This is a genomic window from Micromonospora sp. NPDC051924 (assembly GCF_055586005.1).
The window spans coordinates 1-56,860 of record NZ_JBVJJA010000027.1 but is presented as its reverse complement, the minus strand read 5'-3'; the positions used below and the strand labels follow the sequence as shown (position 1 = coordinate 56,860).

Sequence of the window (56,860 nt, the reverse complement as noted above, 5' to 3'; positions counted from 1 at the left end):
TCCGGTGACCCTGCCGCTGGGGGCGGTGCTGGTGCTGCCCGGGCTGGGCGGGCTCCTCGCCACCCGGGCCGGGACGCTCGTCGGGCTCGGGGCGCTGGTCGTCGCCGCGGCGGTCGTCGGGGTGTCCGGCCGGTGCGCCGGCACCCGGCTGACCGGCTGGCTGGCGGCCGTGGGGGCGATCACCGGCTTCGCGGTGACCGCCATGCTGGCCGCCGGTCAACCGGTGCGGACCGCCGGGTTCGCCGTTCTGGCGGTGGCGGCGCTGGTCCTGCACGGCGTACCGCTGCTGCGGCCGGCCGGTGCGATCCGTGCCGGCGGCGCGGAGGCGACGTCGCCGGCCGGGGCCGGGATGCCGGTCCGGCCGGCAGCGGCGGGGAGCCGGGCGGTCGGGACGGCGGCGCTGGAGGCGGCGGCCCAGGCGGTGGCGCTGCTGGCGTTGCTGCTCACCGGCGGCGCGCTCCGGCCCGCGGCAGCGGTCTGCGTGCTGTGGGGCGTGGTCGTCGCGGTACGGGTGCTCCGGCGGGGCGAGTCGCCGGCCGGACGCCGGGCCCTCGCCGCGGTGGCCGGTGGCAGCGAGTTGCTCGGCGGCTGGCTGCTGCTGGCGGCCGGCGGCGTGGCGGTGCTGGAGGCGTACACGGGGCCGGCGGCGGCGTTGGCCCTCGGCGCCGGGCTGGTGGCGCTGCGCAGCCGGCCCGGCCTGAACAGCTGGCTCGCGCTCGGCCCGGGGCTGGCGGCGGCGCTCCTGCCCAGCCTGGTGTCGGTGGTGGCGGCACCGGACCCGCAGCCGTGGCGTCGGCTGGCGCTCGGCGTGGTCGCGCTGGCCGTGGTGCTCGCCGGGGCGGCCCGGCGCTGGCAGGCGCCGGTCGTGCTGGGCGCGGCGGCTCTGGTGCCGCTCGCGCTGCACGAGCTGGCCCGGGGCTGGGACCTGCTGCCCCGGTGGATCTTCCTGGGGTTGGGCGGGCTGGCGTTGATCGGGCTCGCCGCCACCTACGAGCGGCGGCGGCGGGACCTGGCCCGGCTGCGCGCCCTGGTCGGCCGGATGGGGTAGGGCTAGCACCACCCGCGGTTGGGGGGTTGCCTGGATTACTGAGAGCGACCATTTCGGCCATACTCGGTGACGGAGAGTCGCGCCGTCGGCGCGATCCATGGAAACCGGGGAGCGGGATCGGATGACCTCATCGACGTTGACGGCACCACCGGCTCGGCGGGGCAGTGACTACGCGCGGCTGTCCCGCCGGGTCGCCGAGGCCGGGTTGTTCGCCCGCCGGCCGGGCTGGTACGCGGTCCGGATCGCGCTCACCCTGGGTGCCTACCTGGCCGGGTGGGCCCTGGTGGTGGCGGTCGGCGACTCCTGGTGGCAGCTGCCGTTGGCGGCCGGGATGGCGGTGGCCACCACCCAGGTGGCGTTCCTCGGGCACGACGCCGGGCACCGGCAGATGTTCCGTCGGCGCGGCCCGAGCGAGCTGGCCGGGCTGGTCGCCGGCAACCTCGCCGTCGGGCTCAGCTACGGCTGGTGGGTGGACAAGCACAACCGGCACCACGCCAACCCGAACCACACCGACGAGGACCCGGACGTCGGGGCCGGCGCGCTGGTCTGGACGTACGAGCAGGCGGTGGCGACCCGTGGGTTCGGCCGGTGGCTGGCCCAGCGGCAGGCGTGGCTCTTCTTCCCGCTGCTTCTGCTGGAGGGGCTGGCGCTGCACGTGGCCAGCGTCCAGGCGCTGGTCGGCCGGGAGCCGGACGGCCGGTGGCGCACCCCGGTGCGGCACCGCGCGGTGGAGGCACTGCTGCTCGTCGCGCACGCCGCCGGCTACCTCGGCCTGCTGTTCGCGGTGCTGTCGCCGGGCAAGGCGCTGCTTTTCGTCGCCGTCCACCAAGGGCTGTGGGGGCTCTACATGGGGTGTGCCTTCGCCCCCAACCACAAGGGCATGCCGATGCCGACCGGCGAGGACGACCTGGACTTTCTGCGCAAACAGGTGCTCACCTCGCGGAACGTGCGGGGCGGCCGGTTCGTGGACGGTGCGCTGGGCGGGCTGAATTACCAGATCGAGCACCACCTCTTCCCGAACATGCCCCGGATGAACCTGTGCCGGGCACGGCCGATCGTCCGGGCGTACTGCGCGGAACAGGGCATTCCGTACGCGGAGACCGGGCTGGTCGAGTCGTACCGGCAGGCGCTGGCACACCTGCACGAGGTGGGCCGCCCACTGCGGCGCCGGTGACCCGGCCCGCCGGTACGGCTTCCCGCCGTGCCGGACAACGGGCCTGACCGGCCCTGACGGTAGGGTCGTCGCATGGCAGACGTGCTCACCGCCGAGGCGGTGCGGGACGAGCCGGCCGGGTCGAGCCCGGCCCGGCGGATCGACGACATCGTCCGGAGCGCCCCATGAGATTCGAGATCAGCAAGGTGCTGGACGCCATCGAAGGCCGGGTCACCACCGACCCCTCGTTGGCCCGCGCCGTGGTCGACCTGGCCGAGGTGATCCGCTGGCAGGACCTGGACGGCGGGCGGCCGGCCAGCCTGCTGCGGCTCGGCATGGTGATCGACGCCCTCTCCCGCGAGCTGGGGGAGGACAGCGTCCCGGTCTACGCGATCGTGCACCGGGCGCTGCTCTCCGACGCGGACCTGACCTCCAACGAGCGGATGGTGGTCCGGCGCTGGGCCGACGACGGCCTGGTCGAGGTGCTGGACCAGCCCGGCGACCGGGTGCTCGAGGTGGCCGACCTGCTCGGCCTGCCGGTGCTCAGCCGGGTCCGGTTCGACGGGTTGCAGGGGCGCTACCCGTGGCTCGGGCAGGCGGGACGGGTGCTCGCCCCGGTGCCCGGCGCCGGCGGCCCGGTCTTCATCGCCCACGTCGGCGGCGGGCAGAGCCCGACCTCCGGCGGCCGGTCGCCGGTCGGCGCGAAGCTGCTGGCCCGGCAGTGGCGCTGCCCCGAGCCCGGGTGCGCCCTCTTCGGCGGTGGTGGGGGCGGGGGCGCCTTCGCCGACCTGGCCCGGGTGGATCGCGCCCCGGCCGGCCAGCCGCCACCGTCGCTGCGCAACGGCGTGCCGACGTGTCCCCGGCACGGCGCCCGGCTCGGCGACGCCGGGCCGCGCCCGCGTACGGAGGTGCTGGCGGTCCGGATCGGCGGGCTGGTGCGGCGGCGGTTCGTGCTCACCGAGACCCAGCCGGTGCTGGTCGGCCGGGCACCGGACCCGGCCGACGGTGTCGTGCTCGGCCAGTGGCTCAACGACGAGGCGCGGCGGTGGATCAGCCGCAGCCATGTCCGGTTCGAGTTGCGGGTCGGCGAGGTGATCGTGACCGACACCAGCACCAACGGCTCGGGTGTCCGGCCCGGCGGCTCGATGGCCGAGGCGGATCGGCTCGCGCTCGCCCCGCAGCAGTCCCGGGTGCTCGCCGAGGGCGACATCGTCGAGCTCTATCCCGGGGTGCAGGTCGGCCGGGCCGAGGCGCTGCCCAGCGACGCGAAGTTCAGCCCGACCTCGGTGATGGCCGAGGCGCCCACCATGGCGATGCGGCTGCCGCGTCCCTGACGCCGACGGCGAAGGGCGCCGGGACCGTCGTGGTCCCGGCGCCCTTCTTCGCGTACGGGGTCAGCCGGCCAGCACGGCGGCGAGTTGGGCCACCGCGTGGTCGATCTCCTCCTCGGTGATCACCAGCGGCGGGGCGAGCCGGATGGTCGAGCCGTGGGTGTCCTTGGCCAGGACGCCCCGCTCCATCAGCCGCTCGCAGGCCTGCCGGCCGGTCATCAGCGCCGGGTCGATGTCCAGCCCGGCCCAGAGGCCCCGGCCCCGGACGGCGACCAGGCCCTTGCCGATCAGGCCGCGCAGCCCGGCGTGCAGCCGCTCGCCCAGCTCGGCCGAGCGCCGCTGGAACTCGCCGGTGGCCAGCAGCCGGACCACCTCGGTGGCGACGGCACAGGCCAGCGGGTTGCCGCCGAAGGTCGAGCCGTGCTGGCCCGGCTTGAGCACGCCGAGCACGTCGGCGTTCGCGGCGACCGCGGAGACCGGCACGATGCCGCCGCCGAGCGCCTTGCCGAGCAGGTACATGTCCGGGACGACGCCCTCCAGGTCGCAGGCGAACGTCGCGCCGGTGCGGCCCAGGCCCGACTGGATCTCGTCGGCGATGAACAGCACGTTGCGCTCGGTGCAGACCTCGCGGACGCCCGGCAGGTAGCCCTCCGGTGGCACCACGACGCCCTGCTCGCCCTGGATCGGCTCGAGCAGCACGGCGACGGTGTTCTCGTCGATCGCGGCGGTGAGCGCGGCCAGATCGCCGTACGGGACGACCGTGAAGCCCGGGGTGTACGGCCCGAAGTCGGCGCGGGCGTCCTCATCGGTGGAGAAGCTGACGATGGTGGTGGTCCGGCCGTGGAAGTTCCCCTCGGCGACCACGATGTTGGCCTGGCCCGGGGTGACGCCCTTGACCTGGTAGCCCCACTTGCGGGCGACCTTGATGCCGGTCTCCACCGCCTCGGCGCCGGTGTTCATCGGCAGCACCAGGTCCTTGCCGCACAGCTCGGCCAGCTCCCGGCAGAAGTCGGCGAACTGGTCGTGGATGAAGGCGCGGCTGGTCAGGGTGAGCCGGTCGAGCTGCGCGTGCGCGGCCTCGATCAGCTTCGGGTGCCGGTGGCCGAAGTTCAGCGCCGAGTAGCCGGCCAGGCAGTCCAGGTAGCGGCGGCCGTCCACGTCGGTCAGCCAGGCACCCTCGGCGGACGAGATCACCACCGGCAGGGGGTGGTAGTTGTGCGCCGTGTGGCGCTCCGCCTCGCGGACCGCGGACGGCGTCCGCAGCATGTCGTCGACGATCACTTGACTGCCTTTCCCTGTCGGAGTCGCAACGTGCAGCACTTCGGTCCGCCGCCGGCCTTGCGCAGCTCGGACAGGTCGATCCCGATGGTCTCGTAGCCCCGGTCGCGCAGCTTGGCGGCCAGGTCGGTGGCCTGGGCCGGCAGCACCACGTGCCGCCCGTCGCTGACCGCGTTCAGCCCCAGCACCTCGGCGTCGGCCATGGTCGCGTGGATCGCGTCCGGGAAGAGCCGGCGCAGCACCGCCCGGCTGCCCGGCGAGAACGCCTCCGGCAGGTACGCCACGGTCCGCTCGTCGAGCACGGTGAGGGCGGTGTCCAAGTGGTAGAAGCGCGGGTCCACCAGCTGCATGGTGATCACCGGGTAGCCGAAGACCTCCTGGAGCTGGGCGTGCGAGGCGTGCGCGGTGCGGAACCCGGTGCCGGCCAGCAGGTGGTCGCCGACCAGCAGGACGTCGCCCTCACCCTCGTTGACGTGCTTCGGGTCGTACATCTCGAAGCCGGCGGCCTCGAACCAGGCCCGGTAGGCGGGGGCCTCGTCGGCGCGCTGCGGGTCGCGGAACTGCACCGCCATGGCCTTGCCGTCGATCACCGTGCCGCCGTTGGCGGCGAAGACCATGTCCGGCAGGCCGGCCACCGGGTCGATCAGCTCGACCTCATGGCCCAGGTCGACGTACGTCTGGCGGAGCTGCTCCCACTGCCGGATCGCCAGGTCGGCGTCGACCGGCGCGGTGGGGTCCATCCACGGATTGATTGCGTAGTCGACGGCGAAGTACGTCGGCCGGCACATCAGCAAGCGCTGGCGGATGGCGTCCATCGTCATGTCGTGCTCCCAGGGTCGGGCGCGCCCGGCCACCGTCGGCCCACGGGCTGGCGCCGTGGTCCAACGGTATGTGGCGCGGGCCGACGACATCCACCGCGAGAAGTTGCGTACGGCGTCGGATCGTTGCGTCTGGCCGACATCTCGCGGTGGATCGTTGCGTCTCCGGGTCAGGCCCGCTCAGCCCCGAGGTGCGTGTGCCGGTGCCGGCGCGTCCCGATCTCGTCCAGCACGGCGACCGCCAGGTCCGCGTACGTGATCCGGCTCGCGGCGTCGGCCGGCGCGAACCGGTAGCGGCCGGTGGGCGCTGACCCCGCTGGGGCGCAGCCTGCTCGGTCCGATGGAGGTCGCCTGCGCCTGAGCCCGGGAGCACTGGGAGGAACTGCTCGACGCGCGCGAGGGCGTCGTCGCGGAAAAGGCGTCCCCGGACACACTTCGGGGGCGGCGAACCGCCGCCCCCGAAAGAGGTGTTGCCCGGCCGGTGAACCACCAGAGCTGATCGGGCGGGCCGGAGCTCCGCCGGCGAGCCGGACAGTGCCCGTCAGAACCAGTTGGCAAACTGTGAGTCGAGCCACTCGCGGAACCGGCCCACCCACTGGCCGTCGGCGGTCGGCCAGTCGAACTGGCCGGTCATCGCCACGACGCCGAGCACCACGGCGGCCAGGCCGGCGACGATGCCGATCAGCGCATCGGTCTTGCCGGCGATGTGCCGGCGGCGGGTGGCCATCAGACCGAGCACGGAGAGCACCGCGCCGACCGCGCCGAGCCCGATGCCGTACCCGGCGAGGGTGCCGGTCAGCACGAACAGCGCGCCGGCCACCGAGACGATCAGGCCGAGGGTGGCCAGCAGGCTGGCCCGTGGCTTCGGGCCGACCGCCACCGGGGCGGTCCGGGAGTCCAGGTCGGGCCGCTCGACCGGCCGGTCCGGTCGGCCGTCCCGGTCCAGGTCCGTTGCCACCGGGCGGTCGGGCCGGCCGTCCCGGTCGAGGTCGACGGTGCGCTCCTCGGCCGGGTCCGGGGCGACCGCCGGGCCGGTGGGCGGGGCGGCGGTCGCGCCGCTGCGGTAGGTCGTCCGCTCCGCGTCGCGGCCGGTCACCACCGGTGTGCCGTCCACCCGGTCGGCGACGGTGCTGTCGTCGCGGGCGTCGACGACGCCGTCGCCGTTCACATCCGCACTGCGCGCCGGACCGTTCCGGCGAGACAAGATCTTCACTTCGACACCTCCTGATCAGGGCGCGGAGGCCGCGCATGACAATGAGGAGGTACCCCGTGCGGAGGAAGTCGACACCCGTCTACGGGTTCGTCCCGTTCCGGTCGGCGTCGTCGTGGTGGCCGGGGCTACCGTTGCCGGCGTGCCAGAGGGACACACGATCCACCGCCTGGCGGCCCGGCACGCCGAGCTCTTCGCCGGCGACAAGGTGCACGCCGCCAGCCCGCAGGGCCGCTTCGCCGAGGGCGCAGCCCGGCTCACCGGCACCGTCCTGGAGAGCACCGAGGCGTACGGAAAGCACCTGCTGCACCACTACGCCGGCGAGCTGACCCTGCACGTGCACCTCGGGCTCTACGGCAAGGTCACCGACGGTCCCGGCGAGCCGCCGCCCCCGGTCGGGCAGATCCGGCTGCGGCTGTCATCCGACCGGCACTGGCTGGACCTGCGCGGCCCCACCGCCTGCGAACTGCTCACCCCGCCCGAGGTCGCCGCGCTGCGCGACCGGCTCGGCCCGGACCCACTGCGCGCCGACGCCGACCCGGACCGGGCGTACGCGCGGATCCGGCGCAGCGCCACCCCGCTGGCCGCGCTGCTGCTGGACCAGTCGGTGGTCGCCGGCACCGGCCTGATCTTCGTGACCGAGGCGCTGTTCCGGGCCGGACTGCCGCCCACCCTGCCCGGCCGCGAGCTGACCCCGGCGGGCTGGCGGGAGCTTTGGGCCGACCTGGTCGCGCTGATGACCCTCGCGGTCGAGCGGGGGCGGATCGACACCGTACGGGAGATCCACCTGCCGGAGGCGATGGGCCGCGCGCCGCGGGTCGACCGGCACGGCGGCGAGGTGTACGTCTACCGCCGCCCCGACGCGCCGTGCCACGTCTGCGGCACCGGGGTCAGCCGGGGCGAGCTGGCCGGCCGCAACCTCTACTGGTGCGCCACCTGCCAGGCCGACTGACGCCGGTGGGCGTCAACTCGCCGCACGAAGGAGGCCGCGCGGCCGGCGCCGGAGCTGCTCGACGGCAGCCGCCGTCGCCTCGTCGGCGGGGAGGAGGACGACCAGCTGCTGGGCGTCGGTGCTCGACAGCTCCAGCTTCTCCCGGTGCCAGCGCAGCTCGGGCCCGGTGGGATGGTCCATCCGGAGCGGGACCTGCGGCGGGGGCAGGTGGTGGTGGAGCCGCCGGGTGAACTCCGGCCCGGCGACCGGGGCGAGTTCGGCCCTGAACCACTCGGCGGTCTCCGCGGACGGTCCGAGCCAGAGGTCGAAGGCCTGCTCGTCGGCCACCTGGTCCCACTCTGGGAGGAACCTGCGGGCACGCGGATCGGTGAACACGTAGCGGGTCAGGTTCGGCGACTCGGTGTCGAGCACCCCGAGTCCCCGCATGATCAGCTCGAACCCACCCGTGTACGCGAGCACGTCGCCGAGGCGGTTGGTGACGAACGCGGCCGCGGGCTCGAGAAGTCGGAGGGTCGCCAGCACCGTGGGCCGGACCTCACGGTTCGGCGGCGCCGGCCGCGGGTGCCCGGGGCAGGCCCCGCCGGTGATCTTCACGAGGTAGCGCAGGTGGTTGCGCTCCCTGGCGTCCAAGCTCAGGGCGTCGGCGAGCGCCTTCACCACGCCGGGCGACGGGTTGCGGTCGCGTCCCTGCTCGATGCGGGTGAGGTACTCGACGCTGATCCCGGCGCGGTCGGCCACGTCCGAGCGGCGCAGGCCGGGTGTGCGGCGCCGGCCGCGATCGGGCAGGCCGAAGGACTCCGGCTGGATGCTGTCGCGCTTGGCACGGACGAAATCCCCCAACGGCGTACCCATGAGTCCGGAGTCTAGGGCGGACGCGGGCGGCCTTGAATCTCGTAGCGTGGCCCTGCGAGGGCCAGCCTGCGCCCGGTCTGGTTGCGGCCGTCGCGGCGGCGGACCGTGGAGCGCATGAGCGAGAAGCACAAGTTGGCCATTGTCATCGGAAGCGTCCGCGAGGGCCGGTTCGGACCGGTCGTCGCCTCCTGGGTCGCCGAGCAGGCGCGCGAGCACGGCGGGTTCGAGGTCGACGTCGTCGACCTCGCCGAGGTCGAGGTCCCGCTGTCGTTGCCGGCACTCTCCCCGAAGTTCGCCGGCGACTCCTACCCGCGCCCGGAGGGGATGGCGTCGCTGACCGCCCGGCTGACGGATGCGGACGCCTTCATCCTGGTCACGCCGGAGTACAACCACAGCTACCCCGCCTCGCTGAAGGCCGCCATCGACTGGCACTTCACCCAGTGGACGGCCAAGCCGGTCGCCTTTGTCAGCTACGGCGGCGCTGCCGGTGGTCGCCATGCGGTCCTGCACCTGGAGAACGTCCTCACCGAACTGCACGCGGTGACCATCCGCGACGGCCTGGCCTTCGCGAACTACTTCACCGGCTGGGAGGATGGCCGGCCGCTGGACCCCCAGGCGCCCGGGTACGCCAAGACCCTGCTGGACCAGCTCGCCTGGTGGAGCGGGGCCCTGCGGGCGGCACGCGACGCGGCCCCGTACCCGGCCTGACCGGACCCGTGCACCGGTCCCCGGCCGTCGCCGGGGACCGGTCAGTCCGCGCCGAGCAGCCAGCGGACCACCTCGACCTGGTTCGGGAAGACCTGCCCCTCGCCGACGCTCCACGCCGTGCAGTGCACGATCGTCCAGCCCCGGACCCGCTCCCGGTCCAGGCCCAGCTCGGCGCTGATCCGGTCCAGCCGGTGCCGGACCGCCGCCGGCGAGTGCCCCAGCTCCATCCCGCGCACGATCGGCACCGGTCCGAACTCCCGCTCGCCGGTCAGCGGCTTCGGGTCGATCGCCAGCCATGGCTCCCGGGCCGCCCGGAGCACGTTGCCGGCGTGCAGGTCCTGGTTGACCAACACCTGCTCGCCCTGGCTCGGCGCCAGGTCGGCGAGCAACCCGAGCGCGGCGTCCAACAGCCGCCGCTCGTACGGCCGGTTGGCCGCCGCCCACTCGGCCGGGATCCGCTCCGCCCAGCGGGCCGCCTCCTCGGCCAGCGGGGTGAACCGCGGGCTGGCCGGCACGGCCAGCCGGGGCAGCAGCTCGACCATCGCGTCCAGCGCCACCTCGGGCGCGAGCTCGTACAGCGGGGTGCCGGGCACGCAGCGCTCGACCAGCAGCGCCCGCCGCTCCGCGTCGTGCGCCAGCAGCCGGACCGCGCCCCGGCCGGCCCAGTGGGCCAGCGCCGCCGCCTCGTCCCGGCTGTCGTCGTCCGGGTACTGCAGCTTCAGCACGGCCGGCGTGCCGTCCGGCAGCTCGACCGGCACGGCCAGCGAGGCGAACGCGTACCCGAACGGGGGTCCCACCACCCGGAGGTGCCACTGCGCGACGCACCCGGCCAGACGGTCCGGCAGCACCGCCCGCCAGGCCCGGCCCGCCGGGACCCGTTCCGTCCACCGCAGACTCTCGGGGATCTCCACCCGGTCATCCTCGCGGCTGCGCCTCGATCGCGTACAACCGATTCCGACGCGGTGCCGTCTGGAAGAGCGAACCCCACGGAGGTGGCCGGATGCCGGACGCATCGGACCAGGAATACGTCGAGTACGTCACCGCGCGCCTGCCCGCGCTGCGCCGGCTCGCGTACGCGCTCTGCGGCGACGCCGACCAGGCCGACGACCTGATGCAGGAGACCGCGACGCGGCTCTACCTGCGCTGGGCGCGGATCGGCGAGGTCGAGCAGCTCGACGCGTACGTCCGGACGGTGCTGGTCCGGCTGTTCCTGGACACCCGGCGGCGCGGCTGGTGGCGGGTGCACCTGTTCGGCGGGCCACCCGACGTGCGGTCCACCGAGGACCGGGGCGCCGAGGACCGGACCGTGCTGCGCGAGGCGCTGGCCAAGGTGCCGCCCCGCCAGCGGGCGGTGCTGGTGCTGCGGTTCCTGCACGACCTGCCGGTGGAGGAGGTGGCCCGCACGCTGGGCTGCTCGCCCGGCACGGTGAAGAGCCAGACCTCGCACGGGCTGGCCGCGATGCGACGACTGCTCGGGGACCGGGAGCTGGCCGGCCGGGCCGGAGAGGAGCGGTGACCATGACGACCGATGACGAACGCGTCGCCGACCTGCTGCGGCGACTGGACGACGAGCCGGCGGGCCCGCCCCGGATAGACCTGCCGGGGGCGATCCGGGAGGCCCGGCGGCGGCGACGCAACCGCCGGGTGGCGGCGGCCGGGGTGGCCGCGCTGGGCGTGCTGGTGGTGGCCGTGCTGCCCGGGATCCTGCACCGGAGTGACCGGGCGGCCCCGGGGCCGGCGGTGAGCCCGAGCCCGTCAATGCCGTCGCCGAGACCGCGGCCGACCGGCCCGTGGGAGGGGGTGTGCACGGCAGCGCTGCTGCCGGTGCCCGGCGGCGACAAACGGGGCGAGGTCACCGGCGGTGACCCGGACGGCCAATGGCTCGTCGGCCGCCGATCTCGGCAGGGCAGCCGCATGCCGGAGTTCGGCCTGCTGATCTGGGAGGGGGACCGGGTCCGGGAGGTCGAGTTGCCGGGCTCCATGCAGGAGTTGTCCGACGTCAACCGGTCCGGCTTGGCTGTCGGTTCGTCCTGGGATGGCGGTGGCGACGGGCCGCGGGCGTGGGCGGTGAGCGACGGCAAGATCATCAGCCTGCCCGAGGGGACCAACACGGGCGCGACGGCGGTCAACGACGGCGGCCGGATCGTCGGCTACCGGAACCAGCGGCCCCCGGGGGAACCGGGGGTTATTCAACGACCGGTGGTTTGGAACTCCTACCGGAGCCAGCCGGTCGACCTGCCGCTGCCCGGCCCGCAGTGGGAGGGAACGGCGATCGGCATCGACGAGGACGGCACCGTGCTGGCCAGCATGTCCGAGGGGCACCGGGGGCAGCCCAACCGCGCGGTGGTGTGGCGCCCAGGCGCCGCCCGGCCGGAGGTGCTGCCGTTGCCGCAGGTGCCGGGTGGGGAGGCCTACACGTTCCTGCCGCTGTCGTTGAGCCAGGGCTGGGTGACCGGCATCGCCGACCGCTACACCCAGCCGGGAATCCCCCGTAGCGGCTCGAACCTGTATCCGGTGCGGATCGACCTGCGGACCGGAAAGGCGGGCGTGCTGCCGGGCCAGCTCTTCAACGGGACCGGAAACGGTCGGGGCTGGATGGCCGGCTGGCTCTCCGGCGACGTCCCCGGCCTGCTCACCGACACGAAGTCGGTGAAGCTGCCCGTGCCGGACGGCTGGCGCGGCGAGAAGCGGGGCGGGGTGCGCAGTTTCAGCGACGACGGGCGGGTGCTCGGTGGGGAACTCCAGTTCGACAACCAGGGGGCCCGGCCGGTGCGCTGGACCTGCCGGTGACCGGTCCGGGGGCGGTCCCGCACCGCCCCCGGACCGGAGCTCTCAGCGGAGCCGGCGGATGTCGCCGTACGCCCGGTAGAAGCCGCCGCGGCCGGACTGCCGGACCTCGGTGACCAGGTAGCGCGCCCCCGGCTCGCGGATGCCCTTGGGGAACTGCACCGACCAGTCGCGGTGGTAGCCGTCGGAGAGGACGTGGATGCGCAGGCGGCCGCCCTGCTCGACGCACTGCACCACCACGCCGGACCGGTCGTCGGTGGTCACCTCCATCGAGGTCCAGGCGGCCGGCTCGGGCAGCCGGGCCGGCGCCTTGACGTCGACCACCTCGGGCACGCTGCCCGCCTCGGCGGCCCGGATCGCCGGCTCGCTGGCGTCGATGCAGGCCAGGTGGCCGCTGGTGGTGACCACGTAGAGCCGCTCCTGGTGGTACTGCATCGAGTACGCCGAGCCGCAGCCGGTGCCGAGCTTCCACAGCCGGTTGCCGGCCTCGTCGAAGCAGTAGATCGAGGACGCGCTGTCGCCGGCGAAGACGTACCGGCCGCCCTCGGCGGTGGCGCAGGAGAAGACCGCGGCGTCGCACCGGTACGTCCGCTCGGCCCGCCCGTCCTTGCGCAGCCGCACCACCTCGCGGGTGCCGGTGCCGGCGAACACGGTGTCCCGCTCCTGCCAGCCGAAGAGCACCGCACCGGTCCGGGTGTGCCACAGCTCCCGCCCGGTACGCCAGTCGTAGCCGGTGATCCCCTGCGAGTGGCCGTGGTAGAGCGCGTCGGTGTCGCAGCGCACCATCCAGGCGGACCGGCCCCGCCCCGGCCGGCGCCAGAGGAACTCGTCCTCGTGGTCGATCGCGGCGATGCCGCCCTCGCGGTCGGAGACGCCCAGCACCCCGTCGTGGATGTCCAGCCAGTAGATGTCGATGTCCGGGGCGATCGCATACGCCACCCGGGGCACCTTGCCGGACAGGTCGTAGACGTTGCCGTCGTCGCAGCCGGCGTAGATCCAGGCGTCGTCGGCGACGATGCACTTCACCCCGTCGGGGAGCCGGACCTGGTTGAGCACCCGGGCGTCGTGGTCCAACGTGGTGATCACCCCGTGCTCGTTGCCGACCATGCAGGTCTGCCCGTCGATGAAGATGCCGAACGCGGGCGCGCCCGAGTGGTAGCGCCAGAGGACCGGGGCAGTGCGGGCGGTGGAGCGGGTGCTGACGATCTGCCGGCGGGACACCGCCCGCTTCTGGCGTGCGCCGCGCACCGCCGGGGCGTACCCCTTGCGGACCTTCTCGCCGATCTTCTTCGCGGCGGCGGCCCGGGCGCGGGCGTTGTCCGGATAGCTGGAGGTCTTCACCTGGCCCTGGTCGCCGATCCGTCCGTATCGCACGGTCATTGCGGTGTCGTCCACCGCCACCTCGTAGAACTTGTGCGCACCACCGTCCACTTCGGACAGTTCGAGGTAGGTCGTCTCCTGCGACATGGGGATGCCTCCGAGGGAAAGTGCCGGACCCGGCAACGACAGCGCGCACACGCTAACCCCGCCCCCCGACAAAGAACTTCGGGTGCAGTTGTTGTCACCCCAGCGACAACAACTGCACCCACAGCGGCTCAGGGCTGCCAGCCGGCCGCCGTCAGAGCCGCGCGGAGTTGCGCCACCACGTCGGCGGGGCGGTGACGGACGTCGAAGGCGGTGAACCGGCGGATCCGGTCCCCCTCGATCCAGACCCGGTTCTGCCGGCGCAGGTCCGCCGCCCAGTTCCGGGCGTCCATGTGGTGCGCGCCGTCCACCTCGACGTGCAGCCGCCAGCGTCGCCAGTACGCGTCCAGATAGCGCGTCCGCCCGTCGGCGTCCCGGCGGCGTTCCTGGCCGTCCGGCACCGGCAGTCCGTGCCGCCGGCAGAGCCGGACCAGGTCGATCTCGGAGAGCGCCTCCGCACCGCCGGCCACGTCCCGCAGCGTCTCCCCGATCAGGGCGCGGCGACGGGCACGCGGCAGCCGGGCGAGCACGGCCCTGACCTCCGCCGGGGTCGCCCGCCGCTGCTGGCAGCCGGCCGCGAGGAGCTGCTGCGCCTCCTCATCGGTTCGCGCCCACTGCGCCGCATCCACCAGGGACCGGGCCATGCTGGTGCGGTCGGGTCGGCCGCGCTGCCGGTCGACGTCCGGTAGTTCGCGCACCCGGCGCACCCGTACCGCCGGCAGGCCCAGGGGCAGCCGGCGCAGCAGGTCGGCGGCGCGACGCTGGTGCGGGACGAGGACATCGACGGTCTCGCACCGCCACGTGCCGCGCAGCCCGCCGGCCTGGGCGGCGGCCAGCCCGGCGAGTACCGCTCCCTCACCTGCGGCCAGCACCGCGACCCACCACTGCTGGTCCCGGCTGAACGGACCATCCGGGGCCGCCCGCAGGAGCCCTCGGCACACCCGCTGCCAGCGCCCGCTGGCCAGCAGGTGCCGTACCTTCGCCGGGCTCAGCTCCGCCGTCGCCTGCGCCCAGGTCAGCACCCCCGACTGCGCGAACAGCAGCCACGCCAACCCCGACGCGTCGTCATCCGGCACCCGCATCCGGTCGATCCCAGCCGACTTCGGGTGCGTTTGTTGTCGCCCCAGCGACAACAACTGCACACGAAAGACGACAGGCGCTATCGGCGGCCGGTGCCGGCGAGGGCGTCGACGGCCTTGCGGGCCGCGAGCAGCACCGGATCCCAGACCGGGGCGTACGGCGGGGCGTAGCCGAGGTCCAGCGCGGTCATCTCGTCCACGGTCATGCCGTTCCACAACGCCACGGCGAGCGTGTCGATCCGCTTGGCCGCCTCCGACCAGCCGACGATCTGCGCCCCGAGCAGCCGGCCGCTGGGCCGCTCGGCGATCAGCTTGACGGTCATCGGCCGCGCGCCCGGGTAGTAGCCGGCCCGGTTGGTCGACTCGGCCAGCACCGCGACGAACTCGAAGCCGGCCGCGGTGGCGTCCCGCTCGCGCAGGCCGGTCCGCCCCACCTCCAGGTCGCAGACCTTGGTGACGGCGGTGCCGATGACGCCGGGGAAGGTGGCGTACCCGCCGCCGATGTTGATCCCGGCGACCCGGCCCTGCTTGTTGGCGTGGGTGCCGAGCGGGACGTGCACCGGCATGCCGCTGACCCGGTGCAGGGTCTCCACGCAGTCACCGGCCGCCCAGACGCCGGACACCCCGGGCACCCGCATCCGCCGGTCGCAGCGGACCCCGCCGGTCGGTCCGAGCGGCAGGCCGGCGGCCTTCGCGAGGGCGGTGTTCGGGCGTACCCCGAGCCCCAGCACCACGACGTCGGCCGGGATCGGCCCCTCGGTGGTGACCACCGCGGCGATCCGGCCGTCCCGCTCCTCGAGGCCGGTCACCCGCAGGCCGGTACGGATGCCGATGCCGACCCCCCGCATGGCGTCGGCGACCAGCTCGGCCATGTCCGGGTCCACGGTGGACATCGGCTGGTCGGCCTGCTCGACCAGGTTGACGGTGAGCCCGCGGGTGACCAGCGCCTCGGCCATCTCCACCCCGATGTAGCCGCCGCCGACCACCACCGCGTGCCGGGGCCGGGGGTCGCGTTCCAGCCAGTCGAGCAGCGCGCTGCCGTCGTCCAGGGTCTGCATGCCGAAGACCCCGGCGACGCCGCCGCGCGCCCAGTCGGGTTTCACCGGCACCGCGCCGGTCGCGTACACCAGGGTGTCGAAGCCCTCGCGGACCTCGCGGCCGCCGGCCAGGTCCCGCGCGACGACCTCGCGGCGGTCCAGGTCGATGGCGGTGACCTCGTGCCGCAGCCGGACGTCGATGTCGAACTTCTCCCGGAAGGTCCCCGGGTCGCGGGCGATGAGCTGGTCGCGGTCCGGCACCACACCGCTGATCCAGAACGGGATGCCGCAGGCCGAGTAGGAGGTGAAGTGCCCCCGCTCGAAGGCGACGATCTCCAGGTCGTCCCGGTCCCGGCGGCGCCGGGCCTGGGACGCCGCCGCCATCCCGGCCGCGTCCCCGCCGACGACGATCAGCCGCTCCGCCACGAGCCCCATCCTGTCACGCCCGGGGCCGGCCGCGGGCGCGGTCAGCCTCGGGTCTGCCGGGCCACGTCGGTCACCACGTCCACCAGCCGGCCGGTACGCGCGAACACCGCCCGCTGCCGCGCCGCGCCGCTGCCGTGCCGGCGCAGCCCGCCCAGCAGGTCGGTCACCTGGTCGAGGTCGCCGTGCCGGGTCAGCTCGGGGCGGACCCGGTCGACCAACCGGTCCAGCAGCTCCCAGACCGGGCGCAGCTCGCCGTCGGTCAGGTCGACGCCCTCGCCCTCCAGCCCGTCGTGCGCGGCCCGCCAGTGCGCGGCGACCAGCAGGTGGTGGTCGGTGTTGATGGCCGGGCGCCCGTCGGCGATCTCCGTGATCGCGGTCGCCACCAGGGCCCGGACCAGGGCCGCGACCAGCACCGCGTCGTCCACCGACGGGCAGACGTCGCCGATCCGGATCTCCACGGTCGGGTACTTCGCGGAGAGCCGGGCGTACCAGTAGAGCATCCCCTCGTCGAGCATCACCCCGCTGGCGATGAGCTGCCGGATCAACCGTTCGTAGTGCTCGTGCGAATCCAGGTAGGGGGTGGGCGCCACCGACGGCCAGCGTTCCCACTCGACCGAGCGCCAGCTCGCGTAGCCCGTGTCCGCGCCCTTGGCGAATGGGGAGTTGGCGGTCACCGCGTGCAGGATCGGCAGCCAGGGACGGACGTGGTTGAGCACCCGCACGCCCATCTCCGGGTCGGGGATGCCGACGTGCACGTGCATGCCGTTGTTGCCGGGGCCGGGCACGAGCAGCCGGAACCGCTCGATCATCCGGTCGAAGCGGGGCTTGTCCACCACCGGCGGCACCGGCCCGTCCACCGGCCCGGTGCCGATCGCCAGCAGCCGTACGCCGGCCCGCTCGGCGGCGTCGGCCAGCTCGGCGCGGAGCATCCCCAGCGAGTGCCGGATCGAGGTCAGCTCCAGCCCGGGCGGGCTGCCGATCTCGATCTGGCTGGTCTGGAACTCGCGTTCCACCTGGCCGCGCAGCTCCGCCGGCACCTGCTCCATGACCAGGTCGACCGCCGGCACGGCCGCCCCGGTGTGCGGGTCGACCAACAGGAACTCCTCCTCGACGCCGACCGTCAGCAGGTCGGTGCCGCCCGGTGCGGCGCTCCGTTCCCGTTCGGCCACTGACCCGCTCATCGCCATCACCGTCCGCTTCCTGCCTCGCGGCGCCGTGCCGCGCCGCGTCGACAGACTGTTACCCACCGTGTCCGTTGGGGGAAACGCCGGCCTGCGGGTCCGACCCGGACGGGGGACGTCCGCGCCCAGGTTTCTCTCAGCGACTTCACGGGCACGACGCGGGTTCCGGCGGGAATCCCGTGACTACGATGGGCCCGGCCCGGCGCCCGGCGCGTCGGTCACCGGCAGCGAGGGAGGCTGCGTTGACCCCGAGCACGGCGGCATCGAAGGTGGGCGACGTCCGGCGTACCGGCCGTGGTTGGCAACGCCAGGTGCCGAGGGCCTTCGCCACCCTGCTCTGGGTGGTCGCGGTGGTCTGCGCGCTCGCCGCGGTGAGCAGCGCCGCCCGCCTGGAGTTCCAGCCGGTCCGCAAGGCGATCGACGCGCTGCTGGTGCCCGCGCCGGCCAACCTGGCGTACGCGGTCTTCCTGGGCACCCTCGCCTCGGCGGTGCTGCGCCGCAAGCGGCTCGCGTACTGGGTGCTGGTCGCGTACTTCAGCCTCACCCTGCTGGTCGGCCTGCTGGCCGCGGTGCTGCTGCTGACCGTCGGCGGCAACGACCTCACCGACGACGCCGGGGAGCGGCTGTTCACCACCCTGGAGACGGTCGGGGTCTGGGTCGGCATCGTCTTCGCCGCTGGCGCGCTGGCCCTGCTGCTGGCCGCCCGCCGCGAGTTCTACGCGCGGGTCCGCAGCGGCAGCACGTTCCGGGCCCTCGGCGTCTTCCTCGGCTTGGCGGTGCTCTCCGTCGGGCTCGGCTACCTGTTGCTCCTCGTCGAGCCGGGCAGCCTGCACACCTGGTCGGACCGGCTGGGGTACGCGGTCGAGAAGGTGTTCGGTGGCGCGATCACGCTGGACCTGACCCGGCGGGGCCACGCGCCCGGCTGGGTCAACCTGGTGCTCGGCGGGTTCGGCGCGATCAGCTTCGCGGCCGGCCTGTTCACCCTGGTCCGCTCGCAGCGGGCGAACGCGGTGCTGCACCCGGACGAGGAGGAGCGGATCCGCGAGCTGCTCGCCCGGTACGGCGACCGGGACTCGCTCGGCTACTTCGCCACCCGCCGGGACAAGGCGGCCGTCTTCTCGCCGAGCGGCAAGGCGGCGATCACCTACCGGGTGGTCAACGGGGTCAGCCTGGCCAGCGGCGACCCGGTCGGCGACCCGGAGGCGTGGGGTCCGGCCATCGAGGCGTGGCTCGGCCAGGCCCGCGAGTACGCCTGGACCCCGGCGGTGCTCGGCGCCAGCGAGGCGGGGGCGCGGGCGTACCACCGGCACGGCCTCAAGGTGCTCCAGCTCGGCGACGAGGCCATCCTGTTGACCCGCGAGTTCGACCTGGACGGGCGGGACATGCGCCCGGTCCGGCAGGCGGTGCACCGGGTCGAGCGGGCCGGCTACACCGCCCGGGTGCGCCGGCACGCGGAGATCCCGCCGGAGGAGCTGGCCGGGCTGGCCGACCTGGCCACGTCGTGGCGGGACACCGAGCACGAGCGGGGCTTCTCGATGGCGCTGGGCCGGCTCGGGGACCCGGCCGACGGTGACTGTGTACTGGTCGAGGCGCGGGACGGCGAGGGCCGGGTACGCGGGCTGCTGTCGTTCAGCCCGTGGGGCGCGCACGGGGTGTCGCTGGACCTGATGCGCCGGGACCGTGGCGCCGAGAACGGGATCACCGAGTTCATGGTGACCGCGCTGCTCGCGGCGGGTCCCCGGATCGGCGTCGAACGGGTGTCGCTGAACTTCGCGGCGTTCCGCTCGGTGTTCGAGCAGGGCGCCCGGATCGGCGCCGGCCCGGTCATCCGGCTGTGGCGACACACCCTGCTCTTCTTCTCCCGCTGGTGGCAGCTGGAGTCGCTCTACCTGTCCAACGCCAAGTACCAGCCGCACTGGACGCCGCGCTACCTCTGCTTCGCCGAGCGCCGGGAGCTGGCCCGGGTGGGCATTGCGGCGGCGGCCGCCGAGGGCTTCCTGGCCCTGCCCGGCGGCCGACCCACCCCGCTGCACGGGGTGCCGCCGGCCGGTGGTGGCGTCGGGTTCGTGCCGCCGGCCGCCGCGACGGTCCGGGCCGTCCCGCCGGAGCCGGCTCCGGCGCCGCGGCCGGAGCAGGTCCGGGTACGCCTGGCCAAGCTGGACCGGCTGCGCGCCGAGGGCGTCGACCCGTACCCGGTGGGCTATCCGCGGACCGAGAGCTGCGCGGCGGTGCGGGAGCGGCACGCCGGGCTGGCCCCGGACACCGGCACGAGAGAGACCGTGGCGGTGGCCGGCCGGGTGATGCTGGTCCGCGACCACGGCCGGGTGCTCTTCGCCACCGTCCGGGACGGCAGCGGCGACCTCCAGCTGATGCTGGAGCACGACCTGGACCGCTGGCGGGCCACCGTCGACATCGGCGACCACGTCGGCGCCACCGGCGAGGTGTACGCGACGCGGCACGGTGAGCTGTCGGTGCGGGTGGCCGACTGGCAGCTCACCGCCAAGTGCCTGCGCCCGTTGCCGGACAAGCACCACGGGCTGGCGGACCCGGAGGCCCGGGTCCGGCAGCGCTACCTCGACCTGGCCATCAACGCCGACGCCCGGGACCTGCTGCGGGCCCGCGGCGCGGCCCTGCACAGCCTGCGTTCCTCGCTGGTCGGGCGGGGCTTCCTGGAGGTGGAGACGCCGATCCTGCAGCGGGTGCACGGCGGGGCGAACGCCCGCCCGTTCGTCACCCACAGCAACGCGTACGACCTGCGGCTGAGCCTGCGGATCGCGCCCGAGCTGTATCTGAAGCGGCTGGCCGTGGGCGGCGTCGAGCGGGTGTACGAGCTGGGCCGGGCGTTCCGCAACGAGGGCGTCGACGCCACCCACAACCCGGAGTTCACCGTGCTGGAGGCGTACCAGGCGTACGCCGACTACCACGACATGCGGGCGCTGGCCCGGGAGCTGATCGTGGCGGCGGCGACGGCGGTGCACGGCGCGCCGGTGGCCCGCCGGCCCGGCGGCGAGCTGGTCGACCTGGGTGGCGAGTGGCCGGCGCGGACGGTCAACGAGGCGATCTCCGCCGCGCTGGGCGAGGAGGTCACCGCCGACACCGACGTCGCGGCCCTGCGCAAGTTCTGCGACGCGGTCGGGGTGCCGTACGACCCGCGCTGGGAGCGCGGCGCGGTGCTGCTGGAGCTGTACGAGCGGCTGGTCGAGGCGCGGACCGAGGTGCCGACGTTCTACCTGGACTTCCCGACCGACGTGTCCCCGCTGACCAGGCAGCACCGGCGCGACCCGCGGCTGGCCGAGCGGTGGGACCTGGTCGCGTTCGGGATGGAGCTGGGCACCGCGTACACCGAGCTGGTCGACCCGACCGAGCAGCGGCGCCGGCTCACCGAGCAGTCGCTGAAGGCGGCCGGCGGTGACCCGGAGGCGATGGAGCTGGACGAGGACTTCCTCACCGCGCTGGAGTACGCCATGCCGCCCACCGGCGGCCTCGGCCTCGGCGTGGACCGCTTGGTGATGCTCCTGACGGGCCGCTCGATCCGCGAGACCCTCCCCTTCCCGCTGGTCCGCGAATCCTCCTGACCCCGCGGGCACGCTGCGTCCGGCGTGGTTCCGGAACCGTCGGTTTTCATTGACAAGGTGCAGGCGGGGGCGTAGAAAACGCCGTCAGAGAGCGCTCTCACGCCCCGTCCCCCAGGGAGGCACCCCCGATGAGTCCTGTCCCGGCGGCAATCGCCGCCCCCTCCGTCGCGCGCCGGTCGCGCCGACGGCTCTCCCTGGCGGCGGCCGTGCTCGCCACCACCACCGCGGTGGCCGCCGTCTCGATGACCGCGCACGCCGCCGTTCCACCGCCCCCGTCCGGCTGGAGCCTGGTGTGGAGCGACGACTTCACCGGCGCGGCCGGCACCCTGCCATCGTCCACCAATTGGATCATCGACAACGGCACCAGCTACCCGGGCGGGCCGGCCCGCTGGGGCACCGGCGAGGTCGAGACGTACACGTCGAACACCGCGAACCTCAGCCAGGACGGCGCCGGCAACCTGCGGATCACCCCGCTCAAGGACCGGGCCGGCCGGTGGACCTCGGCGCGGATCGAGACGGTCCGCGCCGACTTCAAGCCGGCGCCCGGGGGAGTGCTCGCCCTGGAGGGCCGGATCCAGATGCCCGACGTCACCGGCACCCAGGCCGACGGCTACTGGCCGGCCTTCTGGGCGCTCGGCTCGCCCTACCGGGGCAACTACCAGAACTGGCCGGGCATCGGTGAGTTCGACGTGATGGAGAACGTCAACGGGCTCAACCAGGTTTGGGGCACCCTGCACTGCGGCGTCAATCCGGGTGGGCCGTGCAACGAGACCAACGGCCTGGGCAACACCCGGGCCTGCCCCGGCAGCACCTGCCAGTCGGCGTTCCACACCTACCGCTTCGAGTGGGACGCCTCGGTCAGCCCCCAGGTGCTGCGTTGGTACGTCGACGGTCAACTCTTCCACACCGTCAGCCAGACCCAGGTCGGTGACCCGTACTGGTCGCAGATGACCGACCACGCGGGCTACTTCCTGCTGCTGAACGTGGCGATCGGCGGGGCCTTCCCGAACGGGGTGGCCGGTCACACCACCCCGACCCGCTCCACCGTCTCCGGCAGGCCGATGGTGGTCGACTACGTGGCGGTCTACCAGAGGTGACCTGCGTCAACTGGTCCACCTTCCGTCACTGAGGTGTGAGGAGGGGCCCCTTTGCCCGCACCAGGGGTTGACAAGGGGCCCTTCCTCGCATCCGAACCCGCCTCTGGACAGAAACAGTTAACACTCTTAATAATGAGCGGCAACGTCGACGGTCATGAATACCTCCCGCCCCCGTCCCTGGAGGACGCCGTGAGACTCCGCTCCGCCCGCGCGGCGACGTTCGCCGCCGCGCTCGCCACCGCCCTGGTGGCGGCCACCGTGCTGGCCGCGCCACCCGCCTCCGCCGCCACCGCCGCCTTCGTCCGCACGTCCAGCTGGGACACCGGGTACGAGGCGAAGTTCACCGTCACCAACGACAGCTCGGCCAGCATCTCCTCGTGGAACGTCCAGTTCGACCTGCCCGCCGGCAGCACCGTCGGCTCGTACTGGGACGCGCTGCTGAGCACCTCCGGGCAGCACGTCACCGCCGTCAACCAGTCCTGGAACGGCACCCTCGCCCCGGGCGCCAGCACCACCTTCGGCTTCATCGTCAGCGGCACCGGCAACCCGACCAACTGCACCGTCAACGGCGGCCCGTGCACCGGCGGAGGCGGCGGCACCCCGGGAGCCCCGGCCACCCCGGGCGGCCTGCGCGTCACCGGCGCCACCAACACCTCGATCTCGCTGGCCTGGAACGCCGTCTCCGGCACGGTCAGCGGCTACCGGGTATACGAGGGCAGCAGCGTGAAGGCCACCGTCGCCGGCACCTCGGCCACCGTCTCCGGGCTGGCCGCCTGCACCGGGCACAGCTACACGGTCACCGCGTACAACGCCAGCGGCGAGTCGGCCAAGTCGGCGGCGGTGTCGGGCAGCACCACCGGCTGCACCGGCGGGGGCGGCGGCGCGATGGCCGCCGCGCCCTACCTCTACCCGGGCTGGGGCGACCCGCCCGCGCCGTCGACGGTGATGGGCGCGACCGGGATCAAATGGTTCACCATCGCGTTCGTGCTCTCCGGCGGCGGCTGCACGCCGGCCTGGGACGGCACCGGCTCGCTCACCGGCAGCACCTGGGCCAACACCATCGCCGCCATCCGGGCCGCTGGTGGCGACGTGATCCCCTCGTTCGGCGGCTGGAGCGGCAACAAGCTCGGCCCGAACTGCTCCTCGGCCAGCGCCCTGGCCGGCGCGTACCAGCAGGTCATCAACGCGTACGGGCTGAAGGCGATCGACATCGACATCGAGAACACCGACGAGTTCGAGAACGAGGTGGTGCAGGACCGGATCCTCGGGGCCCTGAAGATCGTCAAGCAGAACAACCCCGGCCTGCGGACCATCGTCACCATCGGCACGTCGACCAGCGGGCCGTCCTGGTGGGGCACCCGCCTGATCAATCAGGCCGCCGCGCTCCAGGCCAACATCGACGTCTTCACCATCATGCCGTTCGACTTCGGTGGCGGGACGAACATGTACCAGAGCACGGTGAACGCCGCCGAGGGGTTGAAGAACGCGCTCAAGACCGCGTTCGGTTGGTCGGACGCCACCGCCTACGCCCACCTGGGCATCTCCGGCATGAACGGCCTCTCCGACCAGCAGGAGCTGACCTCGCCGGCCACCTGGACCCAGATCCGGGACTGGGCCAAGGCCCGCGGGCTCGCCCGGTTCACCTTCTGGTCGGTCAACCGGGACCGGCCCTGCCCGGGCGGCGGCGTGGTCTCCAACTGCTCCGGCATCTCCCAGAACACCTGGGAGTTCACCTCGATCACCGCGCAGTACTGAGAGCCTGCGGGTCAGCGACCGGCGGTCACCGACCGCCGGTCGCGCCGCCGGCGTACCTTCTTCACCGCCCAGCTCGCGATCATCACGGCGAAGACCGCGAAGATCGCGTAGTTGAACCAGTGGCTGTACCGGTCGACCTCCTGCCAGCGGGTGCCGAGAACGAAGCCGAGCCCGACGATCAACGCGTTCCACACCCCGCTGCCGATCGTGGTGAGCAGCACGAACTCGCCCAGCGGCATCCGGTTCGCCCCGGCCGGGACGGACACCAGGCTGCGGACCACGGGCACCACTCGGCCGATCAGCACCGCCCACCTCCCGTGCCGCTCGAACCAGCGGTCGGCCTTCTCCAGGTCCTCCCGGTCCACCAGCGGGATGTGGTCCAGCCAGCGCTTCAGCCGTTCCTCGCCGAGCGCGGCGCCGAGCCAGTAGAGCACCAGCGCACCGAGCAGCGAGCCGGCCGTCGCGGCCAGCACGATCAGCACCACGTTGAACCGGCCCTCGGCGGCCAGGTAGCCGGCCATCGCCAGGACGATCTCGCTGGGGATCGGCGGGATGACGCTCTCCAGGGCGACCAGCAGCGCCACCCCGACGGCGCCCAGCGAGTCGATGACCGTCGCCACCCACCCGGTCAGCCCGCTGAACTGGTTCGGGTCGACGTTCTGGGCGAGAGCCATGGGCGTCCTTCCGCGCGGCGTCGGGGGATCGGAGACACGTACCCCGCGGCAGGTCGGTCACACCTTACGGTGACCGGCCCCACTAGCCCTCCGGGTGCAGCGCCTCGTCCGCTGGTCCCTGCCGCCAGCCGGTGAAGCGGACCACCAGGCCGCCCCGGCTCGGCGAGCAGCAGTACGGCCCGGCCGACGCCGCGGCCGCCGGGTCGAGCGGGGCGACCCGGACCAGCCGCCACGGCTCGTCGGCCACCCGGGCCCGGACGGTCAGCGCGTCGCCGGTCCGGCTGACCCGCACGCTGACCTCCCGCCCGGACCACTCCGGCACCGGCGCGACCGACCAGTCCGACCGCTCGTCGGTGACCACCGCGCCGACCTGCGGCTGGCCGTCGCTGACCTCCACCCCGGCCTTGGCCCAGCGCCGGTCGTCCACCCGGACCAGCACCCCCGCCTGGTCGAACTGCGCGGCGTAGTCGAGCTGGAAGCTCACCTCCACGGCGCTGTCCACCGGGAACGGCGCCAGCAGCGCCGACCCGTCGTCGTGCACGAAGCCGTAGCTGGTCCGCCGCCAGAAGTCGCTGCCCCCGCGCGGCTCGACCAGCAGGTCCGGGCCGGAGGAGTCGGCCCGCTCCGGTGGGTTCAGCCAGCTGCCGGTGGACCAGTCGACGGCTACGGTGTCGGCGCTCATCCCGGCACCGTACCGGGCCGTGCGGGAGGGTCACGGGTTTGCCCTGTCAACGAACCGGAGAAGTAAACCCGGCATGGGTGACAGGTGGTACCAGGAGGCGGTCGTCTACTGCCTCGACGTCGACACGTTCGCGGACTCCAACGGCGACGGGGTGGGTGACTTCCGCGGCCTCATCGGCCGGCTGGACTACCTCGCCCGGCTCGGGGTGACCTGCCTCTGGTTGCACCCGATCCATCCGTCGCCCAACCGGGACGACGGCTACGACGCCACCGACTTCTACAACGTCAGCCCGAAGCTGGGCACCCTCGGCGACTTCGCCGAGCTGCTGCACCAGGCGAAGAACCGGGGCATCCAGGTGATCATCGACCTGGTGGTCAACCACACCTCGGACGAGCACCCTTGGTTCCAGTCCGCCCGATCCTCGCCCGACTCCCCGTACCGCAACTGGTACGTGTGGAGCGACGAAGCGCCGCCGGACCGCCACCAGGGCATGGTCTTCCCCGGCGAGCAGAACGAGACCTGGAGCTACGACCGGACCGCGAAGGCCTGGTACTACCACCGCTTCTACAAGTTCCAGCCGGACCTCAACGTGGCCAACCCCGACGTCCGCGCCGAGATCAAGAAGATCATGTCCTTCTGGCTCCAGCTCGGCGTCTCCGGCTTCCGGATGGACGCGGTGCCGTTCATCATCGAGCTGACCGAGCCGGGCAACCCGGACTCCCCCAAGGACATGGACTTCCTCACCGAGTTGCGTCAGCACGTGCAGTGGCGGCGCGGCGACGCGGTCCTGCTGGCCGAGGCGAACGTCGAACCGGACCAGCTCCCGACCTACTTCGGCGACAGCGGCGGCTCGGCCAACCGGATCCACATGCTCTTCGACTTCATGATGAACGGGCGGCTGATGCTGGCCCTGGCCCGGCAGGACCCGGAGCCGGTGATCGAGGCGCTGCGGGACACCCCGGCCCTGCCCGAGGGCGGGCAGTGGGCCACCTTCCTGCGCAACCACGACGAGATCGACCTGTCCCGGCTCACCGCCGAGCAGCGCAACCAGGTGTACGAGCAGTTCGGGCCGGACGAGGACATGCGGCTCTACGGCCGGGGCATCCGCCGCCGGCTCGCCCCGATGCTCGGCAACGACCGGCGCCGCATCGAACTGGCGTACGCGCTCCAGTTCTCGCTGCGCGGCACGCCGGTGCTGCGCTACGGCGAGGAGATCGGCATGGGGGAGGACCTGTCGCTGCCCGGCCGGCAGGCGATCCGTACCCCGATGCAGTGGTCGTACAAGGAGAACGCCGGCTTCTCCACCGCGGACCCGGAGAAGCTGGTCCGGCCGGTGGTCGACAAGGGCGACTACGGCTACCAGCGGGTCAACGTGACCGCCCAGCGCAAGGACCCGCGCTCGCTGCTGGGCTGGTTCGAGCGGATGATCCGTACCCTCCGGGAGGCCCCGGAGATCGGCACCGGCTCCACCAGCCACATCGACGTGCCGATGCCGCCCGGGGTGCTCGCGCACCGGGCCGACGGCCCGACCGGGACGATGGTCTTCCTGCACAACCTCGGCACCGAGGACGTCGAGGTCGACCTGAGCGTCCTCGCCCCCGAGGCGGACCTGCCGATCGACGTGCTCACCGACCGCAACTACGAGGACGTCGGCAAGCTGGACCAGCTCAAGCTATCCGGTTACGGCTACCGGTGGATCCGGATCTGCCGGGGCAATGAGTTCTGACGGCCGGACCGGGGGTTAAGCTCCTTCGATCGAGCTCAAGTTACCGGGAGGTAATCATGTCGGAGGAGCCCCGCGTCGCCATCGTGACCGGAGCCGCGCGCGGCATCGGGGCGGCCACCGCCCGCCGCCTGGCCGCCGACGGCATGGCCGTCGCCGTGGTCGACATCGAGGAGGCGGCGACCAAGGAGACCGTGGACGCCATCGCCGCCGCCGGCGGCGGGGCGCTCGGCGTCGGCGCCGACGTCTCCGACCGGGCCCAGGTGGAGGCCGCCGTCGAGCGGGTCGCCGCCGAGCTGGGCGCGCCGACCGTGCTGGTCAACAATGCCGGCGTGCTCCGCGACAACCTGCTGTTCAAGATGACCGAGGCCGACTGGGACACGGTCATGGGCGTGCACCTGCGCGGGGCGTTCCTGTTCAGCCAGGCCGCGCAGAAGCACATGGTCGAGCGGAAGTGGGGCCGGATCGTCAACCTGTCCAGCACCTCGGCGCTGGGCAACCGGGGCCAGGCGAACTACTCCGCCGCTAAGGCCGGCCTGCAGGGCTTCACCAAGACGCTGGCCATCGAGCTGGGCCCGTTCGGGGTGACCGTCAACGCGGTCGCGCCGGGCTTCATCGTCACCGACATGACCGCCGCAACCGCCGCCCGCATGAAGGTCGACTTCGAGGCGCTCCAGCAGCACGCCGCCGCCGAGATCCCGGTGCGCCGCACCGGCCGCCCGGAGGACATCGCGCACACCATCTCGTTCCTGGCCAGCGAGGGCGCGTCCTTCGTCTCCGGCCAGGTCATCTACGTCGCCGGCGGTCCCAAGGACTGAGTGACCCGTCGCCCCGCGAACGGCCACTCCTTCGGCGAAGGAGTGGCCATTCCGCGTTCCATGACCACTCCTTCCGCGAAAGAGCGCCCATCCGGGCGGGCGCGGGCGGAGCGGGGCGGGAGTCAGGCTGGGTCGTGGCGGGTGCGCCAGAGCCAGAGGAGGCCGAGCATGGGCAGGACGAGCGGGATGTAGCCGTAGCCGCTGCCGAAGTCCGACCAGACCGTCTCGTCCGGGAAGAGTTCCTTGTCGGCGATGCTGAGGATGCCGACCGCCACCACCCCGACCAGCTCCACCGAGCAGCAGGCCAGCGCCACCCGGCGGCCGGCGTGCCCGGCCCGGGCCAGCCCGACCGCCGCCACGATGTAGATCAGCGCGGCCACCGCGGAGAGCAGGTACGCCACTGGCGCCTCGTCGAACTTGGTGGCGATCTGCAGGCCCGCCCGCGAGGTCGCGGCGATGGCGAAGAGGATGTAGACGGCGATCAGCAGCCGGCCCGGCCCCTTGTTGGTGGCGCGCTCCGGCGCCCTGGTTTCAGCCACCGAGGACCTCCCAGGTCTGCTGCAGGCGGACCACCACCACCGGGGTGACCAGGCAGACGGCGCAGACGATCGCCGAACCCCAGCGGGTCGGCTCCATCCGGGCCAGCACCCAGGCCAGCGGTGGCAGGCAGACCAGCGTCACGAGGTAGCCGAAGAACGCCCCCGGCTCGCCCGGCCGCTCGCCGCCACCGAGCGCGACCAGCGCCAGCACGGCGAGCGCGAGCAGCGCCAGTTCCAGCACCGCCAGGCCGGCGAACTGGAGCCGGTCCGGCGCCCGGTGGCGCAGCGCCGCCACCAGGGCCCAGACCGCGATCAGGAGCGACAGCACGATCGAGGCCGTCGCGAAGATTCCGTCCACCGGCGAGCCGGCCGCCGTGGCGCTGGTCATCGACGCCGTCCCGGCGCAGTCCCGTTCACCGGCACAGCCTACTAAGCGTCGTAGTAGCCACCGCCGCCCGGCTCTCCCGACGCGTCGGGGCCGCATGCCGCGGGCCGGACGACTAGCGTGGATCACGGCCACCGGCGTACGCCGTGGCGGACGACGACGGCAGGGGGACTCGTGCTGCGGTTCGGCTTGTTCGGCACCGGTCACTGGGCGGCGGAGACGCATGCCGCGGCCATCGACGCCCACCCCGGGGCCGCCCTGGCCGGGGTCTGGGGTCGCGACCCGGAGAAGGCCGGTGCGCTGGCCACGCGACACGGCGTACCGGCCTTCGACGACGTGGACGCGCTGCTGGGCGCGTGCGACGCGATCGCCGTGGCGCTGCCGCCGGACGTGCAGGTCGAGATCGCCGTCCGGGCCGCCACCGCCGGCAAGCACCTGTTGCTGGACAAGCCGTTGGCGTTGAGCCTCGCCGAGGCCGACCGGGTGGTCGCCGCCGCGCAGGCCTCCGGGGTGGCCTCGGTGGTCTTCTTCACCAGCCGCTTCCTACCGGACATCGCCGCCGAACTCGCCGCGCTCGCCTCGGCCGGGGGCTGGCACACCGCGAAGGTCGTCCGGTTCGCGTCGATCTTCCAGCCGGGCAGCCCGTACGGTGACTCCGCCTGGCGGCTCCGGCACGGCGCGCTGTGGGACATCGGCCCGCACGCGCTCTCGCTGATCCTGCCGGTGCTCGGCCGGGTCACCCGGGTCGCCGCGATGGACGGGCCGCGCGGCCTGGTGCACCTGCTGCTCGCCCACGAGGGCGGCCCGACCAGCACCATCTCCCTCACCCTCGACGCGCCGGCGGAGATGACCGCCAAGGAGTCCGTCTTCTACGGCGACAACGGGACGGCGGAGCTGCCGCCTGGTGACGGAAGCGCGATCACCGCCTTCGGCACGGCGATCGACCAGCTGTTGGAGGAGGTCGAGGCGGGCACCCGGGACCACCGTTGCGACGTCCGGTTCGGCCGGGAGGTGGTGGCCGTGCTCGAGGCCGCCGAGACCGCCCGCACCCAGGGCCGCACCGTCGACCTCTGAGCCCGCCCGGCCGCCACGACGCCGGGCGTCAGCAGCGGGAGGACCGCCGCCGTTCCGCCGCGAGGCGAGCGGCCAGGCGCCGCCGCGTGAACGACGCTCAGGCGAGGGTGTTCAGCGCCTCGCCCAGCTCGGCGGGACTGTCGAACTCCTCCACCGGCAGCGCCTTGAGCATCTGCAACATCTCGGTGCTGCCACCGTTCTCCTGGCACCAGCGGACCAGGTCCTCGCGGGAGACCGGATAGTCGAGCCCGGCCAGGAACTCCTGCCACTGCACCCCGGTGACGGTCATGCCGCCCGGCTACCCGCTCTCCCCGCGGCCATGCCCACGGATCACGGTTTGCCTGGGCGGGTCCCGGGTAGCCGCGGGCATGCTGGTACAGCGGCTCGGCGCGCCGAGCGATTTCGACCCGTTGCTGGAACGCGTCCGGGACGCCCGCATCGTCATGATCGGCGAGGCGACGCACGGCAGCTACGACTACTACCGGCTGCGGGAGCAACTGACCCGGCGGCTCATCGCCGAGCAGGGCTTCGACTTCGTCGCGGTGGAGGGGGACTGGCCGGACTGCGACCGGGTGCACCGCTCGGTGGTGGGCGCTCCCGGCGGGCTGGCCGACCCGATGGTCGCGCTGGAGCGGTTCGAACGTTGGCCCACCTGGATGTGGTCGAACGCCGAAGTGGCCCGGTTCAGCCGCTGGCTGCGGGCCTGGAACCTGGAACGCCCCGAGGGGGAGCGGGCCGGCTTCCACGGGCTGGACGTCTACAGCCTCTGGGAGTCCATGCAGGCCATCTTCGACTACCTGGGCGAGGAGGACCCGGCCGCGCTGGAGGCGGCGCAGGAGGCGTACCGCTGCTTCGAGCCGTACGGCAAGCGGGTCGAGGAGTACGGCACGGCCAGCCGGTTCGTCTCGGCGCGCTGTGAGGAGGAGGTGATCCGGCTGCTGGCGCGTACCCGGGAACAGGCCGCCGCGGACGGCCCGGACCGCTTCTCGGCCTGGCAGAACGCGGAGGTGGTGGCCGGCGCGGAGCGCTACTACCGGGCGATGGTCGGCGGTGGGCCGGAGTCGTGGAACGTCCGGGACACCCACATGGCCGACACCCTCGACCGGCTGCTGGACCGCTACGGGCCGGGGTCCCGGGGCATCGTCTGGGCGCACAACACCCACGTCGGTGACGCCCGGGCCACCGACATGGCGGCGGACGGCATGGTCAACATCGGCCAGTTGGGCCGGGAACGGCACGGCCGGGACGCGGTGGCGCTGGTCGGCTTCGGCAGCTACCGGGGGACGGTGATCGCCGCGCCGCGCTGGGGTTCCCCGGCCGAGGCGCTGGTGGTGCCGCCGGCCCGGGAGGGCTCGGTGGAGCGGCGGCTGCACGAGTTGATGCCGGAGCGGGCGGTGCTGGTCTTCGGCGGCCCGGACCAGCCGGAATGGGTGACCGGCGAGGCCGACCATCGGGCCATCGGGGTGGTCTACGACCCGAGCTTCGAGTCCTGGGGCAACTACGTGCCGACCCGGCTCGGCGAGCGGTACGACGCGTTCATCTGGTGCGACGAGGCGACCGCCCTGCACCCGCTGCCCGCCCTTACCACCCCCGGCGAGATGGAGACCTACCCGGCCGGGGTGTGAGCGGGCGGGCCCCGGCCGACGGCCGGGGGCCCGCATTCCGGCTCAGACGGCGGCGGTCTCCTTCTCGGCGAGGTGGGCGCGCAGGCCCTCGCCCTCGACGTCCACGTTGGGCAGGATCTTGTTCAGCCAGCGCGGGAGCCACCAGGCGCCGTTGTTCAGCAGCGACATCACCGCCGGGACGATGGTCATCCGGACCACGAAGGCGTCGATGGCCACGCCAACCGCGAGCGCGGCGCCCATCGACTTGATGATCGGGTCCTCGAGGAAGACGAAGCCGCCGAAGACCGAGATCATGATCAGCGCGGCGGCGGTGACCACCCGGGCGCCGTGGCCCATGCCGTTGATGGTGGCCTGCCGGGCGGTGTCGCCGTGCACGAAGTCCTCGCGCATCCGGGAGACCAGGAAGACCTCGTAGTCCATGGCCAGGCCGAACAGGATGCCGATGAGCAGGATCGGCAGGAAGCTGACCAGCGGGCCGGGGGTGTCCAGCCCGACCAGGTCGGCCAGGTGTCCCTGCTGGAACACGGCCACGGTGATGCCGAAGGTGGCCGCCACGGTGAGCAGGAAGCCGAGCGCGGCCTTGACCGGCACCAGGATCGAGCGGAACACCAGCATCAGCAGCAGCACCGACAGGCCGACGACCAGCAGCAGGTAGACCGGGAGCGCGGCGGAGAGTTTCTCCGACACGTCGATGCCGATCGCGGTGACGCCGGTCAGCAGCACGTCGGCGTCCTTGATCCCGCCGACCTTGTCGCGGATGTCGTGCACCAGGGTCTCGGTGGCCGCGTCGGTCGGCCCGGTCTTCGGGATGACGCCGATCAGCGCGGTCCGGCCGGCCGGGTCGAGCTGCGGCGGGGCCACCGCGAGCACCCCGTCGGTCCGCTGGAGCAGCGCGGTCACCTGCGGCACCGCGGCCTGCGTGGCCTGCGGGGAGTCGGCGGTGACGACCACCGCGAGACGGCCGGTGAAGCCGGGACCGAAGCCCTCCCGGATCAGGTCGTTGCTGACCCGGGCCGGGGTGCCCTCGGCGGCGGTGGCGGCGTCCGGCAGCGCCAGGCGCATGTCCTGGGCCGGAATCGCGAGCAGGCCGAGGCCGAGCAGGCCGACCAGGATGACCGGGATCCGCAGCTTCGTCACCCACCGGGCCCAACGGAACCCGAAGCCGGACCGGTCCTCCGAGCCGGTGGCGTCGGACTCGACCGCGTCCTGTCCGCGCAGCTTGCGCGGCAGCACCCGGCGGCCGGCGAAGCCGAGCAGCGCCGGGGCGAGGGTGATCGCGACCAGCACCGCCACGGTGACCGTGCCGGCGGCGGCCAGACCCATCACGGTGAGGAACGGGATGTCCACCACGGCCAGGCCGGCCAGCGCGATGACCACGGTGGCGCCGGCGAAGACCACGGCGGAGCCGGCGGTGCCGACGGCCCGGCCGACCGCCTCCTCGGGGGAGAGCCCGTCGAGCAGGTTCTGCCGGTGCCGCGAGGTGATGAAGAGGGAGTAGTCGATGCCCACCGCGAGGCCGAGCATCAGGGCCAGGATCGGCGCGGTGCTGGTCAGCTCGACCGCGCCGCTGAGCGCGAACAGGCCGGCCATGCCGACGCCGACGCCGATCAGCGCGTTCAGCATGGTCATCCCGGCCGCGACCAGGGAGCCGAAGGTGATGACCAGGACGATCGCGGCGACCAGTACGCCGAGGCCCTCGGTCGAGCCGACCTCCGGCTCGGCGTTGAGCACCTCGCCGCCGGGGGCGATCTGCCAGCCCTGGGCCTCGGCCTGCGCGCCGACCTTCTCGTACGCGTCGCGCTGGCTCTTCGTCACGTCGTCGGCCCGGCCGGCGAACTGCACCTGGATCAGCGCGTACCGGCCGTCCGGGGTGAGCGCCTTGACCTGGTACGGGTCGACCGCGCCGACCACCCCGGGCAGGGTGGCCGCCTCCTGGGTGACCTGCTTGACCACGGTCTGCCCCTGCGGAGTGAGCAGATCGCCGGCCCGGGGCGCCTTCACGGCGATGGTGCCGGTGGCACCGCTGGCCGCCGGGAACCGGTCGGAGAGCAGGTCGATGGCGCGCTGGGACTCGGTGCCCGGCATGGTGAAGTTGCTCGCCGTCGGGCCCCTGAGGGTGGCCGCAGCGATACCGAGACCGACGAGTACGACGAGCCAGACGACGGCGACGAGTCGCCGGCGCCGCAACGATGCCCGGCCGAGCCGGTACAGCAGGGTCGCCATGAAGGTTCCTTTGTCCTCGGGGTTCGGATCTGGGTCAGGTGGTGGGTTCGAGCGCGCGGTGCGCCACGGCCAGCAGCGCGGGTCGCAGCTCCTGGTCCGGGATGTCGAGGAATTCGCCGCAGGTCTCGGCGATGCCGGCGAGGACCACCAGGGCGGCGATCCGCGCGGCGGGGCGGTCGGAGTGGCCGGCGAAGGCCGCGATGAGCCGTTCGGAGATCTGCTGGATGTGCGCGAACGCCGGCTGCTGGAGCAGGTCCGGGAACTCGCCGCGGAGCAGCGCGATCTCCCGTCGGAAGCGCACGGCCAGGTCGACGAAGCCCTCGGCGGCGACCCGCTGGGCGTCGGCCCCGGTCCGCTCGGCGATCCGCGCGTCGAGCTCCTCCAGCATCGCGATGGCGGGCGCCATCAGCTCGCAGAGCAGGGCTTCCTTGTTGGCGAAGTGGTAGAGCACGGTGGCCTTGGAGCAGCCGACCTCGCGGGCGATGTCCTGCAACGAGGTGCCCTTGTAGCCGGTGACGGCGAAGCGCCGCCCGGCCGCCGCGAGGATCTCCTGGTGGGTCTCCGGTACCGCCCGTGCCATGCCCTCCAGCATGCCTGACCGATCGGTCAGCACCTGACCGATCGGTCAGACCAATTGCGTGGCCTTCGCCACAGCCGCGCTCAGCCGACCGGCGCGCCGTGCTCCTGGTCGTACGCCACCCGCGCGGCACTGATCGACTCCCGGTGCCGCTCCGCCCACTCGGTCAGCGCGACGAGGGACTCGTAGAGCTCCAGCGCCATCGGGGTGGCCGTGTACTCCACCTTGGGCGGGACGGTCGGGTAGACGTGCCGGCGCAGCAGGCCGTCCCGCTCCAGGTTGCGCAGGGTCAGCGTGAGCATCCGCCGGCTGATCCCCTCGACCTGGCGCTCCAGTTCGGTGAAGCGGATCGGGCCCTGCGAGGCGGCGATCAGGATGCCGATGCTCCACTTCCCGCCGACCCGGTCCAGCGCCTCGCGGACGGTGCAGGCCCGGGCCTGCTGGGCCGTCACGGTCACACAGTTGTTCCCCTGGGACACCAAAGTGCCTCCTTCCGCTCCGCGCCATGGTCACAGACGATGGCCTCGGTAACAAATCGTGCACCAAGGAGGCGCCTCCCATGACGGGGACACACCGCTGGCCCGCGCTGCTCGTGCTCTGCGCCGGCAGCCTGATGATCATCCTGGACGGCAGCATCGTCGCGGTGGCACTGCCGGCGATCCAGGCCGACCTGGGCTTCCCGCCCGCCGGACTGGCCTGGGTGGTGAACGCGTACCTGGTCGCCTTCGGTGGTCTGCTCCTGCTGGCCGGGCGGCTCGGCGACCTGCTCGGCCGGCGGCGGGTCTTCCTGGCCGGGGTCGCCCTGTTCACCCTCGCCTCGCTGCTCTGCGCGCTGGCCACCGGACCGGCCACCCTGGTCGCGGCCCGGTTCGCGCAGGGCGTCGGCGGCGCGCTCACCACCGCGGTCAGCCTCGGCATGATCGTGCGGCTCTTTCCCGAGGCGGCCGAGCGGGCCCGGGCGATCGCCGTGTTCAGCTTCACCGGGGCGGCCGGCGCGTCGCTCGGCCTGCTGGCCGGGGGAGTCCTCACCGACCTGGCCGGCTGGCGGGCGATCTTCCTGATCAACCTGCCGATCGGTGGGCTGATCCTGGCCGCCGGCGTACGCCTGATCGTCCGGGACCCGGGGGTCGGACTGCGGGCCGGCCTGGACCTGGCCGGGGCGGTGCTGGCCACCGCCGGCCTGATGGCCGCGGTGCTGGCCATCGTCGGCGCGGGGGAACACGGCTGGACCTCGGCGCGCACCCTCGGCGCGGCCGGGCTCGCCGCGGTCCTGCTGGCCGGGTTCGCGGCCCGGCAGCGGGTCGCCGCCACGCCGCTGCTGCCGCCCCGGGTGCTGCGGGCGCCCGGCCTGGTCGCCGCCAACGCGGTGCAGTTCCTCATGGTGGCCGCGTACTTCGGCTTCCAGTTCCTGCTCGCCCTGCACCTGCAACTCGTGCTCGGCCTGGGGCCGGCGGCCACCGGCTTCGCCTTCCTGCCCACCCCACTGGCCATCGCGGTGGTGTCGCTGGGCCTGGCCGGCCGCCTGGTGGGTCGCCTCGGCGCCCGCCGGGTGCTGGTCGGCGGGCTGGCGCTCGCCGTGGTCGGCTTCCTGCTGCTGGCCCGCCTTCCGCTGCACGCCGGGTACGCCGTCGACGTGCTCCCGGCGCTGCTGGTCTTCGGCATCGCCGGTGGGCTGACCCTGCCGGCGGTCACCACGCTCGCCATGGCCGGCGCGGAACCGGCCGACGCCGGGCTCGCCTCCGGACTGGCCAACACCACCCAGCAGGTGGGCGGGGCGCTCGGCCTGGCCGTCCTCGCCACCCTGGCCGCCAGCCGCACCGACGCGCTGCGGGCCGCCGGGACGGAGCCGGTGGCCGCCCTCGCCGCCGGCTACCGCTCCGCGTTCGCCGTGGCCGCCGCCCTGGTCACCGCAGCCCTCCTGCTCGCCCTGGTCACCACCCGCCGGTCCGGCCGCCCCGCCCCGGTCGCCGCCCGCGTGCGCGAGACCTCGCCCGCCCGCTGACGCTCGGGCGGGCGGCATCTTCCCGGAACTTGCTGTCTCCCAGCGAGGTGAGGCAGCAACTTCCGGGAAGTTGCTGCCAGCGGGGCAAGGTGGCGTGGTCGGGAGGGTCAGGCGGGACGGCCGGGCAGGACGCGGGCCAGGAGGTCGAGGGCGGTGGGGTAGGCGTGTGCGGGCGGGCGGGCGTAGCCGATCACCAGGCCGGGGGGCTGGTCGGCCGGCCCGTGGTGGTGGGCGGCCAGCCCGCTCAGGCCCAACCCGTGTGCGGCGGCCGCCGCCAACACCTCCGCCTCGCCCGGCCCGTCGAAAGGTAGCTGGACGGTGGCGTGCAGGCCGGCGGAGATCCCCTCCACGGTCAACCGCCCGCCGAGCCGGGCCAGCAGCAGGTCCCGCCGCTCGCGGTAGCGACGCCGGACGGTACGGACCTGCCGGTCGTAGCCGTGGGTGTCGATCAGGTCGGCGAGGGCGAGCTGGCCGATCGTCTCCGTGTGCAGGTCGAGGTGGCGCTTGGCGTCCACCACCGGATCCACCAGCCGGGCCGGCAGCACCAGCCAGGCCAGGCGCAGCGCCGGCCCGAGCGTCTTCGCCGCCGTGCCCACGTACGCCACCTGCTCGGGGGCGGTGCCCTGGACCGCACCGACGGGTTGGCGGTCGTACCGGAACTCGCCGTCGTAGTCGTCCTCCACGACGAGGCCACCGCCGGACCGGGCCCAGTCGGTCAGCGCGTGCCGGCGGGACGGGTGCAGGGTCACCCCCGCCGGGTACTGGTGCGCCGGGGTCACCACGGCCGCGCCCATCCGGGCGAGGTGCCCGGTGCCGAGCAGGTCGGTGCGGGCGCCCCACCCGTCCACCGGCAGCGGCAGCACCGTGCCGCCGTGCCGCCGCACCACCTCGCGGTGGAACGTCAGCCCCGGGTCCTCCATCGCCACGGCGGGCGTGCCGGCGTCGCGGAGCACCGTGGTGAGCAGCACGAGCGCCTGGACGTAGCCGGACGTGATCACGATCCGCTCCGGGTCGGCGAGCACGCCGCGGGCCCGACCCAGGTAGCCGGCGAGCGCGCGGCGCAGCTCCGGCCGGCCGCGCGGGTCGCCGTAGCCGTAGGCCTCGGCCGGGGCCACGGCCAGCGCCCGGCGGAGGGCGCGCAGCCAGGCGGTCACCGGGAAGAGCCCCACGTCGGGGCTGCCCGGGCGCAGGTCGTACCGGAAGGGGGCCGGCCCGGGCGGCGGCGGGGCCGGCGCCGGCGCCACCTGGCGCAGCGAGCTGACCTCGGTGCCCGCGCCGACCCGGGCGACCAGCCAGCCCTCGGCGACCAGCTGGTCGTAGGCGGCGCTGACCGTGCCCCGGGACAACCCCAGTTCGGCGGCGAGGGCGCGGGTGGCCGGCAGCCGGGTCGACGCGGGGAGCCGGCCGTCGCGGATCGCGTCCCGCAGGGCCCGTTCCAGCCCGGCCCGCCGGCCGCCGCTCGCGTCCAGCTCCAGGTGCAGGTCGACGCCGAAATCGGCCCAGTCCATCGGCACGGAATTGGAGCTTAGGCCCAGCCGCCGCCCCGGCGAGAATCGCCACATGACCGAACTGAGCCGGCGGGCCGACACGCTGCGCGCGCTGCACCGCCCCGGAGATCCGCTGGTCCTGCCGAACGCCTGGGACCCCGGGTCCGCGCAGGCCGTCGTCGCGGCGGGCTTCCCGGCCGTCGCCACCAGCAGCGGCGCGGTCGCCGAGGCGCTCGGCCACGCCGACAACGAGGCCACCCCGGTGGACGAGATGTTCGCCGCGGTCGGCCGGATCGCCGCCGCGGTCGCCGTCCCGGTCACCGCCGATCTGGAGCGGGGGTACGGGCTGCGCCCGGCCGAGCTGGTCGAGCGGCTGCTGGCGGCCGGCGCGGTGGGCTGCAACATCGAGGACTCCGACCCGCGTACCCGCGTGCTGTGCGACGTCGAGGAGCAGGCCGACCTGCTCGCCGGCATCCGGGGGGCGGCCCGGGCGGTCGGGGTGGACCTGGTGCTCAACGCCCGGGTCGACGTGCACCTGCGGGCGTACGGCCCGGCGGAGGAGCGGCTCGCCGAGGCGGTCCGCCGGGCCCGCCGCTACCGGGCGGCCGGGGCCGACGGCGTCTACCCGATCATGCTGGCCGACCCGGCGGAGATCCGCGCCTTCGTCGCCGAGGTGGACGCCCCGGTGAACATCATGGCCCGCCCCGGCGCGCCCAGCCCGGCCGAGCTCGCCGCCCTCGGCGTGGCGCGGGTCAGCTACGGCTCCGGCGTGTACGCCGCCGCCCACGCCCGTACCACCGAACTGCTCGCCGCGATCCGCGCCGGCGGCGACCCGCTCGTCTCCTGAGGCGCTGTGCCGTGTCGGGGTTGCCGACCCGCGCTCGGCCCGGGAAGGTGGTCGGATGGGTGCCGCTGACGAGACCCGGGACGGGGTGTCGCTGACCAACCTGGACCAGCCGCTCTTCGACGGCGCCGGGGCGACCAAGCGCGACCTGGTCGACTACCTGGACGCCGTGCACGCGCGGATCCTGCCCGAGCTGCGCGACCGGCCGCTCTCGGTGATCCGGGTACGCCCCGGGCAGGAGCCGTTCATGCAGAAGAACCTGCCGAAGTACACGCCCGACTGGGTGCGCCGCACCGAGGTCTGGGCGGAGGCGTCCCACCGGCGCATCTCGTACGCCCTCTGCGACGACCGGCGCACCCTGCTCTGGTTCGCCAACCAGCGGGCGGTGGAGTACCACCCGACGCTGGGCCGGGCGGGTGACCCCGAACACCCCACCCACCTGGTGCTCGACCTGGACCCGCCGGAGGGGGACTCGTTCGGGATGGCGGTGCGGGCCGCGCTGCTGGTCCGCCAGGCGCTGGCCGACGCCGGGCTGGCCGGGGCGGTGAAGACCAGCGGGGCGAAGGGGCTGCACGTGATCGTGCCGGTGGCGGAGGGGACCACCGCCGAGGAGGCGGCCGCCGCGACCCGGGCCCTCGCCGTGCACGCCGAACGGCTCGACCCGGCGCTGGCCACCACCGCCTTCATCGTCGAGGACCGGGGCGGCCGGGTCTTCGTGGACTCCACCCGGGCGTACGGGGCGACGGTGGTGGCCGCGTACAGCCCCCGGATCCGGCCCGGCACGCCGGTGTCGTACCCGGTCGGCTGGGCCGATGTGGAGTCGGTGACGCCGGCCGAGTTCACCGTGCGGACGGTGCCGGGGCTGCTCGGCGACCGGAACCCGTGGGCTGCGGCGCTGCCCGCGCCGCAGCGGCTGCCGGCGGACCTGGTGGCCGAGGGGCGGACCATCCCGGTGGCCCGGGTGCAGGCCATGCACGAGGGCAAGCGCCGCGCGAAGGCCCGCCGCGAGGCCGGCTGACCCACCCGGAGTGACGAAGAAAGCCCGGACCGATCGGCCCGGGCTTTCTTCCTGTCTGTGCCCCCGGCAGGATTCGAACCTGCGCCCCCGCCTCCGGAGGGCGGTGCTCTATCCCCTGAGCTACGGGGGCTCAGCGACCCGAGAAGAGTAGCAAACGCCGTCCCGGATCACCGAATCGGCACCCCGCGCGCCGATCTTCGGCGGATCATGCGGCGGCCACCGGGCGACCGCAGCTGGGGAGCGGATGCAGGACGATCCGGCGCGGGAGCCGGCGGGGCCACTCGTTGCGCGGCCACGAGCCGTCGACGATCAGGTGCACCGTGCGCTCCTCGGCGCCACTGAGCCGCAGCACGTAGTCGCGGGGGAGCGGCGGGTCGACCGAGGGCGTGGTGATCATGAAGCGGACCCGGCCCCGGGACGACACCGCGGAGATCACGTCCGCCGCCGGCATGGTGCCGCGCAGCCGTACCCGGCCGATCCAGTAGACCTCCGCGGCGTGTTCCTGGGCGGCCCGGGTGATCGACGGGTACTCGCTGCGCACCCAGCGCTCGACCGCGCCCACGCAGAGGCCGCAGGCCCGTTCCCGGGGCTCGCGCGGACCCAACCCCCAGGCCCGCAGGTACGCCCCGACTGTGCCGGCGTCCATCGCCAGGTCGAACCGGCCCTGGATGAGGGTGGTGAGGCTCTGTCGCGTCCAGAGCTCCTCGTCCAGGCCGAACTCGTCCGGGTGGACGCCCCGCAGCAGGTCGATCAGTTCGAGTTCCTGTTCGCGGCTGAGCGTTCCCGACTCGCCCTGCCGCAGTCCGCGACGGACGGCTGCCACCGCTCCGTCACCGCCGATGGTGTGGCGTCGGCACCAGCTGGTCACCGACCGCCCTGCGTCTCTGAGTGCAACCCCCACGCCCTGCGCAACGAGCCCGAATCGCAACTGGTCACGATATGTGGGTAGAAAAGTCTCCAAGCAAGTCAAAGGGTCGGATAGCTCAAATCGTTATAACAGGTCATAACGGACGAAGGTGGTCCGCTCGACGCGAAGGGGCCCGCGTCGCGCACGACGCGGGCCCCTCGTCCGAGCCCGGTTACAAGGTGCCGCCCAGACGCTTGAGCGCCGCCTGGAGGTTCGTGAGGTCGGTCTGCTGGGTGTTCTTCATGACCTGCGCGACCGCCAGCACGTCCTTGTCGTGCCCCTGGTCGAGGACGCCGTCGATCATGTGCACCCCGCCGATGTGGTGCCGGATCATCATCTGCAGGAAGAGGATGTCGAAGTCGCGGCCCTTGGCGTCGCGCAGCTTCGCCATCTCCTCCGGCGTGGCCATGCCCGGCATCAGGCCGTTCCTGACCGCCTGCGCGCCGTCCGGCATCCAGGCCATCGCCGGCTGGTCGCCGGTGGGGTCCAGCTTCCAGGAGCGCAGCCAGGTCTGCATGGTGCCGATCTCGCCCTGCTGGCCGGTGGCGATGTCGCCGCCGATCTGCCGTACCTCCGCGTCCTGGCCCTGCTGGAAGGCCATCAGCCCCATCGCCACCGCCTGGGCGTGGTGGGTGCTCATGTCCCGGGCGAAGCCCGCCTCCGGCGAGTTGTCGCCGGGGCGGGTGAGGGTCGGGGTGAGCAGGCCGCCCGCGTACCCGAGAAGGAGGCCGACCACGATGGCGAGGCCCACGGCCAGCAGGCCGTAACGCCGCGCCGGGGCCCGGCCGCCGTCGGCGGCCGGGACCTCGTCGAGGGCGGTGTCCGTGGTCACGGGAGCAGTCATCGCGGCGTCCTCACTGGGTGACGGGCTGGTCCATCTGGTTGCCCATGTCCCGCGGGGTGGTGCCGGTCGCGGTGACGCCCTGGGCGCAGTTGGCGTTGGGGCCCTCGATGGAGGCGTTCACCCGCAGCGTCTTGATGAACTCGTCGATCCGGCTGTCGTCGGCGTTGTCGACCTTGAGCTGGAAGCCCCAGGCCTGGAGCGAGATCGGCTTGTCCAGCCCCTCGTACGGGCTGAGCATCAGCTTCTCCTTGCCCTCGACCTTGGCCTTGAGCTTCGCCACCTGGTCGGCCGGCAGGTCCGGGCGGTAGGTGATCCAGACCGTGCCGTGCTCCAGGCTGTGCACCGCGTGCTCGTTGGCGATCGGGGCGGTGTAGACGTCGCCCATGCAGTTCTGCCAGGCCGGGTTGTGCGGGCCGCCGACCGGCGGGAGCACGTCGTACTTGACCGAGCCCTGCTGGTGCTGGCCGCCCTTGACCAGGTCCTTGTTGGTCTTGCGGTAGTCGACCACGCCCTTGATCGAGTCGGCCCGCTCCTCCCACGGCTGGGAGCCCTTGTACACCGCCCAGGCACCCCAGCCGATGATCGCGGCGGCCAGCACGCCGACCGCGACGAAGAGGGCGATCGGACCCCACGAGCGACCCTGGCTGACCTTCACCGGGGCGACCGGCTTGCGGCCCTTGCCGCCGGCGGTCTGCCGCGGGGTGCCCTTGCCGGGCCCGCCCTTGCCGCCGGCAGGCTTGTCGGCAGCCGCCGGCCGGCCGGCGGCCGGCTTCTTGCCGGTGCTGACCACGGTCGGACGGCGCTCCGGGCCGCCCGGGGTGCTGATGCTCATCGTGCCTCGTCAGGTCGGTCGGTCAGGGGAGCCGCGGGGCCGGTTCACATCCTGGTCGCCGCCGCGGGTGCCGAGTCTACCCCCGATAACATGGTTCGGTGACTCCCGCAGAACTCGCCGAGGTCGTCCTCGCCGCAGCCCACGCCGTCTTCGCAGACCGGGACCTGGACCGCTCCGCGCTGCCCGCGCAGACCGCCGTCGAGCGACCCCGTAACCCCGATCACGGCGACTACGCCTCGACGCTGGCGCTGCAGCTCAGCAAGAAGGTGGGCGTGCCGCCGCGGGAGTTGGCCGCCGCCCTGGCCGAGCAGCTCGGCAAGGCCTCCGGGATCAAGTCGGTGGAGATCGCCGGGCCGGGCTTCCTCAACATCCGGCTGGACGCGGCCGCCGCCGGCCAGCTCGCCAAGGTGATCGTCGAGGCCGGCCCGGAGTACGGCCGCAGCGACGCCCTCGCCGGCCAGAAGATCAACCTGGAGTTCGTCTCGGCGAACCCGACCGGCCCGGTGCACATCGGCGGCGTCCGCTGGGCGGCCGTCGGGGACGCGCTCAGCCGGCTGCTCCGCGCCACCGGCGCCGAGGTCGGCACGGAATACTACTTCAACGACGCCGGCTCCCAGATCGACCGGTTCGCCCGGTCCCTGCTGGCCGCCGCGAAGGGCGAGCCGGCCCCGGAGGACGGCTACGGCGGCGCGTACATCGCGGAGATCGCGGCCGAGGTGGTCGAGCGCCGACCGGACGTGCTGGAACGGGACGACGCCGCCGCCCAGGAGGTGTTCCGGGTCGAGGGCGTCGAGCTGATGTTCGCCGAGATCAAGTCCTCGCTGCGCGACTTCGGGGTCGAGTTCGACACCTACTTCAACGAGAAGGACCTGCACGACCGGGGCGAGCTGGAGAAGGCCCTCGCCCGGCTGCGCGAGCAGGGCCACCTCTTCGAGTCCGAGGGCGCAACCTGGCTGCGCACCACCGACTTCGGTGACGACAAGGACCGGGTGCTGCGCAAGTCCAACGGCGAGTGGACCTACTTCGCCGCCGACTGCGCCTACTACCTCGACAAGCGCGAGCGCGGCTTCGAGCGCGTGGTGATCATGCTGGGCGCCGACCACCACGGCTACATCGGCCGGATGAAGGCCATGGCCGCCTGCTTCGGCGACGACCCGGAGCACAACCTGGAGATCCTCATCGGCCAGCTGGTCAACCTGGTCCGCGACGGCGCCCCGGTGCGGATGAGCAAGCGGGCCGGCACCGTGGTCACCCTGGAGGACCTGGTCGACGCGATCGGCGTGGACGCCTCCCGCTACGCGCTGGCCCGCTACTCCAGCGACTCGCCGATCGACATCGACGTGGAGCTGTGGACCCGGGCCACCCGCGACAATCCGGTCTACTACGTGCAGTACGTCGCCGCCCGGACGGCCAGCGTCGGGCGCAACGCCGCCGAGGTGGGGCTGACCCGGGGCGACGCCGCCGACTTCCACGCCGAGCTGCTCTCCCACGAGAAGGAGAACGAGCTGCTCAAGGCGCTGGCCGAGTTCCCCGCCGTGGTCTCCTCGGCGGCCGAGCTGCGCGGGCCGCACCTGGTCGCCCGCTACCTGGAGCGGCTGGCCGGGGCGTACCACCGGTTCTACGACAACTGCCGGATCCTGCCGCGGGGCGAAGAAGAGGTCACCGACCTGCACCGGGCGCGGCTCTGGCTCAACGACGCCACCCGGGTGGTCATCGCCAACGGCCTGCACCTGCTCGGCGTCTCCGCCCCGGAAAGGATGTAACCCCCGATGCGTGCGCACGAGGCCGGTGCCCTGCACGGCGAGATCGGCTACCGCGGGCCCGCGTGGCTGCGTACCCCGGTCGACGTCAACGCCCTGGTCCCGCAGCTCTGGCCGCGCAACGTGGTGCGCGCCGAAGGCGGCGCGCTCGCGGTCGCGGGCCTGGACGTCCGCGACCTGGCCGCCGAGTTCGGCACCCCGGTGTACGTGCTGGACGAGGACGACCTGCGCTCGCGCTGCCGCGAGTTCCGGGCCGCTTTCCCGGACGCCGACGTCTACTACGCCGGCAAGGCGTTCCTGTGCCGGGCGGTGGTCCGCATGATCGCCGAGGAGGGCATGTTCCTCGACGTGTGCACCGGCGGCGAGCTGGCCACCGCGCTGTCCGCGGGGATGCCGCCGGAGCGGATCGGCTTCCACGGCAACAACAAGTCGGTGGCCGAGCTGACCCGGGCGGTGGACGCCGGGGTGGGCCGGATCATCGTCGACTCGTTCGCCGAGATCGACCGGCTGACCGGGATCGCCCGCGAGCGCGGGGTACGCCCCAAGGTGCTGGTCCGGGTCACCGTCGGCGTGGAGGCGCACACCCACGAGTTCATCGCCACCGCGCACGAGGACCAGAAGTTCGGCTTCTCGCTGGCCGGCGGGGCGGCCGCGGCGGCCGCCTTCAAGATCCTCGACGAGGGCGTGCTGGAGCTGCGCGGGCTCCACTCGCACATCGGCTCACAGATCTTCGACGCCAGCGGCTTCGAGGTCTCCGCCCGCCGGGTGCTCGGCCTGCAGGCGCAGATCCGCGACGCCCGGGGCGTGGAACTGCCCGAGCTGGACCTCGGCGGCGGCTTCGGCATCGCGTACACCACGCAGGACGACCCGGCCGCGCCGCACGAGCTGGCCAAGCGGCTGCGCAAGATCGTCGACGGGGAGTGTGCCGCCGAGAAGCTGGCCGTGCCGCACCTGTCCATCGAGCCGGGCCGGGCCATCGTCGGGCCGGCGGTCTTCACCCTCTACGAGGTCGGCACGGTGAAGGACGTCGACGGCCTGCGGACGTACGTGAGCGTCGACGGCGGGATGAGCGACAACATCCGCACCGCGCTCTACGACGCGTCGTACTCCGCGACCGTGGCGAACCGCACGTCGGCGGCGGAGCCGCTGCTCGCCCGCGTGGTGGGAAAGCATTGTGAGTCCGGGGACATCGTGGTGAAGGATGAATTCCTGCCCGCAGACGTGCAGCCCGGAGATCTTGTCGCGGTGCCCGGCACCGGGGCGTACTGCCGGAGCATGGCCAGCAACTACAACCATGTCCCTCGGCCCCCGGTCGTCGCCGTCCGCGACGGTCGGGCCCGGCTGATCGTCCGCCGGGAGACCGAAGCGGACCTGCTCGCATTGGATGTCGGATGACCTCACCCGTTCGCTTGGCGCTGCTCGGCTGCGGCACGGTCGGCAGCGACGTGGTGCGCCTGCTGCACGAGCAGTCGGCCGACCTCGCCGCCCGGATCGGCGCCCCGCTGGAGATCGCCGGCATCGCCGTACGCCGGCTCGGCCGGGACCGCGGCGACCTGCCGGTCGACCCGGCCCTGTTCACCACGGACGCGCTCGGGCTGATCAAGCGGGACGACGTGGACATCGTGGTCGAGGTGGTCGGCGGGATCGAGCCAGCCCGCGGCTGGCTGGTCGAGGCGCTGCGCGCCGGCAAGAGCGTGGTCACCGCGAACAAGGCGCTGCTGGCCGAGGACGGCGCCACCCTGCACGACGCGGCCGCCGAGGGCGGTGCCGACCTCTACTACGAGGCCAGCGTGGCCGGCGCCATCCCGCTGCTGCGCCCGCTGCGCGAGTCGCTGCACGGGGACCGGATCAACCGGGTCACCGGCATCGTCAACGGCACCACCAACTTCATCCTCTCCGCCATGGACGCCACCGGCGCCGGCTTCGCCGAGGCCCTGGAGGAGGCCACCGAGCTGGGCTACGCCGAAGCGGACCCGACGGCCGACGTGGAGGGTTTCGACGCCGCCGCGAAGGCCGCCATCCTCGCCTCGCTGGCGTTCCACACCCGGGTCACCGCGGCCGACGTGTACCGCGAGGGCATCACCGAGGTCACCGCCGCCGACGTGGCCAGCGCCAAGGCGATGGGCTGCACCATCAAGCTGCTCTGCATCGCCGCCCGGGGCGCCGACGCGGCCGGCCGGCAGACGGTCAGCGTCCGGGTGCACCCGGCGATGATCCCGCTGACCCACCCGCTGGCCGGCGTCGGCGACGCGTTCAACGCGGTCTTCGTCGAGGCCGAGGCGGCCGGCCAGCTGATGTTCTACGGCCGGGGCGCGGGTGGCGCGCCGACCGCCAGCGCGGTCCTCGGCGACGTGGTGGCGGTGGCCCGCAATCGCCTCGCCGGGGTGCGCGCGGCCAGCGAGTCGGCGTACGCGGACCTGTCGGTGCGCCCGATGGGGGAGGCGCTCACCCGCTACCACATCAGCCTCGACGTGACCGACCGGCCAGGTGTGCTGGAGGCGGTCGCCGGTGTGTTCGCCCGGCACGAGGTCTCCATCGCCACCGTGCGGCAGGGGCCGGCCGGGGGCGGTCCCGCCGGTCGGGGCGAGGACGCCGAGCTGGTCATCGTCACCCACGTGGCGCCGGACGCCGCGCTCGCCGCGACCGTCCGGGAGCTGCGCGGGCTGGCGATCGTCCGCTCGGTGACCAGCGTGCTCCGGGTCGAGGGCGGGGCGTAGCCTGCCGTCCCGCCTGATGGTTAAGGGGAGGTGTGCCGGCGACCGGTCCGGGAGTCTGGTCCACGCTGGTGGAGGCCCCCGGGAGAGCGGGGCGGGAGGGTCGAGGTGAGCGACATGTGGCGGGGCCTGATCGAGACGTACCGCGACCGGCTGCCGGTCACCGACGCCACCCCGGTCGTCACCCTGCACGAGGGGAACACCCCGCTGCTGCCGGCGCCGGTGCTCTCCGCCCGGGTCGGTGCCGACGTCTGGCTCAAGATCGAGGGAGCCAACCCGACCGGCTCGTTCAAGGACCGGGGCATGACGGTCGCCGTCTCCAAGGCCGTCGAGGCCGGTGACAAGGCGATCATCTGCGCCTCCACCGGCAACACCAGCGCCTCCGCCGCCGCGTACGCGGCCCGGGCCGGGATCACCTGCGCCGTTCTGGTGCCGCAGGGCAAGATCGCGCTGGGCAAGCTGGCCCAGGCGCTGGTGCACGGGGCCAAGCTGCTCCAGGTGCAGGGCAACTTCGACGACTGCCTGGCGCTCGCCGGCAAGCTCGCCCAGGACTACCCGGTGGCCCTGGTCAACTCCGTCAACATCAACCGGCTGCACGGGCAGAAGACGGCCGCCTTCGAGATCGTCGAGGCGCTCGGCGACGCGCCGGACATCCACTGCCTGCCGGTCGGCAACGCCGGCAACATCTCGGCCTACTGGATGGGCTACTCGGAGGACCTGCGCGACGGGAACGCCACGCGGACCCCGAAGATGTACGGCTTCCAGGCGGCCGGCGCGGCCCCGATCGTCACCGGCCGGATGGTGCCCGAGCCGTCCACCATCGCCACCGCGATCCGGATCGGCAACCCGGCGAGCTGGACCAAGGCGATAGACGCCCGGGACGCCTCGGGCGGCCTGATCGCGGCGGTCACCGACCGGGAGATCCTGTCCGCCTACCGGCTGCTGGCCCGCGAGGTGGGCGTCTTCGTCGAGTTGGGCAGCGCGGCCAGCGTGGCGGGCCTGCTCCAGCAGGCGGCCGAGGGGAAGGTGCCGGCCGGCGCCACCGTGGTCTGCACGGTCACCGGCCACGGCCTCAAGGATCCGGAGTGGGCCATCTCCACGGCCCCCGCCCCGCTCACCATCGCCAACGACCCCCTCGCCGCCGCCCGCTCCCTCGACCTCGCCTGACCCCCACCCGCTCCCCCTCCCGCCCACCACTTGCGGCGTTGATCATGAAGTTGGCGGTGCGGGGGAGCGCTTTCCCGGCGGCTAACCTCATGATCGACGAGGGTGGGCCAATGGGGCGGGGTGGGTGCGTGGGAGCGTGATGGGGTGGGGGAGACTCTGTGGACCCCTTCGACCCCGTTCCAGGAGTGAGTAACGCAGATGTCGCTGCTCGCCAGATTCAGCCTTGCCAACCGCGGACTGGTCGCCCTCATCGCGCTGGTGACCGCGGCGTTCGGGGCGTTCGCCGTGCCGTCGCTGAAGCAGCAGCTGCTGCCGTCCCTGGAGTTTCCCGCCGCGTTCATCGTGGCTGCGTACCCGGGCGCCGCGCCGGAGATCGTCGAATCCCAGGTCACCGAGCCGATCGAGAACAGCCTCCAGGGCATCCCGGGGCTGGACAAGGTCACCTCCACCTCCCGCGAGGGCTCCACCACCGTCCAGGTGCAGTACGCGTTCGGCACCGACCTGGACGACGTGGTCAACAAGATGCAGACCGCGTTGAACCGGATCGACGCGCAACTGCCCGAGGGGGTGGACCCGCAGGTCATCGCCGGCAGCACCGACGACCTCCCGGCGGTGGTGGTCGCCGCGTCCGGCGGCGGTGACGAGCAGGCCCTCGCCGAGAAGCTGCGCACGACGGTCGTACCCGAGCTGGAGGGCCTGGACGGGGTCCGCACGGTCGACGTGACCGGCACCCGCGACCAGGTCGTGCTGGTCACCCCCGACCCGGCGAAGCTGGCCGCGGCCCGGCTGGCCCCCACCGCGATCGCCCAGGCGCTCAAGACCAACGGCGTCGCGCTGCCGGCCGGCGCGGTCGCGGACGGCAACCGGTCGCTGCCGGTGCAGGTCGGCACCCCGATCCGGACGGTGGACGACCTGCGCGGCATCGTGCTGGCCACCGCCCCGGCCGCCCCGGTCCGCCTCGGCGACGTGGCGACGCTGCAGGAGCAGCTCGCCCCGGCCACCGGCTTCACCCGGACCAACGGCAAGCCCAGCCTGGGCATCGCCGTCACCGCCACCCCGGACGGCAACGCGGTCCGCATCTCGCACGAGATCCGGGACCGGCTGGACGACCTGAAGGCCGCCTCCGGCGCGGACCTGACCGTGGTCTTCGACCAGGCCCCGTTCGTCGAGCGGTCCATCGACAGCCTGACCACCGAGGGCCTGCTCGGCCTGCTGATGGCGGTCGTGGTGATCCTGGTCTTCCTGCTCTCGATCCGCTCCACCGTGGTCACCGCGGTCTCCATCCCGCTGTCGGTGCTGGTCGCGCTGATCGTGCTGTGGGCCGGCGACTACTCGCTCAACCTGCTCACCCTCGGCGCACTGACCATCGCCGTCGGCCGGGTGGTGGACGACTCCATCGTGGTGCTGGAGAACATCAAACGGCACCTGGAGTACGGCGAGCCGAAGCGGGACGCCATCCTCGGCGCGGTCCGCGAGGTGGCCGGCGCGGTCACCGCCTCCACGCTGACCACGGTCGCCGTGTTCGCGCCGATCGCGCTGGTGGGCGGCTTCGTCGGGCAGCTCTTCGCGCCGTTCGCGATCACCGTGACGGTGGCCCTGCTCGCCTCCCTGCTGGTGTCGCTGACGGTGATCCCGGTGCTGGCGTACTGGTTCCTCAAGCCGCGGGGCGGCGCCGACGACTCGGCGGCCCGCCGCGCCGCCGAGGAGAAGGAGCTGCGCAGCCCGTTGCAGCGGGCGTACCTGCCGGCGATCGGCTTCGCCACCCGGTCCCGGGGCACCCGCTGGATCACCGTGGGGCTGGGCCTGCTGGTGCTGCTGGGCACCTTCGGCCTGGCGCAGAAGCTGGAGACCAACTTCCTCGACGACTCCGGCCAGGACACCCTGAGCATCCGGCAGGAACTGCCGGCGGGCACCGGCCTGACCGGCACCGACCAGGCCGCCGCGAAGGTCGAGGCGGTGCTCGGCCGGACGGAGGGCGTCCGGACGTACCAGGTCAGCGCGGGCCGCGGCGATCAGCCCTGGGCGGGTGGCAGCGGCAACAACACCGCGTCGTACCAGGTGGCCCTGGACGAGAGCAGCGACGCGGCGGCGGTCAAGCGGACGCTGCGCCGGGAGTTCGACGCCCTCGGACCGGAGGTCGGCGAGCTGAGCTTCGGCGCCGGGCAGGACGGGGCCTCCGCCAACCAGCTCGAGGTGGTCGTGCAGGCCGCCGACCAGGAAGCGTTGACCCGGGCCGCCGAGGCCGCGCGCGACGCGATGGCCGGTACGCCGGGCGTCGAGGACGTCGCCACCAGCCTCGCCACCCAGGTGCCCCGGGTCGAGGTGACCGTGGACCGGATCGCCGCGGCGCGGGCCGGCCTCACCGAGGCGGCCGTCGGGCAGCTCGTCGCGCAGGCGTACCGGGGTGCCCCGCTGGGGCAGGTCAGCCTGGACGGCGCGCCACGCGACGTGGTGCTCAGCACCGGTGCCCGGCCCCCGCTGAGCGTGGCCGAGCTGCGGGCACTGCCGGTGGGCCGGGTCAAGCTGGACGACATCGCCGACGTCAACCAGGTCGACGGCCCGCAGCAGGTGACCCGGATCGACGGCGAGCGCAGCGTCTCGGTCACCGGTACGGCCACCGGCTCCAACCTCGGCGCCACGACGCAGGAGCTGCAGCAGCGGCTGGATGCGCTGGACGTGCCGGGGGCGACCTTCACCATCGGCGGCGTCAGCGCCGACCAGAAGGACGCTTTCGCCGACCTGGGGCTGGCGGTGCTGGCCGCGATCGCGATCGTCTTCCTGATCATGGTCGGTACGTTCCGCAGCCTGACCCAGGCGCTGATCCTGCTGATCTCGGTGCCGTTCGCGGCCACCGGCGCGATCGCGCTGCTGCTGGCCACCGGCACGCCGCTGGGCGTACCGGCGCTGATCGGCGTGCTCATGCTGGTCGGCATCGTGGTGACCAACGCGATCGTGCTGCTCGACCTGATCAACCAGTACCGGGCGCGGGGCATGGGTGTCACCGAGGCGGTGGTCGAGGGCGGCCGGCGGCGGCTGCGGCCGATCCTGATGACCGCGGTGGCCACCGTGTTCGCGCTGCTGCCGATGGCCTTCGGGCTCACCGGCGAGGGCGGCTTCATCTCCCGGCCGCTGGCCATCGTGGTGATCGGCGGCCTGCTCAGCTCGACGCTGCTCACGCTGATCCTGGTGCCGACCCTCTACACCATGGTGGAGCGGACCAAGGAGTCGCTGCGCGAGCGGCGGCCCCGCCGTCGGGGCGTGCCGACCCCGACCACCGTGCCGACCCCGACCACCGTGCCGACCCCGACCACCGTGCCGACCCCGACCTCCGTGCCGACCCCGACCTCCGTCCCGGCGCCGGTCCCGATGACGGTCGGCGGCGGCGCGGGCGGGGCCGGCGAGCCGGTCGTCGAGGCCCCGGCCCGTCCACGGCCGTCGGCCGCGCTGGTCGACGGCACGGACCAGTTCGAGGTGCTCCGCCTGCCGAAGAGCCGCCGCAGCCCGCTCCCACCCACCGAGTGACCCACGCGCCCCGGGGCCCGCACGCCGCCCCCCGGGGCGCGCCCGCTGCGGGATGCGCCCGCTGCGGGATGCGCACCTCGGAGTGCGCCTGCCTCGGGGTTCGCCTGCCTCGGATGGCTCCGCCTCGGGCGCAGATTCACGGAAATAGTGGCCATCCGAAGCGGGAAGGCCACTATTTCCGTGAATGAGGGCGCTACCGCGCCGGACAGGGCGGGGCGCCACCGGGCAGGGCGCCACCGGGCCGGTAACGGGCCGGCCGCCACCGGGCGGGGTGCGACCGGCCGGCCGCCATGGGGCAGGCGCGGCCTCGCAGGGTCAGCCAGGCTGGGCCGGCCGGGCAGGACCCGCCGGAGGGGGCCGTCGGGCGCGGCCAGAAGCGGTACCGTGAGTGAGCTGACACTTACGGCAGGTGTCGGGGCGTCCCGGTCACGGGGCTGCCGGCGGCGTGGAAGCGGGGCCATGGCGGACGGCGTGGGTCGGTGGGGGCGGCGAGCGCTGCTGCGCCGCACCGCACTGCTGGCCGGCGGCGCCGCGTTGGGCGCCGCGGCCACCGCGCAGACGACCTGGATCGCCGACCGCCGGCTTCCGCTGGCCGGCGGTCCGGCCAGCGCCACCCTGGGCAGCCGCCATCAGCAGGTCGGCTCCGGGGCGGTCGAGGTCACCTGGGGGGTGCGCACCAGCGAGCGCGTCGTCGCCCTCACCTTCGACGACGGCCCTCGGCCACAGTGGACGCCCATGGTGCTGGACACCCTGGCGAAGTACGCGGTACCGGCCACCTTCTTCCTGGTCGGCGAGCGGGCCCGGCAGCACGCCGCCCTGGTGCGGGGCCGGCTGGCCGGGCACGAGGTCGGCAACCACAGCTGGGCGCACCACGACCTGGCCCGGATGGACGCCCACGCCGCGTACGACGACCTGAGGCGCAGCCACGACGCGATCGCCGAGGCGACCGGTGTGGCGCCCCGCCTGCTGCGCCCGCCCTGGGGGCACCTGGGCGGGGCGGTGCTGCACGCCGCCGCCCGGCTGGACTACCGGCTGGTGCTGTGGACGTTGCAGATGGTCGAGGGGGAGTTCCCGAACGATCCGACCGGCCACGCCCGGCGGATCGTCGCCGACGTCCAACCCGGCACGATCCTGCTCGGCCACGACGTCGGCACCGAGCAGCGCCTCGTCGCGCTCCGCGGCCTGCCCGACATGATCACCGGGCTGCGCGCCCGCGGCTACACCTTCGTCACCGTCTCCCAGCTGCTGCGCCGCTCCGCCGTGGTCTGACCGGGCCGGTAGGGTTCCGGCGTGTCACCCACGGTCTCGGTCCTCGTCCGCAATCGCGACTTCCGCAATCTCTTCCTCGCCGAACTGGTGGTGTTCGGCGCCGACTGGTTCGTCATGGTGCCGCTGCTGGTGCTCCTGCCCGCGCTGACCGGCAGCGGGGTGTGGGGCGCGCTGGTGCTCGCCGTGGACACCGGCACGACGGCGCTGCTGCTGCCGTACGCCGGCACCATCGCTGACCGGTTCGACCGGCGGAAGATCATGATGATGGCCAACCTGGGTGCGCTGGCCGGCATCCTGCTGCTGCTCGGCGTCCGTGGCGCCGGGACGGCCTGGCTGGCCCTGCTGTCGATCGCCGCGGTGGCGGTGGCGAAGGCGTTCTACTCGCCGGCCGCCCAGGCCGCCCTGCCCAACGTGCTCGACCCGGCCGACCTGGCCGCCGGCAACGCCGTCGCCGGCTCGGCCTGGGGCACCATGACCGTCGTCGGCGCCTCGCTCGGCGGGATGCTCAGTGCCGCCGCCGGCCCGTACGCCAGCTTCTGGGTGGCGGCCGGCGCGCTCGCGCTGGCCGCGGGCGTGGCCGCGCTGATCCGCCGGCCGCTGCAGGCGCCCCGCGACCCGGCGGTGGCGCCCCCGCGCACCTGGGCGGCGATCCGCGAGGCGCTGCGCTACATCGCGCACCGGCCGCGGGTGCTGGCCCTGGTCACCGTGAAGTCGGCGGTCGGCCTGGGCAACGGGGTGCTGACCGTCTTCCCGCTGCTCGCCGGGGTGTACGGGGCCGGGGCGGTCGGCACCGGCCTGCTCTTCGCCAGCCGGGGCGCCGGGGCGCTGGTCGGCCCGATCCTGATGCGCCGGGTGCTGAGCAACCGGGCCTGGCTGCTGACCGGCCTGGCGCTCTCCATGTCCCTCTACGGCCTGGCGTACGTCGGCGCCTCGATGGTGGACTGGTTCCCGCTGGTGCTGGTGCTGGTCTTCCTGGCCCACTTCGGCGGCGGCAGCAACTGGGTGATGTCCAACTACGCCCTCCAGGGCGAGGTGCCGGACCGGCTGCGCGGCCGGGTCTTCGCCACCGACATGATGCTGGCGACCCTGGCCATCTCGGTCAGCCAGCTGGTGGTGGCCCTGGTGGTCGACGCGGTCGACGAGCGGACGGTGCTGGCCGGCTGCGGCCTGGTCACCGTGGTCTACGCGGTGGGCTGGCGGCTCGCCACCCGGCGGCTCTCGCTCACCGACCCGGTGCCGGAGCCGGAGCCCACCCCTACCGCCTGAGCCGCCGGTTCAGGCCTGACCCGGGGAGGTCGGGGGCAGGCCGGGCGCGGCCCACCCGCCGGTCTCCGCAGGGACACCGGCTCCGCTCGCCGCTGCCTCGGGAGCCGGCGCGGTGATCGGCCCCGTCCAGGAGTCCCACGGGCCGGCCGGCGGCTCGGCGGGCCGGCGCCCGGCGAGGACCGCGCCGATCAGCAGCCCGAACCCGATCGGGTGGCCGATGGCGATCAACCCGTCCACGGCCATGACGAGCAGGCTGATGCGTTGGTATCCACCGTCGCGGATCCAGTCGGAGGTCGCCAGCTGCCGGAAGCCGAGGTTCCAGCTCAGCGTCACCAGCGCGACCGCCAGCAGCACGGCGGCGCCGGAGGTCAGCAGGACACGGGCCCGTGGGGGCAACCGGTCGCCCCGCCGTGCGGCCAGCACCATGCCGGTCACCAGGACCGCGACGGTGGGCAGCTCCCCGGCGACGGACAGGATCGTCAGAAGAAACAGGTCCACGCCGCCTCCATCTGCTCTTGGCCGGTGGTCAGGCTAGCGGAAGGGATCAATTCCCACGGTCCGGGCGGATCGGCCGCCTGTCGGTGCCGCGCCATAGCATGAGCCGGTGCCGATGACTTTCGCCTCCGGTCCCGTGCGCGTCCGGGTGCCCGCGACCAGCGCCAACCTGGGTCCGGGCTTCGACGCGCTCGGGCTGGCCCTCGGGCTGCACGACGACGTGGCGGCCGAGGTGACCTCCGGTGGCGTACGCGTGGTCGTGTCCGGGGAGGGCGCCGGTGAGCTGCCGGACGGTGACAGGCACCTGGTGGTGACCTCGATGCGGGCCGCCTTCGACGTGCTCGGCGGGCAGCCGCCGGGGCTGGCACTGGAGTGCGTCAACCGGATCCCGCAGGCGCGCGGGCTCGGCTCCTCCTCGGCGGCCATCGTGGCCGGGGTGCTGTTGGCCCGGGCGCTCGTCGAGGACGGGGCGACCCGGCTGGACGACGCGGCGGCGCTGCGGCTGGCCTCCGAGATCGAGGGACATCCGGACAATGTCGCGCCCTGCCTGCTCGGCGGATTCACGGTCGCCTGGACCGAGCCGGCCGGTGCCCGCGCGGTCTCCCTGGCTGTCGCCGACGCCGTCCGTCCCACCGTCTTCGTGCCCGGTGAGCGTGGCCTGACCGCCGTCGCCCGGGCCGCGCTGCCGGCCACCGTGCCGCACGCCGACGCGGCGTTGACCGCCGGCCGGGCGGCGCTGCTGGTGCACGCGCTGACCGCGGAGCCGGCGCTGCTGCTGCCGGCCACGGTCGACCGGCTGCACCAGGACTACCGGGCGCCCGGGATGCCGGCGACGGCCGCCCTGGTCAACGCGCTGCGTGAGGCGGATGTGGCGGCTGTGGTCAGTGGGGCGGGCCCCACGGTGCTGGCGTTGACCGAGGTCCCGGCGGGCTTCGAGACGGGAACAGATTGGCAGCGTTGGGAGTTGCCGATAGATGTCAGCGGTGCCCGGGTCGCCCGGGGTAGACTTGGACACGCCGAGCGGGACCCTGTTGCCGCAGGTCGCAAGAGTTGATTACGCTCTAGGCAGCACAGCCGCGAAGCATGCGATCTCCTGCGGGTCGGCGCACCCCCGAAGCTCTCGGCGGTCAGCCCGTCACCCCTGCCAAAGGCCCACGCCGCACCGCAGTTTCCACAGGTCGCCGCAGGCGGCGAGACCTGCTCACCGATGTCGGTGAGTCGGGAAACCGACCGGCTGCTGTGTTACAGACTCCCGCGACGCGTCCATGCGAGGCGGGTGCACCGAGGCCGCCCGGCCACCTGTTCCACGACTCCGGGCAGTCCCGGCCTATCGAGGGAAGGAATCCATTGAGCGACACCACCGACGTGACGTCGGATGTTTCCAACGTCGCTGGCGAAGCCACCACCGCCGCCCCCACGCGTCGTCGGCGCAGCGGCACGGGCCTGTCGGCGATGCTGCTGCCAGAGCTGCAGAGCCTGGCCGCGTCGCTCGGTATCTCCGGTACGGCTCGCATGCGTAAGGGCGAGCTGATCAGCGCGATCACCGAGCGGCAGGGCGGCGCCGGCGCCGGGACCCCTCGACCGCGGGCCGAGGTTGCGGCCGCGGCCGCGCCTCCCCGAGAAGAGGTGCACGCCGAGGTACGCGAGGAGCGGGCCGAGACCGAGCGCCGCCCCGCCGAGCAGGCGCCGGCCGCCGAGCCGACCGAGGGCCGCACCCGGACCCGTCGGGGTCGGGCCGCCGCCAACGCCGAGGCGCGGCCGGCCGAGACGCGTACCGAGGAGGCCACGACCGAGACCGGTGAGCGGGCCGAGCGCGGCGAGGGCCGCCGGGAGCGCGGCGAGCGGGCCGAGCGCGGCGAGCGGGCCGAGCGCGGCGAGCGGGCCGAGCGCGGCGAGCGGGCCGAGCGCGGCGAGCGGGCCGAGCGCGGTGAGCGGGCCGAGCGCGGTGAGCGGGCCGAGCGCGGTGAGCGGGCCGAGCGCGGTGAGCGGGCCGAGCGCAACGAGCGCGGGGGCGAGCGGGCCGAGCGCGGTGAGCGCAACGAGCGCGGCGAGCGCAACGAGCGCAACGAGCGTGGGGGCGACCGCGCCGAGCGCAACGAGCGCGGCGACCGCAACGACCGTGGCCAGCGCGCCGAGCGCGACAACGACGGCGACGAGGACGGCGAGGGCGGCCGGCGCGGCCGGCGCAGCCGGTTCCGCGACCGCCGACGTGGCCGTGGCGAGCGGGCCGAGGGCGGCGACGGTGGCGGCCGCGAGCCGCAGGTCGGCGAGGACGACGTGCTCGTCCCGGTGGCCGGCATCATCGACGTGCTCGACAACTACGCCTTCGTGCGGACCACCGGCTACCTGGCCGGCCCGAACGACGTGTACGTCTCGATGTCCCAGATCAAGAAGTACGGCCTGCGCCGCGGTGACGCGATCACCGGTGCGGTGCGCGCGGCCCGGGACGGCGAGCAGCGGCGGGACAAGTACAACCCGCTGGTCCGGCTGGACACCATCAACGGGATGGAGCCGGAGGAGGCCAGGCGTCGTCCGGAGTTCTACAAGCTCACCCCGCTGTACCCGCAGGAGCGGCTGCGGCTGGAGACCGAGCCGCACATCCTGACCACGCGGGTCATCGACCTGGTGATGCCGATCGGCAAGGGGCAGCGGGCACTGATCG

The 56,860-nt window shown here is 73.7% G+C and carries 47 protein-coding genes, 1 tRNA gene and 1 pseudogene (1 of these 49 cut by a window edge); 26 read left to right on the top strand and 23 right to left on the bottom strand.

Features of this window, described 5'->3' with window-relative positions; translation table 11 throughout:
* The 3 genes from ACZ6S5_RS21460 to ACZ6S5_RS21450 all read left to right on the top strand — a co-directional run.
* Positions 1–1,048: the end of an SCO7613 C-terminal domain-containing membrane protein gene (locus ACZ6S5_RS21460; protein WP_466002989.1), read on the top strand. The gene continues 2,864 nt to the left of window position 1, outside the view; only the last 1,048 of its 3,912 coding nucleotides appear in the window; its start codon lies off the left edge, out of view; the stop codon is at positions 1,046–1,048.
* 121 nt (positions 1,049–1,169) lie between these two features.
* Positions 1,170–2,222 carry a fatty acid desaturase family protein gene (locus tag ACZ6S5_RS21455; RefSeq protein WP_466002987.1) on the top strand — a complete coding sequence of 351 codons (1,053 nt, stop codon included), beginning with the start codon at positions 1,170–1,172 and terminating at the stop codon, positions 2,220–2,222.
* A 164-nt stretch (positions 2,223–2,386) separates the two neighbouring features.
* A complete protein-coding gene (locus tag ACZ6S5_RS21450) occupies positions 2,387–3,535 on the top strand; it encodes an FHA domain-containing protein (protein ID WP_466002985.1) in 1,149 nt (382 codons plus the stop codon).
* A gap of 60 nt (positions 3,536–3,595) precedes the next feature.
* Here ACZ6S5_RS21450 and rocD read toward each other — a convergent pair whose 3' ends face one another.
* The 3 genes from rocD to ACZ6S5_RS21435 form a co-directional block, all read right to left on the bottom strand.
* Positions 3,596–4,810 (bottom strand): ornithine--oxo-acid transaminase, encoded by a 1,215-nt coding sequence (rocD, locus tag ACZ6S5_RS21445; protein WP_466003080.1) that lies wholly within the window; start codon positions 4,808–4,810, stop codon positions 3,596–3,598.
* The gene (ddaH, locus tag ACZ6S5_RS21440; protein ID WP_466003078.1) at positions 4,810–5,625 is read right to left on the bottom strand and encodes a dimethylargininase; all 816 of its coding nucleotides are present in this window, start codon (positions 5,623–5,625) and stop codon (positions 4,810–4,812) included. The genes rocD and ddaH overlap by 1 nt, the downstream gene beginning before the upstream one ends.
* Before the next feature lie 544 nt (positions 5,626–6,169).
* Positions 6,170–6,841, bottom strand: coding sequence for a thrombospondin (locus tag ACZ6S5_RS21435; protein ID WP_466002983.1), 672 nt, complete (start codon positions 6,839–6,841; stop codon positions 6,170–6,172).
* A gap of 139 nt (positions 6,842–6,980) precedes the next feature.
* Here ACZ6S5_RS21435 and ACZ6S5_RS21430 point away from each other — a divergent pair, with 139 nt between their 5' ends.
* Complete coding sequence (locus ACZ6S5_RS21430) at positions 6,981–7,790, top strand: Fpg/Nei family DNA glycosylase (protein WP_466002981.1); 810 nt, start codon at positions 6,981–6,983, stop codon at positions 7,788–7,790.
* A gap of 12 nt (positions 7,791–7,802) precedes the next feature.
* Here the strand turns inward: ACZ6S5_RS21430 and ACZ6S5_RS21425 are convergent, their stop codons facing one another.
* Positions 7,803–8,642 carry a helix-turn-helix domain-containing protein gene (locus ACZ6S5_RS21425; RefSeq protein ID WP_466002979.1) on the bottom strand — a complete coding sequence of 280 codons (840 nt, stop codon included), beginning with the start codon at positions 8,640–8,642 and terminating at the stop codon, positions 7,803–7,805.
* A 114-nt stretch (positions 8,643–8,756) separates the two neighbouring features.
* Here ACZ6S5_RS21425 and ACZ6S5_RS21420 point away from each other — a divergent pair, with 114 nt between their 5' ends.
* Entirely contained in the window at positions 8,757–9,350 is a 594-nt protein-coding gene (locus tag ACZ6S5_RS21420; RefSeq protein WP_466002977.1) for an NADPH-dependent FMN reductase, read from the top strand.
* A gap of 41 nt (positions 9,351–9,391) precedes the next feature.
* On the opposite strand, the gene ACZ6S5_RS21415 is transcribed toward ACZ6S5_RS21420, so the two are convergent.
* Complete coding sequence (locus ACZ6S5_RS21415; protein WP_466002975.1) at positions 9,392–10,261, bottom strand: aminoglycoside phosphotransferase family protein; 870 nt, start codon at positions 10,259–10,261, stop codon at positions 9,392–9,394.
* Between the two features lie 89 nt (positions 10,262–10,350).
* On the opposite strand from ACZ6S5_RS21415, the gene ACZ6S5_RS21410 reads away from it, so the two are divergent.
* Both ACZ6S5_RS21410 and ACZ6S5_RS21405 read left to right on the top strand, forming a co-directional pair.
* A complete protein-coding gene (locus ACZ6S5_RS21410; RefSeq protein ID WP_466002974.1) occupies positions 10,351–10,866 on the top strand; it encodes a SigE family RNA polymerase sigma factor in 516 nt (171 codons plus the stop codon).
* Between the two features lie 2 nt (positions 10,867–10,868).
* Positions 10,869–12,140, top strand: a complete 1,272-nt coding sequence (locus ACZ6S5_RS21405) for a hypothetical protein (protein WP_466002972.1) — start codon at positions 10,869–10,871, stop codon at positions 12,138–12,140.
* 42 nt (positions 12,141–12,182) lie between these two features.
* Here ACZ6S5_RS21405 and ACZ6S5_RS21400 read toward each other — a convergent pair whose 3' ends face one another.
* The 4 genes from ACZ6S5_RS21400 to ACZ6S5_RS21385 all read right to left on the bottom strand — a co-directional run bounded on the left by ACZ6S5_RS21400 (position 12,183) and on the right by ACZ6S5_RS21385 (position 17,333).
* Complete coding sequence (locus ACZ6S5_RS21400) at positions 12,183–13,604, bottom strand: WGR domain-containing protein (RefSeq protein WP_466002970.1); 1,422 nt, start codon at positions 13,602–13,604, stop codon at positions 12,183–12,185.
* Positions 13,605–13,732: 128 nt separating this feature from the next.
* Entirely contained in the window at positions 13,733–14,683 is a 951-nt protein-coding gene (locus tag ACZ6S5_RS21395; RefSeq protein WP_466002968.1) for a hypothetical protein, read from the bottom strand.
* A gap of 77 nt (positions 14,684–14,760) precedes the next feature.
* A complete protein-coding gene (locus tag ACZ6S5_RS21390) occupies positions 14,761–16,143 on the bottom strand; it encodes an FAD-dependent oxidoreductase (protein WP_466002966.1) in 1,383 nt (460 codons plus the stop codon).
* A gap of 41 nt (positions 16,144–16,184) precedes the next feature.
* Entirely contained in the window at positions 16,185–17,333 is a 1,149-nt protein-coding gene (locus tag ACZ6S5_RS21385) for a carboxylate-amine ligase (protein WP_466002964.1), read from the bottom strand.
* 233 nt (positions 17,334–17,566) lie between these two features.
* On the opposite strand from ACZ6S5_RS21385, the gene lysX reads away from it, so the two are divergent.
* From lysX to ACZ6S5_RS21370, 3 genes and pseudogenes are all read left to right on the top strand, one after another.
* Positions 17,567–20,899 (top strand): bifunctional lysylphosphatidylglycerol synthetase/lysine--tRNA ligase LysX, encoded by a 3,333-nt coding sequence (gene lysX, locus ACZ6S5_RS21380; RefSeq protein WP_466002962.1) that lies wholly within the window; start codon positions 17,567–17,569, stop codon positions 20,897–20,899.
* Between the two features lie 128 nt (positions 20,900–21,027).
* Positions 21,028–21,993: pseudogene (locus ACZ6S5_RS21375) on the top strand (glycoside hydrolase family 16 protein); the annotation flags it as partial.
* 135 nt (positions 21,994–22,128) lie between these two features.
* Complete coding sequence (locus ACZ6S5_RS21370; protein WP_466002960.1) at positions 22,129–23,751, top strand: cellulose binding domain-containing protein; 1,623 nt, start codon at positions 22,129–22,131, stop codon at positions 23,749–23,751.
* Positions 23,752–23,762: 11 nt separating this feature from the next.
* Here the strand turns inward: ACZ6S5_RS21370 and ACZ6S5_RS21365 are convergent, their stop codons facing one another.
* Positions 23,763–24,425: a DedA family protein gene (locus ACZ6S5_RS21365; RefSeq protein ID WP_466002958.1), complete on the bottom strand. Its 663-nt coding sequence runs from the start codon at positions 24,423–24,425 to the stop codon at positions 23,763–23,765.
* A gap of 82 nt (positions 24,426–24,507) precedes the next feature.
* Positions 24,508–25,107: a DUF1349 domain-containing protein gene (locus ACZ6S5_RS21360; protein ID WP_466002956.1), complete on the bottom strand. Its 600-nt coding sequence runs from the start codon at positions 25,105–25,107 to the stop codon at positions 24,508–24,510.
* 73 nt (positions 25,108–25,180) lie between these two features.
* Between ACZ6S5_RS21360 and ACZ6S5_RS21355 the strand changes: the two genes are divergently transcribed.
* Together ACZ6S5_RS21355 and fabG are read left to right on the top strand one after the other, a co-directional pair.
* Positions 25,181–26,833 carry an alpha-amylase family protein gene (locus ACZ6S5_RS21355; protein ID WP_466002954.1) on the top strand — a complete coding sequence of 551 codons (1,653 nt, stop codon included), beginning with the start codon at positions 25,181–25,183 and terminating at the stop codon, positions 26,831–26,833.
* Between the two features lie 56 nt (positions 26,834–26,889).
* On the top strand, positions 26,890–27,648 hold the full coding sequence (gene fabG, locus ACZ6S5_RS21350) for a 3-oxoacyl-ACP reductase FabG (RefSeq protein ID WP_466002952.1): 759 nt from the start codon (positions 26,890–26,892) through the stop codon (positions 27,646–27,648).
* 122 nt (positions 27,649–27,770) lie between these two features.
* Here the strand turns inward: fabG and ACZ6S5_RS21345 are convergent, their stop codons facing one another.
* Positions 27,771–28,187: a hypothetical protein gene (locus ACZ6S5_RS21345; protein ID WP_466002950.1), complete on the bottom strand. Its 417-nt coding sequence runs from the start codon at positions 28,185–28,187 to the stop codon at positions 27,771–27,773.
* Positions 28,180–28,575, bottom strand: coding sequence for a hypothetical protein (locus ACZ6S5_RS21340; RefSeq protein WP_466002948.1), 396 nt, complete (start codon positions 28,573–28,575; stop codon positions 28,180–28,182). The genes ACZ6S5_RS21345 and ACZ6S5_RS21340 overlap by 8 nt, the downstream gene beginning before the upstream one ends.
* A gap of 171 nt (positions 28,576–28,746) precedes the next feature.
* On the opposite strand from ACZ6S5_RS21340, the gene ACZ6S5_RS21335 reads away from it, so the two are divergent.
* Complete coding sequence (locus ACZ6S5_RS21335) at positions 28,747–29,646, top strand: Gfo/Idh/MocA family protein (RefSeq protein ID WP_466003076.1); 900 nt, start codon at positions 28,747–28,749, stop codon at positions 29,644–29,646.
* A gap of 97 nt (positions 29,647–29,743) precedes the next feature.
* Here ACZ6S5_RS21335 and ACZ6S5_RS21330 read toward each other — a convergent pair whose 3' ends face one another.
* Positions 29,744–29,935, bottom strand: coding sequence for a DUF2795 domain-containing protein (locus ACZ6S5_RS21330; RefSeq protein ID WP_123243051.1), 192 nt, complete (start codon positions 29,933–29,935; stop codon positions 29,744–29,746).
* A gap of 79 nt (positions 29,936–30,014) precedes the next feature.
* On the opposite strand from ACZ6S5_RS21330, the gene ACZ6S5_RS21325 reads away from it, so the two are divergent.
* On the top strand, positions 30,015–31,271 hold the full coding sequence (locus ACZ6S5_RS21325) for an erythromycin esterase family protein (protein WP_466002946.1): 1,257 nt from the start codon (positions 30,015–30,017) through the stop codon (positions 31,269–31,271).
* Between the two features lie 42 nt (positions 31,272–31,313).
* Here ACZ6S5_RS21325 and ACZ6S5_RS21320 read toward each other — a convergent pair whose 3' ends face one another.
* The 3 genes from ACZ6S5_RS21320 to ACZ6S5_RS21310 all read right to left on the bottom strand — a co-directional run bounded on the left by ACZ6S5_RS21320 (position 31,314) and on the right by ACZ6S5_RS21310 (position 34,550).
* The gene (locus tag ACZ6S5_RS21320; RefSeq protein ID WP_466002944.1) at positions 31,314–33,494 is read right to left on the bottom strand and encodes an MMPL family transporter; all 2,181 of its coding nucleotides are present in this window, start codon (positions 33,492–33,494) and stop codon (positions 31,314–31,316) included.
* A gap of 34 nt (positions 33,495–33,528) precedes the next feature.
* The gene (locus tag ACZ6S5_RS21315; RefSeq protein WP_466002942.1) at positions 33,529–34,074 is read right to left on the bottom strand and encodes a TetR/AcrR family transcriptional regulator; all 546 of its coding nucleotides are present in this window, start codon (positions 34,072–34,074) and stop codon (positions 33,529–33,531) included.
* An 80-nt stretch (positions 34,075–34,154) separates the two neighbouring features.
* On the bottom strand, positions 34,155–34,550 hold the full coding sequence (locus ACZ6S5_RS21310; protein WP_466002940.1) for a winged helix-turn-helix transcriptional regulator: 396 nt from the start codon (positions 34,548–34,550) through the stop codon (positions 34,155–34,157).
* Positions 34,551–34,630: 80 nt separating this feature from the next.
* Here ACZ6S5_RS21310 and ACZ6S5_RS21305 point away from each other — a divergent pair, with 80 nt between their 5' ends.
* Entirely contained in the window at positions 34,631–36,073 is a 1,443-nt protein-coding gene (locus ACZ6S5_RS21305; RefSeq protein WP_466002938.1) for an MFS transporter, read from the top strand.
* 107 nt (positions 36,074–36,180) lie between these two features.
* Here ACZ6S5_RS21305 and pdxR read toward each other — a convergent pair whose 3' ends face one another.
* Complete coding sequence (gene pdxR / locus ACZ6S5_RS21300; protein ID WP_466003074.1) at positions 36,181–37,581, bottom strand: MocR-like pyridoxine biosynthesis transcription factor PdxR; 1,401 nt, start codon at positions 37,579–37,581, stop codon at positions 36,181–36,183.
* Between the two features lie 52 nt (positions 37,582–37,633).
* On the opposite strand from pdxR, the gene ACZ6S5_RS21295 reads away from it, so the two are divergent.
* Entirely contained in the window at positions 37,634–38,407 is a 774-nt protein-coding gene (locus tag ACZ6S5_RS21295; protein WP_466002936.1) for an isocitrate lyase/PEP mutase family protein, read from the top strand.
* A gap of 55 nt (positions 38,408–38,462) precedes the next feature.
* Entirely contained in the window at positions 38,463–39,422 is a 960-nt protein-coding gene (gene ligD / locus ACZ6S5_RS21290; RefSeq protein ID WP_466002934.1) for a non-homologous end-joining DNA ligase, read from the top strand.
* 58 nt (positions 39,423–39,480) lie between these two features.
* Here the strand turns inward: ligD and ACZ6S5_RS21285 are convergent.
* The 4 genes from ACZ6S5_RS21285 to ACZ6S5_RS21270 all read right to left on the bottom strand — a co-directional run bounded on the left by ACZ6S5_RS21285 (position 39,481) and on the right by ACZ6S5_RS21270 (position 42,005).
* Positions 39,481–39,552: transfer RNA gene (locus ACZ6S5_RS21285), tRNA-Arg, on the bottom strand.
* A gap of 75 nt (positions 39,553–39,627) precedes the next feature.
* Positions 39,628–40,323 carry a winged helix-turn-helix domain-containing protein gene (locus ACZ6S5_RS21280; protein ID WP_466003072.1) on the bottom strand — a complete coding sequence of 232 codons (696 nt, stop codon included), beginning with the start codon at positions 40,321–40,323 and terminating at the stop codon, positions 39,628–39,630.
* A 178-nt stretch (positions 40,324–40,501) separates the two neighbouring features.
* The gene (locus tag ACZ6S5_RS21275) at positions 40,502–41,173 is read right to left on the bottom strand and encodes a DUF305 domain-containing protein (RefSeq protein WP_466002932.1); all 672 of its coding nucleotides are present in this window, start codon (positions 41,171–41,173) and stop codon (positions 40,502–40,504) included.
* A 10-nt stretch (positions 41,174–41,183) separates the two neighbouring features.
* Positions 41,184–42,005, bottom strand: coding sequence for a DUF3105 domain-containing protein (locus ACZ6S5_RS21270; RefSeq protein ID WP_466002930.1), 822 nt, complete (start codon positions 42,003–42,005; stop codon positions 41,184–41,186).
* Positions 42,006–42,103: 98 nt separating this feature from the next.
* Here ACZ6S5_RS21270 and argS point away from each other — a divergent pair, with 98 nt between their 5' ends.
* The 7 genes from argS (at position 42,104) to ACZ6S5_RS21235 (ending at position 53,703) form a co-directional block, all read left to right on the top strand.
* Positions 42,104–43,768 carry an arginine--tRNA ligase gene (gene argS, locus ACZ6S5_RS21265; protein WP_466002928.1) on the top strand — a complete coding sequence of 555 codons (1,665 nt, stop codon included), beginning with the start codon at positions 42,104–42,106 and terminating at the stop codon, positions 43,766–43,768.
* A gap of 6 nt (positions 43,769–43,774) precedes the next feature.
* Positions 43,775–45,160 carry a diaminopimelate decarboxylase gene (gene lysA / locus ACZ6S5_RS21260; RefSeq protein ID WP_466002926.1) on the top strand — a complete coding sequence of 462 codons (1,386 nt, stop codon included), beginning with the start codon at positions 43,775–43,777 and terminating at the stop codon, positions 45,158–45,160.
* Positions 45,157–46,482: a homoserine dehydrogenase gene (locus tag ACZ6S5_RS21255; RefSeq protein WP_466002924.1), complete on the top strand. Its 1,326-nt coding sequence runs from the start codon at positions 45,157–45,159 to the stop codon at positions 46,480–46,482. The genes lysA and ACZ6S5_RS21255 overlap by 4 nt, the downstream gene beginning before the upstream one ends.
* A gap of 114 nt (positions 46,483–46,596) precedes the next feature.
* Entirely contained in the window at positions 46,597–47,646 is a 1,050-nt protein-coding gene (gene thrC / locus ACZ6S5_RS21250) for a threonine synthase (RefSeq protein WP_466003070.1), read from the top strand.
* Positions 47,647–47,844: 198 nt separating this feature from the next.
* The gene (locus tag ACZ6S5_RS21245) at positions 47,845–51,168 is read left to right on the top strand and encodes an efflux RND transporter permease subunit (RefSeq protein ID WP_466002922.1); all 3,324 of its coding nucleotides are present in this window, start codon (positions 47,845–47,847) and stop codon (positions 51,166–51,168) included.
* 459 nt (positions 51,169–51,627) lie between these two features.
* Positions 51,628–52,437, top strand: coding sequence for a polysaccharide deacetylase family protein (locus ACZ6S5_RS21240; RefSeq protein ID WP_466002920.1), 810 nt, complete (start codon positions 51,628–51,630; stop codon positions 52,435–52,437).
* 21 nt (positions 52,438–52,458) lie between these two features.
* The gene (locus tag ACZ6S5_RS21235; RefSeq protein WP_466002918.1) at positions 52,459–53,703 is read left to right on the top strand and encodes an MFS transporter; all 1,245 of its coding nucleotides are present in this window, start codon (positions 52,459–52,461) and stop codon (positions 53,701–53,703) included.
* 9 nt (positions 53,704–53,712) lie between these two features.
* Here the strand turns inward: ACZ6S5_RS21235 and ACZ6S5_RS21230 are convergent, their stop codons facing one another.
* Positions 53,713–54,201, bottom strand: a complete 489-nt coding sequence (locus ACZ6S5_RS21230) for a hypothetical protein (protein ID WP_466002916.1) — start codon at positions 54,199–54,201, stop codon at positions 53,713–53,715.
* A 112-nt stretch (positions 54,202–54,313) separates the two neighbouring features.
* On the opposite strand from ACZ6S5_RS21230, the gene thrB reads away from it, so the two are divergent.
* The gene (thrB, locus tag ACZ6S5_RS21225) at positions 54,314–55,252 is read left to right on the top strand and encodes a homoserine kinase (protein WP_466003068.1); all 939 of its coding nucleotides are present in this window, start codon (positions 54,314–54,316) and stop codon (positions 55,250–55,252) included.
* Between the two features lie 293 nt (positions 55,253–55,545).
* The coding region (locus tag ACZ6S5_RS21220; protein WP_466002914.1) for a Rho termination factor N-terminal domain-containing protein at positions 55,546–56,860 on the top strand (1,315 nt) is incomplete at its 3' end.

What these genes read in the sequence shown, in the direction of transcription:
- ACZ6S5_RS21455 (WP_466002987.1), top strand. Translation starts at nt 1,170, where the DNA reads ATGACCTCATCGACGTTGACGGCACCACCGGCTCGGCGGGGCAGTGAC.
- ACZ6S5_RS21450 (WP_466002985.1), top strand. Translation starts at nt 2,387, where the DNA reads ATGAGATTCGAGATCAGCAAGGTGCTGGACGCCATCGAAGGCCGGGTC.
- ddaH (WP_466003078.1), bottom strand. Translation starts at nt 5,625, where the DNA reads ATGGACGCCATCCGCCAGCGCTTGCTGATGTGCCGGCCGACGTACTTC.
- ACZ6S5_RS21425 (WP_466002979.1), bottom strand. Translation starts at nt 8,642, where the DNA reads ATGGGTACGCCGTTGGGGGATTTCGTCCGTGCCAAGCGCGACAGCATC.
- ACZ6S5_RS21420 (WP_466002977.1), top strand. Translation starts at nt 8,757, where the DNA reads ATGAGCGAGAAGCACAAGTTGGCCATTGTCATCGGAAGCGTCCGCGAG.
- ACZ6S5_RS21410 (WP_466002974.1), top strand. Translation starts at nt 10,351, where the DNA reads ATGCCGGACGCATCGGACCAGGAATACGTCGAGTACGTCACCGCGCGC.
- ACZ6S5_RS21405 (WP_466002972.1), top strand. Translation starts at nt 10,869, where the DNA reads ATGACGACCGATGACGAACGCGTCGCCGACCTGCTGCGGCGACTGGAC.
- ACZ6S5_RS21400 (WP_466002970.1), bottom strand. Translation starts at nt 13,604, where the DNA reads ATGTCGCAGGAGACGACCTACCTCGAACTGTCCGAAGTGGACGGTGGT.
- ACZ6S5_RS21395 (WP_466002968.1), bottom strand. Translation starts at nt 14,683, where the DNA reads ATGCGGGTGCCGGATGACGACGCGTCGGGGTTGGCGTGGCTGCTGTTC.
- ACZ6S5_RS21370 (WP_466002960.1), top strand. Translation starts at nt 22,129, where the DNA reads ATGAGCGGCAACGTCGACGGTCATGAATACCTCCCGCCCCCGTCCCTG.
- ACZ6S5_RS21365 (WP_466002958.1), bottom strand. Translation starts at nt 24,425, where the DNA reads ATGGCTCTCGCCCAGAACGTCGACCCGAACCAGTTCAGCGGGCTGACC.
- ACZ6S5_RS21360 (WP_466002956.1), bottom strand. Translation starts at nt 25,107, where the DNA reads ATGAGCGCCGACACCGTAGCCGTCGACTGGTCCACCGGCAGCTGGCTG.
- ACZ6S5_RS21355 (WP_466002954.1), top strand. Translation starts at nt 25,181, where the DNA reads ATGGGTGACAGGTGGTACCAGGAGGCGGTCGTCTACTGCCTCGACGTC.
- fabG (WP_466002952.1), top strand. Translation starts at nt 26,890, where the DNA reads ATGTCGGAGGAGCCCCGCGTCGCCATCGTGACCGGAGCCGCGCGCGGC.
- ACZ6S5_RS21340 (WP_466002948.1), bottom strand. Translation starts at nt 28,575, where the DNA reads ATGACCAGCGCCACGGCGGCCGGCTCGCCGGTGGACGGAATCTTCGCG.
- ACZ6S5_RS21330 (WP_123243051.1), bottom strand. Translation starts at nt 29,935, where the DNA reads ATGACCGTCACCGGGGTGCAGTGGCAGGAGTTCCTGGCCGGGCTCGAC.
- ACZ6S5_RS21325 (WP_466002946.1), top strand. Translation starts at nt 30,015, where the DNA reads ATGCTGGTACAGCGGCTCGGCGCGCCGAGCGATTTCGACCCGTTGCTG.
- ACZ6S5_RS21320 (WP_466002944.1), bottom strand. Translation starts at nt 33,494, where the DNA reads ATGGCGACCCTGCTGTACCGGCTCGGCCGGGCATCGTTGCGGCGCCGG.
- ACZ6S5_RS21315 (WP_466002942.1), bottom strand. Translation starts at nt 34,074, where the DNA reads ATGGCACGGGCGGTACCGGAGACCCACCAGGAGATCCTCGCGGCGGCC.
- ACZ6S5_RS21305 (WP_466002938.1), top strand. Translation starts at nt 34,631, where the DNA reads ATGACGGGGACACACCGCTGGCCCGCGCTGCTCGTGCTCTGCGCCGGC.
- pdxR (WP_466003074.1), bottom strand. Translation starts at nt 37,581, where the DNA reads ATGGACTGGGCCGATTTCGGCGTCGACCTGCACCTGGAGCTGGACGCG.
- ACZ6S5_RS21295 (WP_466002936.1), top strand. Translation starts at nt 37,634, where the DNA reads ATGACCGAACTGAGCCGGCGGGCCGACACGCTGCGCGCGCTGCACCGC.
- ligD (WP_466002934.1), top strand. Translation starts at nt 38,463, where the DNA reads ATGGGTGCCGCTGACGAGACCCGGGACGGGGTGTCGCTGACCAACCTG.
- ACZ6S5_RS21275 (WP_466002932.1), bottom strand. Translation starts at nt 41,173, where the DNA reads ATGACTGCTCCCGTGACCACGGACACCGCCCTCGACGAGGTCCCGGCC.
- ACZ6S5_RS21270 (WP_466002930.1), bottom strand. Translation starts at nt 42,005, where the DNA reads ATGAGCATCAGCACCCCGGGCGGCCCGGAGCGCCGTCCGACCGTGGTC.
- lysA (WP_466002926.1), top strand. Translation starts at nt 43,775, where the DNA reads ATGCGTGCGCACGAGGCCGGTGCCCTGCACGGCGAGATCGGCTACCGC.
- ACZ6S5_RS21255 (WP_466002924.1), top strand. Translation starts at nt 45,157, where the DNA reads ATGACCTCACCCGTTCGCTTGGCGCTGCTCGGCTGCGGCACGGTCGGC.
- thrC (WP_466003070.1), top strand. Translation starts at nt 46,597, where the DNA reads ATGTGGCGGGGCCTGATCGAGACGTACCGCGACCGGCTGCCGGTCACC.
- ACZ6S5_RS21245 (WP_466002922.1), top strand. Translation starts at nt 47,845, where the DNA reads ATGTCGCTGCTCGCCAGATTCAGCCTTGCCAACCGCGGACTGGTCGCC.
- ACZ6S5_RS21240 (WP_466002920.1), top strand. Translation starts at nt 51,628, where the DNA reads ATGGCGGACGGCGTGGGTCGGTGGGGGCGGCGAGCGCTGCTGCGCCGC.
- thrB (WP_466003068.1), top strand. Translation starts at nt 54,314, where the DNA reads ATGACTTTCGCCTCCGGTCCCGTGCGCGTCCGGGTGCCCGCGACCAGC.